Source organism: Streptomyces sp. NPDC037013 (assembly GCF_055607265.1).
Map to the genome: position 1 here is coordinate 730,701 of NZ_JBVJRV010000001.1, position 57,671 is coordinate 788,371.

At 71.9% G+C, this 57,671-nt stretch carries 48 protein-coding genes (1 of these 48 only partly in view); 33 read left to right on the forward strand and 15 right to left on the reverse strand.

The features are described from left to right. From ACZ7DY_RS03010 to ACZ7DY_RS03045, 8 genes are all read left to right on the forward strand, one after another. Positions 1 to 1,129, forward strand: the end of a protein-coding gene (locus tag ACZ7DY_RS03010) for a PA14 domain-containing protein (RefSeq protein ID WP_471129207.1). The gene continues 1,502 nt to the left of window position 1, outside the view; the window shows 1,129 of its 2,631 coding nt (coding positions 1,503-2,631); its start codon lies beyond the left edge, outside the window; its stop codon occupies positions 1,127 to 1,129. A 94-nt stretch (positions 1,130 to 1,223) separates the two neighbouring features. Continuing rightward, a complete protein-coding gene (locus ACZ7DY_RS03015) occupies positions 1,224 to 3,578 on the forward strand; it encodes a GH92 family glycosyl hydrolase (protein ID WP_471129210.1) in 2,355 nt (784 codons plus the stop codon). 84 nt (positions 3,579 to 3,662) lie between these two features. Beyond that, positions 3,663 to 4,157 carry a hypothetical protein gene (locus tag ACZ7DY_RS03020; protein ID WP_471129212.1) on the forward strand — a complete coding sequence of 165 codons (495 nt, stop codon included), beginning with the start codon at positions 3,663 to 3,665 and terminating at the stop codon, positions 4,155 to 4,157. Between the two features lie 104 nt (positions 4,158 to 4,261). Then, entirely contained in the window at positions 4,262 to 5,125 is an 864-nt protein-coding gene (locus ACZ7DY_RS03025; RefSeq protein WP_471129215.1) for a hypothetical protein, read from the forward strand. A 160-nt stretch (positions 5,126 to 5,285) separates the two neighbouring features. Continuing rightward, entirely contained in the window at positions 5,286 to 6,773 is a 1,488-nt protein-coding gene (locus tag ACZ7DY_RS03030; protein ID WP_471129216.1) for an SDR family NAD(P)-dependent oxidoreductase, read from the forward strand. Positions 6,774 to 7,175: 402 nt separating this feature from the next. Continuing rightward, positions 7,176 to 7,349, forward strand: a complete 174-nt coding sequence (locus ACZ7DY_RS03035; protein ID WP_167355632.1) for a hypothetical protein — start codon at positions 7,176 to 7,178, stop codon at positions 7,347 to 7,349. Positions 7,350 to 7,592: 243 nt separating this feature from the next. Further along, complete coding sequence (locus ACZ7DY_RS03040; protein ID WP_471129219.1) at positions 7,593 to 9,449, forward strand: family 20 glycosylhydrolase; 1,857 nt, start codon at positions 7,593 to 7,595, stop codon at positions 9,447 to 9,449. Positions 9,450 to 9,509: 60 nt separating this feature from the next. After that, positions 9,510 to 11,132 carry an alpha-L-fucosidase gene (locus ACZ7DY_RS03045; protein ID WP_471129220.1) on the forward strand — a complete coding sequence of 541 codons (1,623 nt, stop codon included), beginning with the start codon at positions 9,510 to 9,512 and terminating at the stop codon, positions 11,130 to 11,132. On the opposite strand, the gene ACZ7DY_RS03050 is transcribed toward ACZ7DY_RS03045, so the two are convergent. Next, on the reverse strand, positions 11,087 to 11,494 hold the full coding sequence (locus tag ACZ7DY_RS03050; RefSeq protein ID WP_471129223.1) for a MerR family transcriptional regulator: 408 nt from the start codon (positions 11,492 to 11,494) through the stop codon (positions 11,087 to 11,089). The genes ACZ7DY_RS03045 and ACZ7DY_RS03050 overlap by 46 nt on opposite strands. A 50-nt stretch (positions 11,495 to 11,544) precedes the next feature. Here ACZ7DY_RS03050 and ACZ7DY_RS03055 point away from each other — a divergent pair, with 50 nt between their 5' ends. Continuing rightward, positions 11,545 to 12,465 (forward strand): NAD(P)-dependent oxidoreductase, encoded by a 921-nt coding sequence (locus ACZ7DY_RS03055; protein ID WP_471129226.1) that lies wholly within the window; start codon positions 11,545 to 11,547, stop codon positions 12,463 to 12,465. Positions 12,466 to 12,539: 74 nt separating this feature from the next. Here the strand turns inward: ACZ7DY_RS03055 and ACZ7DY_RS03060 are convergent, their stop codons facing one another. Then, positions 12,540 to 13,577 (reverse strand): LacI family DNA-binding transcriptional regulator, encoded by a 1,038-nt coding sequence (locus ACZ7DY_RS03060; protein ID WP_471129228.1) that lies wholly within the window; start codon positions 13,575 to 13,577, stop codon positions 12,540 to 12,542. Positions 13,578 to 13,881: 304 nt separating this feature from the next. Between ACZ7DY_RS03060 and ACZ7DY_RS03065 the strand changes: the two genes are divergently transcribed. The 5 genes from ACZ7DY_RS03065 (at position 13,882) to ACZ7DY_RS03085 (ending at position 21,604) form a co-directional block, all read left to right on the forward strand. Further along, positions 13,882 to 15,180, forward strand: a complete 1,299-nt coding sequence (locus tag ACZ7DY_RS03065) for an extracellular solute-binding protein (protein ID WP_471129230.1) — start codon at positions 13,882 to 13,884, stop codon at positions 15,178 to 15,180. 41 nt (positions 15,181 to 15,221) lie between these two features. Further along, positions 15,222 to 16,181 (forward strand): carbohydrate ABC transporter permease, encoded by a 960-nt coding sequence (locus tag ACZ7DY_RS03070; protein WP_471129233.1) that lies wholly within the window; start codon positions 15,222 to 15,224, stop codon positions 16,179 to 16,181. Continuing rightward, positions 16,178 to 17,092: a carbohydrate ABC transporter permease gene (locus tag ACZ7DY_RS03075; protein ID WP_471129235.1), complete on the forward strand. Its 915-nt coding sequence runs from the start codon at positions 16,178 to 16,180 to the stop codon at positions 17,090 to 17,092. Before ACZ7DY_RS03070 ends, ACZ7DY_RS03075 begins: the two co-directional genes overlap by 4 nt. 99 nt (positions 17,093 to 17,191) lie before the next feature. After that, positions 17,192 to 18,427 carry a glycoside hydrolase 5 family protein gene (locus ACZ7DY_RS03080; RefSeq protein WP_471129238.1) on the forward strand — a complete coding sequence of 412 codons (1,236 nt, stop codon included), beginning with the start codon at positions 17,192 to 17,194 and terminating at the stop codon, positions 18,425 to 18,427. Between the two features lie 159 nt (positions 18,428 to 18,586). After that, complete coding sequence (locus ACZ7DY_RS03085; protein WP_471129241.1) at positions 18,587 to 21,604, forward strand: alpha-mannosidase; 3,018 nt, start codon at positions 18,587 to 18,589, stop codon at positions 21,602 to 21,604. A gap of 12 nt (positions 21,605 to 21,616) precedes the next feature. Here ACZ7DY_RS03085 and ACZ7DY_RS03090 read toward each other — a convergent pair whose 3' ends face one another. Continuing rightward, positions 21,617 to 22,339 (reverse strand): hypothetical protein, encoded by a 723-nt coding sequence (locus tag ACZ7DY_RS03090; protein WP_471129242.1) that lies wholly within the window; start codon positions 22,337 to 22,339, stop codon positions 21,617 to 21,619. A 126-nt stretch (positions 22,340 to 22,465) separates the two neighbouring features. Between ACZ7DY_RS03090 and ACZ7DY_RS03095 the strand changes: the two genes are divergently transcribed. After that, positions 22,466 to 23,356 (forward strand): hypothetical protein, encoded by an 891-nt coding sequence (locus tag ACZ7DY_RS03095; protein WP_471129244.1) that lies wholly within the window; start codon positions 22,466 to 22,468, stop codon positions 23,354 to 23,356. A 122-nt stretch (positions 23,357 to 23,478) separates the two neighbouring features. On the opposite strand, the gene ACZ7DY_RS03100 is transcribed toward ACZ7DY_RS03095, so the two are convergent. After that, on the reverse strand, positions 23,479 to 24,189 hold the full coding sequence (locus ACZ7DY_RS03100; RefSeq protein WP_471129246.1) for a FadR/GntR family transcriptional regulator: 711 nt from the start codon (positions 24,187 to 24,189) through the stop codon (positions 23,479 to 23,481). Between the two features lie 186 nt (positions 24,190 to 24,375). Between ACZ7DY_RS03100 and ACZ7DY_RS03105 the strand changes: the two genes are divergently transcribed. Genes ACZ7DY_RS03105 through ACZ7DY_RS03140 form a run of 8 tightly spaced genes read left to right on the forward strand, consistent with a single transcriptional unit; the run spans position 24,376 to position 32,434 of the window. Continuing rightward, positions 24,376 to 25,470 (forward strand): sugar ABC transporter substrate-binding protein, encoded by a 1,095-nt coding sequence (locus ACZ7DY_RS03105; RefSeq protein WP_471129249.1) that lies wholly within the window; start codon positions 24,376 to 24,378, stop codon positions 25,468 to 25,470. After that, positions 25,467 to 27,044 carry a sugar ABC transporter ATP-binding protein gene (locus ACZ7DY_RS03110; protein WP_471129250.1) on the forward strand — a complete coding sequence of 526 codons (1,578 nt, stop codon included), beginning with the start codon at positions 25,467 to 25,469 and terminating at the stop codon, positions 27,042 to 27,044. The genes ACZ7DY_RS03105 and ACZ7DY_RS03110 overlap by 4 nt, the downstream gene beginning before the upstream one ends. Continuing rightward, positions 27,037 to 28,086 (forward strand): ABC transporter permease, encoded by a 1,050-nt coding sequence (locus tag ACZ7DY_RS03115; protein WP_471129252.1) that lies wholly within the window; start codon positions 27,037 to 27,039, stop codon positions 28,084 to 28,086. The genes ACZ7DY_RS03110 and ACZ7DY_RS03115 overlap by 8 nt, the downstream gene beginning before the upstream one ends. Positions 28,087 to 28,133: 47 nt before the next feature. Continuing rightward, positions 28,134 to 29,483, forward strand: a complete 1,350-nt coding sequence (locus ACZ7DY_RS03120; RefSeq protein WP_471129253.1) for an enolase C-terminal domain-like protein — start codon at positions 28,134 to 28,136, stop codon at positions 29,481 to 29,483. A 5-nt stretch (positions 29,484 to 29,488) separates the two neighbouring features. Then, positions 29,489 to 30,244 (forward strand): SDR family NAD(P)-dependent oxidoreductase, encoded by a 756-nt coding sequence (locus tag ACZ7DY_RS03125; RefSeq protein WP_471130205.1) that lies wholly within the window; start codon positions 29,489 to 29,491, stop codon positions 30,242 to 30,244. Next, positions 30,241 to 31,260, forward strand: coding sequence for an aldo/keto reductase (locus ACZ7DY_RS03130; protein ID WP_471129255.1), 1,020 nt, complete (start codon positions 30,241 to 30,243; stop codon positions 31,258 to 31,260). Before ACZ7DY_RS03125 ends, ACZ7DY_RS03130 begins: the two co-directional genes overlap by 4 nt. Further along, positions 31,257 to 31,571 carry an L-rhamnose mutarotase gene (locus ACZ7DY_RS03135; RefSeq protein WP_471129256.1) on the forward strand — a complete coding sequence of 105 codons (315 nt, stop codon included), beginning with the start codon at positions 31,257 to 31,259 and terminating at the stop codon, positions 31,569 to 31,571. Before ACZ7DY_RS03130 ends, ACZ7DY_RS03135 begins: the two co-directional genes overlap by 4 nt. Then, entirely contained in the window at positions 31,568 to 32,434 is an 867-nt protein-coding gene (locus tag ACZ7DY_RS03140) for an amidohydrolase family protein (RefSeq protein WP_471129259.1), read from the forward strand. Before ACZ7DY_RS03135 ends, ACZ7DY_RS03140 begins: the two co-directional genes overlap by 4 nt. Here ACZ7DY_RS03140 and ACZ7DY_RS03145 read toward each other — a convergent pair. Further along, positions 32,422 to 33,849, reverse strand: a complete 1,428-nt coding sequence (locus ACZ7DY_RS03145) for a lipase maturation factor family protein (RefSeq protein WP_471129261.1) — start codon at positions 33,847 to 33,849, stop codon at positions 32,422 to 32,424. The genes ACZ7DY_RS03140 and ACZ7DY_RS03145 overlap by 13 nt on opposite strands. A gap of 155 nt (positions 33,850 to 34,004) precedes the next feature. On the opposite strand from ACZ7DY_RS03145, the gene ACZ7DY_RS03150 reads away from it, so the two are divergent. Genes ACZ7DY_RS03150 through ACZ7DY_RS03160 form a run of 3 tightly spaced genes read left to right on the forward strand, consistent with a single transcriptional unit; the run spans position 34,005 to position 38,188 of the window. Further along, positions 34,005 to 35,153, forward strand: a complete 1,149-nt coding sequence (locus tag ACZ7DY_RS03150) for a DUF6777 domain-containing protein (RefSeq protein ID WP_471129264.1) — start codon at positions 34,005 to 34,007, stop codon at positions 35,151 to 35,153. Positions 35,154 to 35,200: 47 nt separating this feature from the next. Then, the gene (locus ACZ7DY_RS03155; protein WP_471129266.1) at positions 35,201 to 37,318 is read left to right on the forward strand and encodes a SpoIIE family protein phosphatase; all 2,118 of its coding nucleotides are present in this window, start codon (positions 35,201 to 35,203) and stop codon (positions 37,316 to 37,318) included. A gap of 9 nt (positions 37,319 to 37,327) precedes the next feature. After that, positions 37,328 to 38,188 carry an Fpg/Nei family DNA glycosylase gene (locus ACZ7DY_RS03160; protein WP_471129268.1) on the forward strand — a complete coding sequence of 287 codons (861 nt, stop codon included), beginning with the start codon at positions 37,328 to 37,330 and terminating at the stop codon, positions 38,186 to 38,188. A gap of 21 nt (positions 38,189 to 38,209) precedes the next feature. Here the strand turns inward: ACZ7DY_RS03160 and ACZ7DY_RS03165 are convergent, their stop codons facing one another. Together ACZ7DY_RS03165 and ACZ7DY_RS03170 are read right to left on the reverse strand one after the other, a co-directional pair. Beyond that, positions 38,210 to 38,854: a zf-HC2 domain-containing protein gene (locus ACZ7DY_RS03165; RefSeq protein ID WP_471129270.1), complete on the reverse strand. Its 645-nt coding sequence runs from the start codon at positions 38,852 to 38,854 to the stop codon at positions 38,210 to 38,212. Positions 38,855 to 38,942: 88 nt separating this feature from the next. Next, entirely contained in the window at positions 38,943 to 39,455 is a 513-nt protein-coding gene (locus ACZ7DY_RS03170; protein WP_471129272.1) for a hypothetical protein, read from the reverse strand. Between the two features lie 289 nt (positions 39,456 to 39,744). Here ACZ7DY_RS03170 and ACZ7DY_RS03175 point away from each other — a divergent pair, with 289 nt between their 5' ends. Further along, positions 39,745 to 41,025 (forward strand): CapA family protein, encoded by a 1,281-nt coding sequence (locus tag ACZ7DY_RS03175; RefSeq protein WP_471129275.1) that lies wholly within the window; start codon positions 39,745 to 39,747, stop codon positions 41,023 to 41,025. Between the two features lie 30 nt (positions 41,026 to 41,055). Here the strand turns inward: ACZ7DY_RS03175 and ACZ7DY_RS03180 are convergent, their stop codons facing one another. Continuing rightward, positions 41,056 to 42,480, reverse strand: coding sequence for an amino acid permease (locus ACZ7DY_RS03180; protein WP_471129278.1), 1,425 nt, complete (start codon positions 42,478 to 42,480; stop codon positions 41,056 to 41,058). Positions 42,481 to 42,615: 135 nt separating this feature from the next. Continuing rightward, positions 42,616 to 43,077: a universal stress protein gene (locus ACZ7DY_RS03185; protein ID WP_471129280.1), complete on the reverse strand. Its 462-nt coding sequence runs from the start codon at positions 43,075 to 43,077 to the stop codon at positions 42,616 to 42,618. A 112-nt stretch (positions 43,078 to 43,189) separates the two neighbouring features. Between ACZ7DY_RS03185 and lysX the strand changes: the two genes are divergently transcribed. Further along, positions 43,190 to 46,489 carry a bifunctional lysylphosphatidylglycerol synthetase/lysine--tRNA ligase LysX gene (gene lysX / locus ACZ7DY_RS03190; RefSeq protein WP_471129283.1) on the forward strand — a complete coding sequence of 1,100 codons (3,300 nt, stop codon included), beginning with the start codon at positions 43,190 to 43,192 and terminating at the stop codon, positions 46,487 to 46,489. Positions 46,490 to 46,559: 70 nt separating this feature from the next. After that, a complete protein-coding gene (locus ACZ7DY_RS03195) occupies positions 46,560 to 47,405 on the forward strand; it encodes a polysaccharide deacetylase family protein (protein WP_471129286.1) in 846 nt (281 codons plus the stop codon). Positions 47,406 to 47,453: 48 nt separating this feature from the next. Here the strand turns inward: ACZ7DY_RS03195 and ACZ7DY_RS03200 are convergent, their stop codons facing one another. Then, the gene (locus tag ACZ7DY_RS03200; RefSeq protein ID WP_471129288.1) at positions 47,454 to 48,134 is read right to left on the reverse strand and encodes a class F sortase; all 681 of its coding nucleotides are present in this window, start codon (positions 48,132 to 48,134) and stop codon (positions 47,454 to 47,456) included. 348 nt (positions 48,135 to 48,482) lie between these two features. Here ACZ7DY_RS03200 and ACZ7DY_RS03205 point away from each other — a divergent pair, with 348 nt between their 5' ends. Next, positions 48,483 to 48,977, forward strand: coding sequence for a hypothetical protein (locus ACZ7DY_RS03205; protein WP_471130207.1), 495 nt, complete (start codon positions 48,483 to 48,485; stop codon positions 48,975 to 48,977). A gap of 129 nt (positions 48,978 to 49,106) precedes the next feature. Here the strand turns inward: ACZ7DY_RS03205 and ACZ7DY_RS03210 are convergent, their stop codons facing one another. The 5 genes from ACZ7DY_RS03210 to ACZ7DY_RS03230 all read right to left on the reverse strand — a co-directional run bounded on the left by ACZ7DY_RS03210 (position 49,107) and on the right by ACZ7DY_RS03230 (position 53,229). Continuing rightward, on the reverse strand, positions 49,107 to 49,670 hold the full coding sequence (locus ACZ7DY_RS03210) for a hypothetical protein (protein WP_471129290.1): 564 nt from the start codon (positions 49,668 to 49,670) through the stop codon (positions 49,107 to 49,109). A 384-nt stretch (positions 49,671 to 50,054) separates the two neighbouring features. Continuing rightward, positions 50,055 to 51,359, reverse strand: coding sequence for an alpha/beta hydrolase (locus ACZ7DY_RS03215; RefSeq protein WP_471129292.1), 1,305 nt, complete (start codon positions 51,357 to 51,359; stop codon positions 50,055 to 50,057). 242 nt (positions 51,360 to 51,601) lie between these two features. After that, on the reverse strand, positions 51,602 to 51,814 hold the full coding sequence (locus ACZ7DY_RS03220) for a hypothetical protein (protein WP_471129295.1): 213 nt from the start codon (positions 51,812 to 51,814) through the stop codon (positions 51,602 to 51,604). A gap of 83 nt (positions 51,815 to 51,897) precedes the next feature. Further along, positions 51,898 to 52,662 (reverse strand): bestrophin-like domain, encoded by a 765-nt coding sequence (locus tag ACZ7DY_RS03225; RefSeq protein WP_471129296.1) that lies wholly within the window; start codon positions 52,660 to 52,662, stop codon positions 51,898 to 51,900. A 15-nt stretch (positions 52,663 to 52,677) separates the two neighbouring features. After that, positions 52,678 to 53,229: a hypothetical protein gene (locus tag ACZ7DY_RS03230; protein ID WP_471129297.1), complete on the reverse strand. Its 552-nt coding sequence runs from the start codon at positions 53,227 to 53,229 to the stop codon at positions 52,678 to 52,680. Positions 53,230 to 53,507: 278 nt separating this feature from the next. On the opposite strand from ACZ7DY_RS03230, the gene ACZ7DY_RS03235 reads away from it, so the two are divergent. From ACZ7DY_RS03235 to ACZ7DY_RS03245, 3 genes are all read left to right on the forward strand, one after another. Further along, entirely contained in the window at positions 53,508 to 54,506 is a 999-nt protein-coding gene (locus ACZ7DY_RS03235; protein WP_471129299.1) for an SCO0930 family lipoprotein, read from the forward strand. A gap of 213 nt (positions 54,507 to 54,719) precedes the next feature. Next, entirely contained in the window at positions 54,720 to 55,532 is an 813-nt protein-coding gene (locus ACZ7DY_RS03240) for an SAM-dependent methyltransferase (RefSeq protein WP_471129303.1), read from the forward strand. Further along, positions 55,529 to 57,664, forward strand: coding sequence for a putative bifunctional diguanylate cyclase/phosphodiesterase (locus tag ACZ7DY_RS03245; protein ID WP_471129305.1), 2,136 nt, complete (start codon positions 55,529 to 55,531; stop codon positions 57,662 to 57,664). Before ACZ7DY_RS03240 ends, ACZ7DY_RS03245 begins: the two co-directional genes overlap by 4 nt. The last annotated feature ends 7 nt before the right edge of the window (positions 57,665 to 57,671 follow it).

Sequence of the window (57,671 nt, forward strand, 5' to 3'; positions counted from 1 at the left end):
GAAGATCACCCCGGACGTCGCGGGGGAGCGGGTCACCGTCGAGCCCAAGGGCGTCCGCGACGGAGTGCGGGTCACCGCCGCCGCGTACGAGGGCCACAAGAAGGTCGCCGAGGTCAGCGGACGCACCGGGGAGCCGCTCACCCTCAGGATCACCGACCCGCGGCTCTGGTCACCGGATGACCCCTTCCTCTACGACCTCAGGGTCCGGGTCGGCGACGACCGTGTCACCGGCTACTTCGGCATGCGCTCCATCGCCGTCGAGAAGGTGAACGGCACCCCGCGCACCGTCCTCAACGGCAAGCCCGTCTTCCTTATGGCCACCCTCGACCAGGGCTTCTGGCCCGATGGGCTGCACACGGCGCCGAGCGACGAGGCACTCGCGTACGACCTGGAGATGCACAAGGCGATGGGCTTCAACTCCGTGCGCAAGCACATCAAGGTCGAGCCCGACCGGTGGTTCTACTGGGCCGACAGGTTCGGGCTGCTCGTCTGGCAGGACATGCCGGCGATGGAGGCCGGCCGCACCCCGGACGCGGCCGCCCGCGCCCAGTACGAACGCGAGATGAAGCAGATGATCGACGAACACGCCGGCAGCCCGTCGGTCGTCATGTGGGTCACGTTCAACGAGGGATGGGGCCAGTACGACGTGGGCCGCGTCGCCGACCAGGCGAAGGCCTGGGACCCCACGCGGCTGGTCAACAACATGTCGGGGCTGAACCTCGGGGCCGACGGGAACGCCGGGGACATCATGGACGAGCACGGCTACCCCAGCCCCGCCCTCCCGCCGCACCCCGATGGGAAACGGGCCCTGGTCAGCGGTGAGTACGGCGGCCTCGGGCTCGCGGTGCCCGGGCACGCCTGGGCCGTGCAGCAGAGTTACGTCGACGTCGACCCGGCGACGTACACGGACGACTACCTCGCCAAGCTCGCCGAGGTGCGCGCGCTCGCCTGCAAGGGGAACAACGGCGCCGTGTACACCCAGATCACCGATGTGGAGGGCGAGTTGAACGGCCTGCTCACCTACGATCGCAAGGTGGTCAAGCCCGACGTGCGGCGGTTGAAGGCGGCTCACGAAGCGCTGATCCGTGACGCGTCGAAGGCCACGGTGCCGGGCTGTACGGGCTCCTGAACCCACGGTCTCCGGTCCGCCGTCCGGGCGGGCCGGGGACCGGTCACGTCGTCCGAAACTCTCCCGGAAGGCTTACGAGGAGGCGTTTCCACCCATGAGATGGACCCAACGGCTGCGTGGCGCGGGGACGGTGGCGGCGGCGGCCGCGCTGCTCGGCGGCGCCCCGGCGATCCCGTCGGCGGGGGCGGACGCGCCCCGCGGGAACGGCCGCCTCACCGATCTGGTCAACCCGTTCATCGGAACCGAGAACGAGGGCAACACCTACCCGGGCGCCGCCGTCCCCTTCGGCATGGTGCAGTTCTCGCCCGACACCGGGCACAACACCGGCTACGACCACTCCGACACCCACATCCGCGGCTTCTCCGCCGTCCACCTCTCGGGCGTCGGCTGCGGACTCGGCGGCGACCTGCCGGTGCTGCCCACCACCGGGGACGTCACGGAGACCGACTACGCCAAGTACGCCGCCGAGTTCAGCCACGACGACGAGAGCGCCGCTCCCGGCCGCTACCGGGTGAAGCTCGCCGGCGGCATCGGAGCCGAGCTGACGGCGACGCGACGCACCGCGGTGCAGCGCTACACCTTCCCCGCCACGGGCAAGGCCAACGTCCTGCTCAACGCGGGCCAGTCGCTGCACCGAACAGTCCGGACGAAGATCGAGATCCTGGACAGCCGCACCGTGCGCACCTCGATCACCGGCAGGGGCTTCTGCCAGGACACCCGGCCGTACACGCTCCACACTGTCACCCGCTTCGACCGGCCCTTCACGACCTCCGGCACCTGGAAGGGCGGCACGGTCACCGAGGGCTCGAAGGAGGTCGCGGCGGGGGAGGAGCGCACGGGCGCGTTCGTCCGCTTCGACACCACCGGGGACCGCACCGTCGAGGCGACCACGGCCCTGTCGTACGTCGATGCCCGCGGCGCGGCCCGCAACCTCCGCGCGGAGGGCGGCCGTTCGTACGACCGGGTGGCGAAGGCGGCGCGCGACGCGTGGGAGGGCCGGCTCGACGACGTGCGGGTGCGGGGCGGCAGCGAGACGGTGCGCCGCACCTTCTACTCGTCCCTGTACCGCTCGTTCCTCGCCCCGAACATCGGCAGCGACGTCGACGGCCGCTACACCGGCTGGGACCAGAAGGTCCACCGGGCGCTCGACGACGGCGGCTTCACGTACTACCAGAACTGGTCGCTGTGGGACACCTACCGCACCCAGGCGCAACTCCTCGCGCTCCTCGCCCCGCACGAGTCCCGTGACATGGCGCTCTCCGTCCTGAAGATCGACGAGGAGAGCGGCTGGCTCCCCAAGTGGGGCCACGGCACGGTCGAGACGAACATCATGACCGGCGACCCGGTCACCCCGTTCCTCACCAACGCCTACCAGCAGGGCCTGTTGAAGGGGTACGAGGAGAAGGCGTACCGCGCGCTGAAGAAGAACGCCGACGGCGTACCGCCCGCCGACTCCGCGGCCGTGGGCCGCGAGGCCAACAAGGAGTACCAGGCCGACGGCTTCGCCCCGTACATCGCGGGCCGACCGCACGCCAAGCCCGGCGACTCCGACTACGACCACGGCGCCTCCGCCACCCTGGAGTACGCCCTCTCCGACGCGATGCTCGGATCGATGGCGCGCGAACTCGGCCACCGGACGGACGCGGAGCGCTATGCCGCCCGCGCCCGGAACTACCGGAAGATCTTCGACGCCTCCACCGGGTTCTTCCGCGCCCGGGACGCCTCGGGAGCCTTCACCGGCCCCGCCGACCCGGCCAGGAGCGAGGGCTTCCACGAGGGCACGAGCTGGCAGTACCAGTGGCTCGTCCCGCAGGACATCCCCGGCATGGTCGACCTGATCGGCGGCGAGCGGGCCGCGACCGGTCGGCTCGACTCCTTCTTCGCCTACGACCAGCTCCTGAAGGATCCGGCCGGGACCGCGCGGAAGGTGTGGGTGAACGGGCCCTACGACTACTACAACGCCGACAAGTACAACCCGCAGAACGAACCCGACCTCATCGCGCCCTACACCTACCTCTCGACCGGCCAGCCGTGGAAGACCACCGACGTGGTGCACGCCGCGCTGACGCTCTTCACCGACACCCCCACCGGCATGACCGGCAACGACGACCTCGGCACCATGTCCGCCTGGAACGTGCTCTCCTCGATCGGCCTCTTCCCGGTCCAGCCCGGCACGGACACCTGGGGCCTGTCGACCCCCGTCTTCGACCGCGTCGACCTGCGCCTGGATCGCCGCCACTACCCGCACGGCCGCCTGACGGTGACGGCTCCGGGCACCTCGGACAGCAGGCGCTACATTCAGTCGGCGCGGCTGGACGGGGTCGCCCACGACGCGACCTACCTGACGACGGACGACATCCGCCGCAGCCGCGAACTGGCCTTCACGGTGGGCCGGAAGCCCCCGGCGTGGGGGACGGCGGAAGGAGCCGCTCCACCGGTCGTCAGGTGACCGACCAGGTGTTTTAGACTGCGGATCAGACCAACGTCGCGTCGAACGTGCCGCGACCGAACGATCCTTTGGGGGGAACTCCACGTGCGTATCCGTACGGGGGCGGCTTCGGCTGCCCTGGCCACTGTGCTGACCGCCGCCGCCGTCGTGCCGGCCCACGCCGCCGCCTCCGAGGCGCCGCAGTACCGCAGCGTCGCCACGGCCAAGTCCGGTGCCGCTTCCGGGGTGGGGGCGTTCCAGACCATGGGCGACAACGTCCACTTCTCGCACACGGTGAAGGGGCACATCAACGCCCACGGCTGGTGGAAGAACCTGCGCGGCCCGGCCCGCGGGGTCAAGGCCAAGGTCACCGTGTGGCTCCAGGTCAAGCGCGGCGGCGAGTGGAAGACCCTCACCAAGTCGGCGAAGAACGTCTACTCGGGCGGCGGCAGCGGCAAGCGCACGGCGGCGGCGTACAAGTGCACGTACAACGTGGGCGTGCACGAGTTCCGCAGCGTCATCGACGTCGACCTGATCGGCTACGCCGACGACAGCTCGAAGAAGATCACCGCGACGCAGAAGCTGGGCTGCGGGCTCTGATCGACGGCTGAGGCGGTCCGACGGCCGAGGCTTTCGACGACCGAGGCGGTGCCCGGAGTAATCTTCCGGCACCGCCTCACGTCTCTTCCCGGGAGTGCCCGACTGTGTTTCCCCCTTCTGTCGTCGTCGGCCTGCACGGGACCCTTCGACGCCACCCGTGGTTCGACCGGGTGGTGACGCGGGACGCCGACGACGAGGGCGGGGGCACCGCGGAGGAGGAGATCCTCTTTCTCGCCGTGGACCGGGCCGGATCGTACGGGTGGCGGACCGTGGGCGGCCTGCTGCACGAGGACGGCGAGGTCACGGCCGAGCACGAGCCGACGGCCTGGGCGCACGAAGACGTCGGCGGGGATTGGACGCAGGACGGGAAAGTACGTCAACTGGCGTGGCTGGGCGCCGGGGTGTGCACAGACCCGCCGCGCCCCGGACTGCCCGTCCGGCCGATCGCCCTGGTGCTGTCGGACACGCTGGCCCGCGTCGGCGAGGTGTCGTTCACGGGCCTGCACGCCCTGCTCCCGCTGGAGGCGACCGAGCGGGACACGGCCTTCCACCAGATCGAACTGGCACCGTGGTTCGAGCTGGCCGACCCCGACGCCCGGCACGAGGTGGTGGTGACCGTCTCCTGCCGTCCCGGCGAGGGCGGCCCGACCGGAGACGACGCGCCCGCCCTGCGCGACGCGGTGCGGGAGCGGGCACAGGATGCGGTGGGCATCACCGCGACCGGGGCCGCGACCGCTGCCGGGGGCGACCTTCCGGGACTGGCACTCGACCTCGGGCGCACGGTGCGCACCGAGGGCATGTCCGAGGTGATCCGGTTCGGCTGCGGTACGCGGGAGTGGTCGCCGGACGTCGCGGTGTGGCTGGTCGAGATGACCGCGGAGGCCCTGCGCGAGGCGGGCCGGGCGGCCCCGGTGGTCGTGACGGCCTCACTGGCGACGCCGCCCGTGTGGTCCGCGTCACGGGGCTGACGGCTGCGCGGCGCTGCGGTACGTGCTCGGTGGTCTCGTGGCGGTGTGCGAGAGGGCGCGGGTTTGGTGACCGGGGCCGCCGCTACGTAAACTCCCCCTTTTGGAGCTTCCGCGGACGACCAGATGCGCCGTGGCACGGAATGACACGAGGACAGCGGCGATGACGGTGACAGACGAAAGCCAGGAGGGGACCGTCCAGTACGGCCCCGGCATCGACCCGGACCGTCTCGCCGTCTGCCTCAGCGTCCTCGACGAGCTGGACAAGCTGGACGTCGACCACCCCGACGCGATCGCCGTGCGCCGGGCCACCGCCGGGATCTACCGCACGGTGAAGCAGCGCCGCCGCCAGGAGCGGCGCGCCGCCAAGACCGCGCACGACAAGGCCGTCACCGAGGCCACCGCCACCGGCTCCGCCCAGCGCATCGACGACGAGACCGAGGGGCTGCTGCCCTCCTCGCAGACGGACGAGGGCCGGATCGCGGGGATACTCCAGCGCCCGCGCTCCTGCTACACCTGCAAGACGCGGTACGTGGAAGTCGACTACTTCTACCACCAGCTCTGTCCGGACTGCGCCCGTCTGAACCGCAGCAGGCGCGACGCCCGCGCCGACCTCAGCGGCAAGCGCGCCCTGCTGACCGGCGGCCGCGCCAAGATCGGCATGTACATCGCGCTGCGCCTCCTCCGTGACGGCGCCCACACGACGATCACCACGCGGTTCCCCAAGGACGCCATCCGCCGCTTCAAGGCGATGGACGACTCGGAGCAGTGGCTGCACCGGCTGGAGATCGTCGGCATCGACCTGCGCGACCCGGCGCAGTCCGTCGCCCTCGCCGAGCGGGTCGCCGCGGCGGGACCGCTCGACATCCTGATCAACAACGCGACGCAGACCGTGCGCCGCCTGCCGTCCGCCTACGCCGCGCTGGTCGACGGCGAGAGCGCGCCGCTGCCCGCCGGCGAACTGCCCGCCCACTCCGTCATCGGCGCCTTCAACTCCGGTGCGGTCGACGGCCTGGCCGCGCTGCCCGTCGGCACCAGCACCCTGGACGCGCAGAAGGTCGCCGACCTCGCCCTCGTCGCGGGGAACGCGAGTGTCGCCCGGCACCTCGACGGCACCGCCATCGACGCCGGCGGCCTGGTCCCGGACGTCGTCGACAGCAACACCTGGGTGCAGACCATCGAGCAGATCTCCCCCGTGGAGCTCCTCGAAACCCAACTCTGCAACTACACCTCGCCGTTCATCCTGATCAGCGCGTTGCGCGGGGCCATGGCCGACGCCGCGAAGAAGGCGGCGAGCGGCCGCGCCTACATCGTCAACGTCTCCGCGATGGAGGGCGTGTTCGGCCGCGGCTACAAGGGCGCGGGCCACCCCAACACCAATGCCGCGAAGGCCGCGATGAACATGGTGACGCGGACCAGCGCCCAGGAGATGTTCCAGACCGACGGCATCCTCATGACGTCGGTCGACACCGGCTGGATCACCGACGAGCGCCCGCACTACGACAAGCTGCGCCTGGCCGAGGAGGGCTTCCACGCCCCGCTCGACCTGATCGACGGTGCCGCCCGCGTCTACGACCCGGTCGTGCGCGGCGAGGCCGGCGAGGACCTGTACGGCGTCTTCCTGAAGGACTACGCGCCCGGAAAGTGGTAGCCCGCGCGGTTCTCCGCGTGTGAATCGGGTCACATCGCCCCGCCCCGTCCGCCGGTACGGGCCGGGGCGCGGGCCGGCGGTGTGGCCCCTGTGGGATGCCTCGCGAGGGTGAAGGCGCCCCTCCGGATGCCGACGGTCACGGACGTCACGCCTGGCCTGCCCGTTCCGTACGCCGTCTGGTCCGTCATCGTGCGGAATTCACCCCCCCTCTGCGGGGCCCCATCGAGCGCGGCTTCGCTCATTTGGTTAACCTGGGGCGAACGGGCAGCCACTAGGGAGCCACAAGCCTCCCTCGGCCGCCCCGGGACAGGCTGGTACCACGGCCGCGGTCCCGCCAGAAACCGGCGCCACCGCGACCGAACACGCTCTGTCCTTCCGTTACGCGACACAAAGGAGTGCGCGGTGACACCCGATCTGACGAAGCACGAAAAGCGACCGGCGGAACGCGGCGGCGAACGGGCCGGACGGCCCCAGAAGCTCCGCAACCTGGAGGCGTGGGCCAAGGCGGCCCCGATCCGTCTGGCCGGCTACGAGGACGACCTCGCCGAGCCGCACATCCTCCCCGGTATCGACTGATCCGGTACCCGATCCCGCACTCCGGTATCGGCCCGCTCCGCTTCGCCGTGTGCCCCCGCCCCCGAAGGGCCGGGGGCACCGGTGTGTCCGGGCCCGCGAAGACCGGTATTCATCCGATGGATCGGTACGTGCCGGTGTGTAGGGCGGCGACCCGGAGGCCGTGAGAGGGCTGCGCAAATGTCCAACTCCCCGTGGTGCGCGGTGCATTGACACCCCTGTGGGGCGCTTGAATCATCGGACCTCATGACCGCACTGCGCACGCTCTTTGCTGCCGCTCTGCTCCTCATCGCGGCCCCCGCCCCGGCGGTCGGCGCCGACAGGCCCGCCGCCCCCGACGTGCCGCGCACCGTCCCCGCCCTCACCGACTGGACGCCCACCGGGGAGAGTTACCGGTTCGGCCCCGGCACCCGTCTCATCGCCCGCGACCCCGCGGCACGCCGTGTCGCCGACACCCTCGCCGACGACCTGCGAGCCGCGGGACAGCGCCGGCCGCCGGTCCTGTCCCGCGCCGCCGCACGCCCCGGCGACATCGTCATCGACGTCGACCCGGCGCGGAAACCGCTCGGCGCCGAAGGGTACGAGCTCCGGTCCGGCGGCCGCCTGGAGATCACCGGCGCGGCCGAGGCCGGCGCCTTCTACGGCACCCGGACCCTCCTCCAGCTCCTGTCCGACGACGACCGTGTGCCCGGCGGACGCACCGTCGACGTGCCGCGCTACCGGGAGCGCGGGGTCGGCGTCTGTGCCTGCTACGTCCACGTCTCCACGCCCTGGCTGGAGAACCTCGTGCGCGACATGGCGTACCACAAGCAGAACCAGCTGCTCCTGGAGCTCAAGGTCAAGAGCGACCGGCACCCCGAGGCCAACTCCTGGGGCTACTACACCAAGAGCGAAGTGCGCCGCCTGGTCGCGCTCGGCGAGAAGTACCACGTCACGATCGTCCCGGAGATCAACTCCCCGGGCCACATGGACCCCTGGCTGGAGAAACGCCCCGACCTGCAACTCACCGACTCCGACGGCACACCGCAGCCCTCGCGCCTCGACATCACCGAGGACGCCGCTCTCGACTACTACAAGAGCCTGATCGACGAGTACGCCGACGTCTTCCCCGCCACGTCCTGGCACATGGGAGCCGACGAGTACATGCTCGGCTCCGACTTCGCCAAGTACCCCCACATCCTGGAGTACGCGAAGAAGAGGTACGGCGAGCACGCCACTCCGCAGGACGCCTTCGTCGACTTCGTGAACCGGGTGCACGCCTACGCGGCGGGCAAGGGCAAGGACCTGCGCATCTGGAACGACGGCCTCACCGGCGCGAACACCGTCCCCGTGGCATCCGGCACGACCGTCGAGCACTGGCTCGACGTGCAGGTGAAGCCCAGCCGGCTCATCGCGCAGGGCCACCCGTTGATGAACGCCGCCTACTCCCTCTACCTCGTGCGCGGCGGCTTCCACACCGACACCGGGAAGCTGTACGACCAGCGGTGGGACCCGCGCAGTTTCGAGGGCGAGCGGCTCGCCACGAGCGACGGCATCACCGGCGCGAAGGTCAGCCTGTGGCCCGACAACGGCCGCGGCGAGACCGAGAACGAGGTGGCCGCCGCCGCGGCGCTGCCGCTCGCACACATCGCGCAGGTCACCTGGGGCTCCGCCCATCCCGACCCGACGTACGCGGAGTTCGCCGCCCGCGCCGGATCGGTCGGACAGGCGCCCGGCCGGCGGGACCTGACGAAGGTCCCCGTCGCCGACGGGACGTACACGCTGCGCGACACGCGGGGACGCGCCGGGGCCCGCGAGGTCGAGGTCGAGCGCACCGCCGACGGCTACGTGACCGTGAGGTCCACGGCGAGCGGCAGGTGTCTGGAGACCCGCAGCGGCAAGCTGACGCTCAACGTGCCGCTCCAGCCCGGCACGGCCGTCACCGAGGAGACGTGCGACGCGAAGAACACCCTCCAGCGGTGGGAGCTCACCGGGACCCCGGGCGGCCACCGCCTCACCAACGCCATCACGCGCATGGCCGCGCACGTCACGCGGGACGGCCGGATCCTCCAGTTCCCGCCCGACCAACGGGCCTCGGCGGTCTGGACGTTGACGAAGTCCTGACCTGTCTCCACCCCTTCGGCCTCTGCCCCCTTCCGTCCCTTCGAGGAGATCGGCACTCCCATGACCGTCAGCAGACGTCTCTTCATGGCCGCCGCCGTCACCACGGTCGCCGCCGCGTCCGCCACCCCGCCCGCTGCCTCCGCCCCCGGCAGGGCCGGCGGCGCCGAACCGCCCCACCGCATCCGCATCGGCCCCGGCGACTCGGCCGCCACGCTCGTCGCCAAGGCTTCCAGAGTCCGCCCCACCGCACGCCAGATCGCCTGGCAGAAGCTGGAACAGACCGCCTTCCTGCACTTCGGCGTCAACACGTTCACCGGCCTCGAATGGGGCACGGGCGACGAGGACCCGGACGTCTTCCAACCGTCCGGACTCGACACCGACCAGTGGGCGAGGGCCCTGCGCGACGGCGGCTTCAACCTCGCCATCCTCACCGTCAAGCACCACGACGGCTTCGTGCTCTACCCCTCGCGCTACACCGGGCACACCGTGGCGAGCAGCAGCTGGCGCGGCGGCAAGGGCGATGTGCTGCGCTCGTTCACCGATTCCCTGCGGCGGTACGGCATCAAGGTGGGCGTGTACATCTCGCCCGCCGACGAGAACCAGTACCTGCACGGCGTCTACGCCAACGGCAGCAAGCGCTCCGCACGGACCATCCCCACCCTCGTGCCCGGTGACGACCGGACCGGCACCGACCCGCGCAGCTTCACGCTCGACGCCACCGACTACGGCGCCCACATGCTCAACCAGCTCTACGAAGTGCTCACCCAGTACGGGCCGGTCGACGAGGTCTGGTTCGACGGGGCGCAGGGCCGCATTCCGCCGGACAAGGTCGAGACGTACGACTGGGACAGCTGGTACGCGCTGATCCGCGCCCTCGCCCCGGACGCCACGATGGCCGTCCGCGGGCCCGACGTCCGATGGGTCGGCAACGAAGGCGGCCTGGCGCGCGAGAACGAGTGGAGCGTCATCCCCGTCAAGGAATCCGGGAACGGCAGCGTCGACTACGCCCTGAAGTACGACGCGCCCGACCAGGGCAGCCGCGACGCGCTCGTGGAGGCGCGCTCCGTCGCCCAGTACCTGCAGTGGTGGCCCGCCGAGTGCGACGTGTCGATCCGGCCGGGCTGGTTCTACCACGAGGACCAACAGCCCAAGTCCGTCGATGAGTTGACCGACATCTGGTTCCGCTCGGTCGGGCGCAACTCCGTACTCCTGCTGAACGTTCCGCCGGACCGGCGCGGTCTGCTGCCGGACGCGGACGTGGCGCGGATGCGCGAGTTCCGCGCGCGCATCCGCCGCGAACTGCCCGGGGACCTGGCCCGCGGCGCCCCACTCCGGCACGACCGGGCCAAGGGCACGGTGACCGTCGTACTCGACCGTGCCCGCGAGGTCGACCGGATCCGCCTCGCGGAGGACATCCGGCACGGGCAGCAGGTGGAGCACGTGGTCGTCGAGGCGCACGACGGCAAGGGGTGGCGGACCGTGACCGAGGCCGACACGGTGGGCGCGAGCCGAGTGCTGCGGCTCGCCGCGCCGATGACGGCACGGCGATGGCGGCTGCGGGTGACGCGGGCGCGGGGCCCGGTGCGGATCGCCGGGTTCGAGCTCCACCGGTCGGAGGTCCGGGAGAACGCGAAGGATCAGGCGGTGGCCCGCTCCAGTTCCGGGACCTCCAGCGGTGGGTAGCTGTCCCCGCCCATGCGTTCGGCCGCGGCGATGTAGTGCGTCAGAGCGTCGCGGGAGCGGCCGAGCGTGTCCATCTGATGCTCCAGACGCCGCAGTCGGGCGCGCATCGCGGCGAGCAGCTCGGGGCAGGCGGGCAGGGCCGGGGCCTCCCCGTCCGCGCAGGGCAGCACGTACGCGATGTCCTCGGAGGACAGTCCGGCACCGAGCAGGTGCCGGATCTGCGTCACCCGAAGTACCGCCGTCTCGTCGAACTCGCGGTAGCCGTTCGCGCGGCGCTCCGCCTCCAGGAGCCCCTGGGCCTCGTAGTAGCGCAACTGGTGGGCGTTGACGCCCGTCCGTCGACTCAGTTCCCCGATACGCACCGAAAACCTCACTTGACCTTCACACCGGTATGAACGTTGACGATGGTGCCATGAACCGAACGACGAGCGACACGACAGACAGCGACACCCACGGCACGGCCCCCTCGGCGGTGACCGTGATGGGCCTCGGACTCATGGGCAGCGCCCTCGCCGGGGCGTTCCTCAAGGCCGGGCACCCCACCACCGTGTGGAACCGCACGGCCGCCAAGGCCGACCAACTCGTCGCCGACGGCGCCCGGGTGGCGCCGACGGTGGACGACGCCCTCAAGGCGAGCCCCCTCACCATCGTCTGCCTCACCGACTACGCGGCCGTACGCGAACTGCTCGACGCGGACGGCGTCGAGCCGGCCGGCACGACCCTGGTCAATCTGACCTCCGGCGACTCCGCCCAGGCCCGCGAGACCGCCCGCTGGGCCGAACAGCGCGGCGCCCGCTACCTGGACGGCGCCATCATGGCGATCCCCTCCGGGATCGGCACGGCCGACGCCGTACTGCTGTACAGCGGCCCGCAGGAGGACTTCGCGGCGCACGAGCCGACCCTCGCGGCGCTCGGTACCGTCGCCCACCTCGGCGCCGACCACGGTCTGGCGTCCCTGTACGACGTGGCGGGGCTGGCCATGATGTGGAGCGTCCTGAACGCCTGGCTCCAGGGCACGGCCCTGCTCAGGACGGCCGGGGTCGACGCCGCGACGTACGCGCCGTTCGCCCGGCAGATCGCCGTCGGAGTGGCGGAGTGGCTGCCCGGATACGCCGAGCAGATCGACGCCGGCTCCTTCCCCGCCGAGGTGTCGGCCCTGGAGACCGACGCGCGGGCGATGGCGCACCTGATCGAGGAGAGCGAGGCGGTGGGGGTCAACTCCGAACTGCCCAGGCTGATCAAGGCGATGGCCGACCGCGCCATCGCTGCCGGTCACGGCGGGGAGCAGTACCCCGTCCTCATCGAGGAGTTCGGTAAGCCCGGGGGCGCCTGACCGGCACCGGCGGCGGACCCGGGCCGGCCGGGGGAGGACGGTCACCCCGGGCCACGCCGTCGTGCGGGAGCGGTCTATCCGCGCGCCCGCACGGCCCGTTCCCCGCGCGAAGGCCCCGTGCTCTCCCGCTCGATCAGCCGGGGCAGCGGCACCTGCACGGTGGCCGCCGGGCCGTCGTCCAGCAGGGCGAGGAGCTCACGGGCCGCCGTGCGGCCGAACGACACCGTGTCCCGGGAGAGCGCCGTCAGCCACGGATGCACCATGCGGCAGAGCGCCGAGTCCTCCCACGCGACCACCGAGACGTCGTCAGGGACCGCGAAGCCGAGGGAGGTCGCCGCGGCGACACCGGCCACGGCCATCACGTCGTTGTCGTACACCAGGGCCGTCGGCGGCTCGGCGGATTCCAGGATCCGCCGGGTCGCGGCGGCCCCCTCCGCGTCCGAATAGTCCGTCGTCACCGAACGCACCCCCGACATGCCGCGTCCCGCCGCCTCGACGCGCAGCGTGCGGATGCGGCGCTCGGTGTGCGCGAGCCCTTCGAGCCCCGCGATGTGCACGATCCTGCGGTGCCCCAGCGCGTGCAGATGGCCGACGACCGACGCCATGGCGCCCGCGTCGTCCGCCCACACCGTGGAGAGCCCCGGGTGTCCCGCCTCCGGGTCGGGCACCCCGCCGGTCACCACGGCGGGCAGACCCAGCTCGTCCAGGAGCGCAGGCCGCGGGTCGTCCGTGCGCGGGTCCACCACCAGGACGCCGTCCACCCGGTGCTCGGCCCACCAGCGCCGGTAGACCGCGCACTCGGCGGCCACGTCCTCCACCACCTGGAAGAGCAGCCCCAAGTGCCGCTCGGCGAGGACCTCCTGGATGCCCGAGATCAGCTGCAGGAAGAACGAGTCGACGCCCAGGGTCGCCGCGGGCCGCGCCACCACAAGGCCCACCGTCGCCGAGCCCTCGCCGGACAGGGCGCGCGCCGCCGTGCTCGGCCGCCAGCCCAGCTGCTCCGCGACCCTGCGGACCCGGTCGCGGGTGATGTCGGAGACGCCGGGCCGGTCGTTGAGCGCGAAGGAGACGGCGCTCTCGGAGACCCCGGCGCGGCGCGCGATGTCCTTCATGGTCGGCCGGCGTGCCGGTGACCGCTTGCCTTGCACCCGTTGCCCCTTTCCTGGCTCCCGGATACTAATGCGCTTGAGCGGACCGACCCTAAAGCGCATTAGTCATCGACCGCAAGACCCGTAACACGCCCTCCTGACCAGGGCAGTTGTTGGGACGATCGACCGATCTTCGCATTCTTTTCCACGAATCCATTGACTTCGCGCCGCAACTGGATGCAGGGTCTGCCTCGGCGTGGATTGCCCGGCTTGGACAGGTGCAGTCACCGCCGTCTCACGCTGGGCCGAGCAAAGGAGCCGTTTCACCGTGCGTATCTCCCGTATCCCCCGCAGAGCGGTCGCCGCAGGCGCCGTCCTCGCCGTCCTGCTGCCGCTGAGCGCCTGTGGCGACGGTGGTGACGGCGGCGGTTCCCAGGACGCGTCCGGGAAGATCGAAGGCAAGATCACCTTCCAGACCTGGAACCTGAAGGCCAACTTCAAGCCCTACTTCGAGGGCCTGGTCGCCGAGTTCGAGAAGAAGTACCCCGGCACCGACGTGAAGTGGGTCGACCAACCCGGCGAGGGGTACGCCGACAAGATCAGTGCCGACGCCGGCGCGGGCACCCTCCCGGACGTCGTCAACGTCTCGCCCGACCTGGTGGCGCCGCTCGCCAAGGCGGGCATCGCGCTCGACCTCGACAAGGCCGCGGGCAAGTACGAGAAGGAGTACCTCCCCGGCGCCTGGAAGAGCCACCAGATACCGGGCATGGACGGCACCTACGCCTTCCCCTGGTACCTGAACACCGGGCCGCTCTTCTACAACAAGCGCCTCTTCAAGGAGGCCGGTCTCGACGAGAACAAGCCCCCGAAGACCTACGACCAGCTCTTCGACCAGGCCCTGCAGCTCGCCGACAAGAGCGACGGAAAGGTCGCCACCCTCGCCAACGTCCCCACCATCGAGGACTTCGGGCGCTACGGCGTCCCCCTGATGAACAAGGAAGGCACCGGCTTCACCTTCAACGGCGCCAAGGGCGTCGAGCTCCTCACCAAGTACAAGAAGCTGTACGACGCCAAGGCCCTCGACGGCCAGGCGCTGACCGCGACGCCGGAGTCCACGGGCAAGAAGTTCCTCACCGAGGCCGTCGCCATGAACCCCGGCAGCGCCCTCGACCTGGAGAAGTTCAAGAAGGACGCCCCGAAGCTCTACAAGAACATCGGCATCACCCCGCAGATCAGCAACACCGGCAAGGACAACATGTACGTGATGGGCGTGATGGTGAACGCCCGCACGAAGCAGACACCGGCCGCCGTCGCCTTCGCCCACTTCGTCACCGACGCCCGGCACCAGATGGAGTTCGCCAAGAAGGTCGCGATCTTCCCCAGCACCGCGGGCACCCTCGACGACCCCTACTTCACCGAGCAGGACGGCAAGGAGGAGACGCGGGTCCGCGTCGCCGCCGCGAAGTCCATCAAGACCGCGGTCAACTACACGCCCGTGCTCTTCAGTGAGCAGATGAAGGTCGAGCTGCGCAACTCCGTCGCCAAGGCGCTGCAGGGCAAGGAGAGCCCCAAGGAAGCGCTTGACAACGCTGTCAAGAACTGTGACCGGCTGCTGCAGCAGAGCTGAGCGCCGACGCCGTGTCGAGCCATGACCAGGGAACGTCAGCCATGAAGACCCGTACCACCACCAGGCCCCCGGACGCCAGCCGTGCCCCCGCGGCCGGCGGCGTCCGGCCCACCGGCCGGGGCCCCGCCAAGATCAGGCGTCAACTGCCCACCAGCCCCTGGCTGTTCGCCGCTCCCGGGCTCGCGATCGTCACGGTGTTCATCCTCTATCCGTTCATCAGCACGCTCAACAACTCCCTCACGGACAAACGGACGTTGCTGCCCGGCGAGTACGTCGGGTTCGCCAACTTCTCCGAGCTGCTGCACGACGACATGTTCTGGATCGGCCTGCGCAACAGCACGATCTATGTCCTCGTGGTCGTCCCCGCGCTCGTCCTGCTGCCGCTGCTGCTCGCGATGCTGGTCCAGAAGCACATCCCCGGCATCACCTTCTTCCGCTCCGCCTTCTACACCCCGGTGGTCGCCTCGATCGTCGTCGTGGGGCTCATCTGGGTGTGGATGCTCGACGAACGCGGACTTGTCAACGCCGTGCTCGAAGCGGTGGGCGTCGGCAAGGTCGGCTTCCTCAGCGACCAGTGGATGCTCCTCTTCAGCGCCATGGCCGTCACGGTCTGGAAAGGCCTCGGCTACTACATGATCATCTACCTCGCGGCGCTCGCCAACGTGCCGCGCGAACTGCACGAGGCGGCCGCGGTCGACGGCGCGGGGGCCATCCGCCGCTTCCTCACCGTCACCGTGCCCGCGGTGCGCTCCACCATGGTCCTGGTCGGCGCGCTCTCCTCGGTCGCCGCCTTCAAGGTCTTCTCCGAGGTCTACCTCATGGCGGGGCCCACCGGCGGCCCGGCCGGCGAGGACACCACGCTCGTGATGCTGGTGCAGCGCGTCGGCACCGGCCTCACCGGCCGGGTCGGCTACGCGTCGGCGATCTCCGTCGTCGTCTTCGTCGTCACCGTCGCGCTGATGCTGCTCGTGCTGCGGGCCGACCGGAAGGAGGACGCGTGACCACCACCGAGAAGACGCCCCCGGCGGCCGCGGAGCGCGCGGCGCGCCGGGCACCCCGGCGGCGCATCACCGACGAGAACGGCCGCCGGATGCCGGTGTGGGAGATCGTCCTGCGCTACGGACTCCTCCTCGCCGTGCTGGCACTGATGATCGGGCCGTTCCTCTGGCAGCTGTCCACGTCCCTGAAGGGGCCGCACGAGGACATCTTCAGCTCGCCGCCCAAGTTCCTGCCCTCCGACCCGACCTTCCACAACTACGAGCGGGTCGCCGACACCATCCCCGTCTGGGACTACGCGCTCAACTCCCTGAAGGTGGCCGCCGCCAACGTCGTCACCAACTGCGTGGGCGCCACCCTCGCCGGATACGCCCTGGCCCGCCTGCGCTACCGCGGCCGCAAGGCCCTCACGGTCGTCTTCATCCTGGCCATGCTGGTGCCCGTCGAGGGCATCATCATCGCTCAGTTCACGACCATGCGGGAGCTCGGACTGAACAACACCCTCATCGGTGTGCTGCTGCCCGGCTGCGTCTCCGCGCTCAACGTCCTGCTGATGCGCAACGCCTTCCTCAACGTGCCCTACGAGATCGAGGAAGCCGCCTTCGTCGACGGCGCCAACGTCTGGCAGCGGTTCCTGCGCATCGCGCTGCCCGCCGTCAAGGGAACCCTCGCGGTCGTCGCCATCTTCGCCTTCATGGGCGCCTGGGACGACTTCCTGTGGCCGCTGATCGTGCTGAGCGACCCCAACCGGTTCACGCTCACCATCGGCCTCAACTACCTGCACGGCACCTTCGCCAACGACGAGCGCCTCGTCGCCGCGGGCACCGTCATCGCCGTGCTCCCGCTGATCGTCCTCTTCGCCTGTCTGCAGCGGTACTTCTTCCGCGGTGTGGGCGAGGGCGCGGTCAAGGGCTGAGCGGCAACGGCACGCCCCCGTACCCCACCAGAACCAGGATCCGCATTGCCTTCCCGATCACCTCTTGCCACGCCCCCCGCGGCGTCCTCCGCGACGCCGGTGCGCACGCCCCGCTTCGGCGCCAACTACACGCCCGCGCAAGGGTGGTTCCACCACTGGCTCGACTTCGACCTCGACGCCGTACGCGCCGACCTCGACGCGATCGCCTCGCTGGGCCTGGACCACATACGGGTCTTCCCGATCTGGCCGTACTTCCAGCCCAACCGCACGCTGATCCGCCCGCGCGCCGTCGACCAGCTGGTCCAGCTCGCCGACGCCGCCGCCGAACGCGGCCTCGACGTCAACGTCGACGGCCTCCAGGGACACCTGTCCAGCTTCGACTTCCTGCCCGCGTGGACCCAGACCTGGCACCGGCGGAACATCTTCACCGACCCCGACGTCGTCTCCGGTCAGGCCGCCTACCTGCGCACGCTCGCCGGCGCGCTGGCGGACAGGCCGAACTTCATCGGCATGACCATCGGCAACGAGATCAACCAGTTCTCCGCGGGTCCGCACCCCGACCCGGACCGCGTCACCGAGGAGGAGGCCGAGAGCTGGCTGCGCACCGTCCTCGCCGCCTGCGAGGAGGGCGCCCCCGGCAGACTGCACCTGCACGCCGAGTACGACGCCGCCTGGTACCAGGACGACCAGCCCTTCACCCCCGCGCAGGCCGCCCGGCTCGGCGCGGTGACCGCCGTGCACTCCTGGGTCTTCAACGGCACCGCCCAGCGGCATGGCCGCACCGGCACGGCGACACGGCACCACGCGGCGTACATGATCGAGCTGTCCAAGGCCTGGGCGCACGACCCGCGCCGTCCCGTCTGGCTCCAGGAGGTGGGCGCGCCCGCGCCGCTGATACCCGCCCAGCACGCCGCGTCCTTCACCGAGCACACCGTCGAGGCGGCGCTTGACTGCCGGGACGTGTGGGGCGTGACCTGGTGGTGCTCGCACGACGTCTCGCGCGACCTCGCGGACTTCCCGGAACTGGAGTACAGCCTGGGCCTCCTGACCAACGAGGGCAAGGTGAAGCCGGCGGGTGCGGCGATCGCCCGCGTCGCCGAGGAGTGGCGGGGCAGGACGTACGACCCGGCACCGCGGACCACCGCGGTCGTGGTGGACGACGATGTGGCGCGGCGCTCCGAGTGCGGCCCCGGCGGGGCGGTCTTCGAGGCGTTCGCCCGGCTGGTGGCGGACGGCGTGCGGCCGACGGTGGTCCTCGCGAGCGGGGCCGCCGACGCGGCGCATCTCGCCGCGCGGGGCATCACGGAGGCCGTGTCGCCGGAGGAGGTCCGCTAGCCGGCCAGAACCGGGGGACCCGCACAGCACCGGGGACCCGCTCAGCACCGGACCCGTCCCGCACAGCACCGGGGACCCGCCCCGCACCCGCTCCTGAATCGCCCGAGGGGCTGGACCCCAGCCCGACCCTCACCCAAGCACACCCCAGGGAGACCCCTCATGCATGACGACCGCACCCTGGTCGAAGCCCGCCTCAAGCGCGTTCTGGACGAGCGCATCAGGCCTGCCGTCTATCCCGCCTCCGTACCGCTCGACGTGGCGGTGTGGAACGCGCCGGGCGAGCCCGTCCCGGTCGCCGAGGGGCTCGCCGCCGAGCCTTCGCCGACCGCCGTCGGCGAGCGCTGGGGCGCGCCGTGGGGGACCAGCTGGTTCCGGGTGACCGGCACCGTCCCGCGGGAGTGGGCGGGCCGGACCGTCGAGGCCATCCTCGACCTCGGCTTCGACGAGAACATGCCGGGCTTCCAGTGCGAGGGCCTCGTCTACCGCCCCGACGGCACCCCCGTGAAGGGCCTCAACCCGCGCAACCAGTGGGTGCGGATCGCCGCCCCGGCAAAGGGCGGCGAAGAGGTGCGGCTGCACATCGAGGCCGCCTCCAACCCCGTCATCCTCGACTACCACCCCTTCCTGCCCACGCGGCTCGGCGACAAAGAGACGGCGGGCAGCGAACCCCAGTACAGGCTGGAGCGCATGGACCTCGCCGTCTTCGACGAGACGGTGTGGCAGCTCGTGATCGACCTCGAAGTCCTCGGCGAGCTCATGCAGGAGCTGCCCGCCGACTCCGGACGGCGCTACGACCTCGTGCGCGCGGTCGGCCGGGCGCTGGACGCCGTCGACCTCCAGGACGTCAACGGCTCGGCGGCCGCGGCCCGCGCGGAGCTGGCGGGCGTGCTCGCCACCCCCGCCGAGCCCTCCGCCCACCGCATCAGCGCCGTCGGCCACGCCCACATCGACTCCGCGTGGCTGTGGCCGCTGCGGGAGACGGTGCGCAAGGTCGCCCGTACGACGTCCAACATGACCGCGCTCCTCGAGGACGAGCCGGACTTCGTCTTCGCCATGTCGCAGGCCCAGCAGTGGGCGTGGATCAAGGAACACCGGCCCGTGGTGTGGGCGAAGGTCAAGAAGGCGGTGGCCGACGGGCGGTTCGTGCCCGCGGGCGGCATGTGGGTCGAGTCGGACACCAACATGCCGGGATCGGAGGCGATGGCCCGTCAGTTCGTGCACGGCAAGCGGTTCTTCCTCGATGAGTTCGGCATCGAGAACGACGAGGCGTGGCTGCCCGACACCTTCGGCTTCGCCGCCGGTCTCCCGCAGATCATCAAGGCCGCGGGCTCCAAGTGGCTGCTCACCCAGAAGATCTCCTGGTCGCAGACGAACCGCTTCCCGCACCACACCTTCAACTGGGAGGGCATCGACGGCACCCGCATCTTCACGCACTTCCCGCCCGTCGACACCTACAACTGCTCGATGAAGGGCAGCGAGATCGCCCACGCGGCGAAGAACTTCAAGGACAAGGGCGTGGCCCGGCACTCCCTCGCACCCACAGGATGGGGCGACGGCGGCGGCGGCACCACCCGCGAGATGATCGCCAAGGCGGGACGGCTGCGCGACCTGGAGGGCTCGGCGACCGTCGAGTGGGAGACCCCGGCCGCCTTCTTCGAGAAGGCCGAGGCCGAGTACCCGAACGCCCCCGTCTGGGTCGGCGAGCTCTACCTCGAACTCCACCGCGCCACCCTCACCAGCCAGGCCGGCACCAAACAGGGCAACCGACGCAGCGAACACCTGCTGCGCGAGGCGGAGCTGTGGGCCGCCACGGCCGCAGTCCGCACGGCCGAATTCGCCTACCCCTACGAGCAGTTGGACCGCATCTGGAAGACGGTGCTGCTCCACCAGTTCCACGACATCCTGCCCGGCTCGTCCATCGCCTGGGTGCACCGCGAGGCCCGCGCGACCTACGCGGCGCTCGCCCAGGAGCTCAACGGCATCATCGACAAGGCCCAGCGCGCCCTCGCCGGTGAGGGCGGCGACGCCCTGGTCTTCAACTCCACGCCGCACACCCGGGACGGCGTCCCCGCGGGCGGCGCCCGGCCCGCGGCGGTCGAGGGAAGCTCGACGGTCGCCCCGCGCGAGGGCGGCGGCTTCGTCCTCGACAACGGCCTGCTCCGGGTGGAGATCGACGGACGCGGCCTGGTCGTCTCCGCATACGACGTCGTGGCCGACCGCGAGACCGTCGCACCGGGCCGGGCGGCCAACCTGCCGCAGCTGCACGCCGACTTCCCCAACATGTGGGACGCGTGGGACGTCGACGAGTTCTACCGCAACACCGTGACCGACCTCGTGGCGGCGGACGAGGTGACAGCCGGCGAAGGCGCGTCGGTCCGGGTCGTGCGCACCTTCGGCGACTCACGCCTCACGCAGGTGCTCACGCTCGCACCCGGTGACCGGCGCCTCGACATCGACACCGAGGTCGACTGGCACGAGACGGAGAAGTTCCTCAAGCTCGCCTTCCCGCTCGACATCCACGCCGAACGGTACGCGTCGGAGACTCAGTTCGGGCACTTCTACCGCGCCACGCACACCAACACGAGCTGGGAGGCCGCCAAGTTCGAGGCGTGCAACCACCGCTTCGTGCACATCGAGGAGCCCGGCTGGGGCGTCGCGCTGGTCAACGACTCGACGTACGGGCACGACGTGACCCGCACGGTGCGCGCGGAGGACTCCGGCACGACCACGACGGTCCGCGTCTCACTGCTGCGCGCCCCGCGCTTCCCCGACCCCGAGACGGACCAGGGCCTCCACCGCTTCCGGCACGCCCTGGTGCCGGGCGCGGCGATCGGCGACGCGGTGCGCGAGGGCTACCGTGTCAACCTGCCCGAGCGCACGGTCACCGGGGGCGCCGAGGTGGCGCCCCTGGTGACGGTCGACAACGACGCGGTGGTCGTGACGGCGGTCAAGCTCGCCGACGACGGCAGCGGCGACGTGGTCGTCCGATTCCACGAGGCCCACGGCGGGCGGGCGAAGGCCACGCTCACCGCCGGGTTCGCGGCGGGTTCGGTCGCCGTGACCGACCTGCTCGAGCGGCTGCTCGACGGGGTGGCGGCGCCCGAGCTGGCGGGTGACGCGGTGTCGGTGACGCTGCGGCCGTTCGAGCTGGTGACGCTGAGGTTCACGCGGGGCTGAGCCCCGGGGCACTCAACCGTCGGTCCGTAGCCAGACGCGCAGCGGGCCGACGGGCTCGAACCCCTGACGGACGGCGGCCGCCAGGTCGTCACCGCTCTCGTACCCGACGGCCGGCACACCCGGCCACAGCCGGTCCGTGGCCGCCAGGCAGGAGCGCCACGCGGTGTCCAGATCGTCGTCGGCGGCGAAGAGGTTGGAGACGCCGATCACCGAGGCCGCGGGGTAGGCGATGGCACCGGCGGTGATCCCGCCGGCCCCGTCCGCGCCCCGCGCGAGGAACACCGCGCCGTCGTCGAGCAGCGACGGCCGGAACAGTCCCTCGCTCTCCCCGTCACCGCTCCACGCGGCCTCCCAGGCGAGCAGGCGTTCGGCACTTCCGACCGGCTCCCAGTCACCGGCACCCGGCATAGCGGGTGCCGTCGCCGCGCGGTGGATCCACTGCGCCTCGAACAGCACGGAGAAGCCGGCCGCGGAGAGGTCCAGCGTGCCGAAGCTGTCCTTGACGGAGGCGCCGGGTGAGGAGAGGTCGATGCGGGGGAGTACGTCGTCGGGCGTCGCCGTCGGCGAGAGTGTCACGGCGTCGGGATACAGCGGGGGAGTGCGCAGGGCGCTCGCCCACACGCCCCTTTCGATGGTGCCGGCCACTCCGTGGGAGCCGCAGACGGCGTCGCACCAGGCGGCGTTGTTGGTGACGGCCGCGGTGAGGGGCGTGGTTGCGCGCGAGTCGGTGATCACGCCGGAATGCTGTCAGAACCGCCCGTGCGCGTCGCCTGCTTTTCGTTCGGGCGCCCTGTGGGGAGAGGGGTGCCATCGGTGGTCCCATGCAACATGATGAGCTCCTGAGGCTGTCGCGCGACGGGGGTGTGGGCGAGGGCGCGGGAGCCGCCGTCACCGAGCTGGTCCGGTCGCGGCTGGCCCGCACGGAGCGGGGGCGCGCGGCGCTGGAGGGGATCGAAGGGGATCGAAGGGGATGGTCAGGCCCAGGCGCGGGCCGTCCTGCGGGAGGAGATCGAGGCGGACCCCGAGCTGCGGCGGCAGCTGGCGTTCCACCTCGACGCCCCCACGACGTACAGCCGCGACGCGGTGGTCATCGACCGCAGCACGATCTCGCGCAGCCACATCTCACTCGGGCCGATCACGGTCAACAAGTCCCCGGCCGCGCTCACTGTCCTGGCACCGTCCGGCGTACTGCTGCTGGCCCTGGTGGCGCTCGGCGTGTACGGAGGGACGCGGCTCCTCACCGACGACGGCCCTCGGGGCGGCGACGGTCGGGGGAGCGCCGCGAGCGGCGGCAAGGCCGCGCCGGACGAGGAGGAGACCGCCGACTCCGGCGGCGACGCGGCCGACCGCACGCGTGCACTCACCGTGGCACAGACGCGCGACGCCCTGCCCACGCGGGAGGACATGCCGCCCGGCTGGTCCCAGGAGGGCCCGGCCGGTGCCACCGAAGCGGAACGAGCGGGCGGCTGCCACGAGGGAGGCACGCGGTATGCGCTGACCTCATCGGGGTCGGGGTCCGTCAGGGCCGAGTTCCGGATCTTCGGGTGCACGTCGCTCGCCCAGGCGGAGCGGGCGCGCGGGGAACTCGTCCGGCAGCAGTCCGGCTACGACAGGACCACACCGCTCTCCCTGGCGCCCCTCGGCGACAAGAGCTCCACCTTCACGTACTACAAGGAGCCCGAGGACAGCACGAACGCGATGGCGGTCGTCCGGGTGGGCAGCACGTGGCCTGGCTGCGCTTCGGCGAGGTGAACGATCTGCCGGGGTACGAGGCGCAGCTCGACGAGCCGGCCCGCGCCTTCGTCGACCGGATCGATCGGACCCTGGCTGACGGCTGACGGCCGGTGGCTAACGCTCGACCCGTGGAGCGGGCTTCATCCCTCCACCTGCGCCCGCAGCCACTCCTCCACCTCACCCACGTGTGCCGCCGCCGCGGCGCGGGCCGCCTCCGGGTCCCGTGCGACGAGCGCGCGGTGGATGCGGGCGTGCTCGCGACGGGTGCGTTCGAAGGCGCCCTCCTCCTGGTAGCCGCGCCAGACCCGGGCACGGAACGTCCTCGAGGACAGGCCCTCCAGGATCGCGGCCATCGTGTCGTTGCCGGCGGCGAGGGCGATCGTGCGGTGGAACGCCAGATCGTGGGAGAGGATCTCCTCCGGGTCGTCCGTGGCGTTCATGGCCTCCAAGTGTTTCTCCACGTCCGCCAGCTGGCCGGGAGAGATGCGGGCCGCCGCCAGGGCGGTGGCGGTGGACTCCAGCACCCGGCGGACTTCCAGGAGCTCGACGAGGCGTGCTCCCCTGGACAGGTCCGCGACCACCCCGAAGGTCTCCAGGAGGTCGCCGGCCTCCAACTGCGTGACGTAGATGCCGGAGCCGTGCCGCGCTTCGAGCACCCCGAGCACCGTCAGCGCCCGGATGGCCTCGCGCATCGAACTGCGCGAGATGCCCAGCCGAGCGGCCAAGTCCCGTTCGGTGGGCAGACGTTGGCCCGGTTCGAGCCTGCCCTCGCCGATCATCGCCTTGATCTGCTCGATGGCCCGCTGCGTCACGGTGCCCTTCTGCGGGGCGGACTGGTCTGGCTGGTCCACGTAACGCTCCTCAACTGGCCGGGATCGCCGCAGTCTAGCCAGCGATGTGGTCCGACCACTACGGCCGGAAACCGGGGAAAGTCGGCGACGGGGGGTGTTGTGAGCGGCAAGTGGTCTGATAAATATTCGCGTCATCAAGTCCCCCTCCGCTCCCTCTTCCGTCCCCCCTCGATGAGGAGTCCGCAGATGGCCGGCCGGAAAGTACGCAGCAAACCGAGCAACGGGCTGAGCGGAACGGGGGTTTCGCGGGCGGTGCGCGCCGCGGCCGCCATCTCCTGCGCCGCCCTCGCACTCGCCGCCTGCGGCAGTACGAAGGACGCCGCGTCGCCCGGCGCCGGTGGTGGCGGCGAGGGCAAGGTCGGGGTGATCCTGCCCCTGCTCACCTCGCCCTTCTGGCAGTCGTACAACGACTACGTGCCCAAGATGGCGAAGTCCGAGGACGTCGACGCGATGAAGACCGTCAACTCCAACAGCGACCCCTCGCAGCAGATCACCGACATCAACAACCAGCTGACCCAGGGCGTCAAGGGCCTCGTCGTCGCGCCGCTCGACAGCGCCGCCGTCTCCGCCGGCCTCGACCAGGCCGAACGCAAGGGCGTCCCCGTGGTCGCCGTCGACGTCGCCCCCGAGAAGGGCAAGGTCGCGATGGTGGTGCGGGCCGACAACGTCGCGTACGGCGAGAAGGCCTGCGACTACCTCGGCAAGCAGGTGCGGACCGGCAAGGTCATGCAGGTCATGGGCGACCTGGCGTCCGTCAACGGCCGCGAGCGCTCCCAGGCCTTCCGCGACTGCGCGAAGAAGAAGTATCCGAAGCTGAAGGTCCTGGAGATCCCCGCCAAGTGGGAGTCCGACACGGCCGCCGCCAAGCTCGACACCCTGCTCAACTCCCACCCCGACATCAAGGGGATCTACCTGCAGGCCGGCGGCGTCTACCTCGCGCCCACCCTGCAGACCCTCAAGTCCAAGGGGATGCTGGAGAAGGCCGGCCGCAAGGGGCACATCAGCGTCATCTCCAACGACGGCATCCCGCAGGAGTTCGAGGCGATCCGCAAGGGACAGATCGACGCGACCGTCTCCCAACCCGCCGACGCCTACGCCAAGTACGGCATGTACTACATCAAGGCCGCGATGAACGGGAAGAAGTTCACGCCCGGCCCGACCGACCACGGATCGACGATCGTCAGGCTGCCCGGCGGCATCCTGGAGGACCAGCTGCCCGCCCCGCTGGTCACGAAGGAGAACGTCGACGACTCCGAGCTGTGGGGCAACACGGTCGAATGAACGCGCCGACGACCACACACCCCCCGGGCCGGACCGAGGCGACCCCGCTCGTCGAGGCCTCCGGCATCGTCAAACGGTACGGGCCCACCGTCGCACTGCGGGACGGCCGCCTGACCGTCCTGCCCGGCGAGTCCCACGCCCTCGTCGGCCGCAACGGTGCGGGCAAATCCACCCTCGTCACCGTCCTCACCGGCCTCCAGGCGCCCGACGCGGGCACCGTCCGCTTCGACGGCGAGGCCGCGCCGCCGCTCGCCGACCGCGACGCCTGGCGCCGCAAGGTGGCCTGCGTCTACCAGAAACCCACCGTCGTCCCCGAACTGTCGGTCGCCGAGAACCTCTTCATCAACCGGCAGCCCGCCGGCCGCAGCGGCCTCATCAGCTGGCGCCGGCTGTGGGCCGAGGCCACCGCCGTCCTCGACACCTGGGACGTACGCGTCGACCCCGCGGCCCGCACCGCCGACCTCTCGGTCGAGGACCGCCAAATGGTCGAGATCGCGCGGGCGTTGAGTTTCGGCGCCCGCTTCATCGTGCTCGACGAGCCGACCGCGCAGCTCGACAACCGCGAGATCGAGCGCCTCTTCACCCGCATGCGCGCCCTCCAGGGCTCCGGCGTCACCTTCCTGTTCATCTCGCACCACCTCCAGGAGGTGTACGAGGTGTGCCAGACCGTCACCGTGCTGCGCGACGCCCGCTGGATCACCAGCGCCCCCGTCGCCGAACTGCCCCGCGCCGCACTGGTGGAGGCCATGGCGGGCGAGGTCGTCGCCGAACAGGCCGAGGCCGAGCAGGCCGTGGCCCGCACCGGGGCCCCCGCCGACGCCCCCGTACGGCTAGACGTGACGGGCCTGACCGGCGCCACCTACGCCGACATCACCTTCACCGTCCGCGAGGGCGAGGTCGTCGGCCTCGCCGGATCCAGCGGCAGCGGCAAGACCAACCTCGCGGAGAGCTTCGCGGGCCTGCACACGCCGACCGCCGGAACCGCCCGGCTCGACGGGCGCGCCCTGCCCTTCGGCGACGTGCGGGCCGCCCTGCGCGCCGGGGTGGGCTGCGTCCCCCGCGACCGCCACGGACAGGGCCTCGTCTTCGGCATGACGATCGGCGACAACGCCACCCTGAGCGTCCTTGACCGGCTCGGCCGCCACGGCTTCGTCGCCACCGACGCGCGACGCCGCTTCGCCCGCGACCTCATCGACCGCCTCGACATCCACGCCGAGGGCCCCGACCAACCCGTGTCCGACCTCTCCGGCGGCAACGCCCAGAAGGTCGTCATGGCCCGCGCACTCGCCTCCGACCCCCGCCTCCTCGTCCTCATCAACCCGACCGCGGGCGTCGACGTGAAGTCCAAGGAGTCCCTGCTCGCCCGCGTGGACCACGCCCGCGACGACGGCACCGCCGTACTCGTCGTCTCCGACGAGCTCGACGACCTGCGCCGCTGCGACCGCGTCCTGGTCCTCTTCCACGGCCGGATCGTCGCCGAGCACCCGGCGGGCTTCGCCGACCACGAGCTGATCGCCTCCATCGAAGGGGTCACCGAACCGGAACCAGAGGGAGCTGACCACGACCGTGGCTGACATCAAGGCCCCGTCGGCCTCACCGACCACCGCCAGGACCACCGCGGCGAAGACCGGCGACACCCGCGCCGGGGCGCGCACCGTCCTGCTCCGCCGCGCCCGCGAACTCGCCCTTCTACCGGCGCTGTTGCTGCTCATGCTCTTCGGCGCCCTGGTCAACGACTCGTTCCTCACCGAACGGAACCTCATCTCCGTCCTCGGCGCGTCCGCCGCGCTCGCGATGGTCGTCCTCGCCGAATCACTGGTCCTCATCACCGGCAAGTTCGACCTCTCCCTGGAGTCGGTCGTCGGCATCGCCCCCGCCGTCGGCGCGCTCCTCGTCCTGCCCGCCGCCCAGGCAGGGTTCGGCACGGACCTGCCCGCCGCCGTCGGCATCCTCGCCATCCTGCTCGTCGGCGCGGCCATCGGCGCCTTCAACGGCATCCTCGTCGTCAAGCTCAAGCTCAACGCCTTCATCGTCACGCTCGCCATGCTGATCGTGCTGCGCGGCCTGCTCGTCGGCGCCACCGAGGGCAAGACCCTCTTCGGCATGTCCGACGCCTTCTACACCCTCGCCACCACCACCTTCCTGCACATCCCCATGTCGGTGTGGCTCGCCGCGGCCGCCTTCGGCCTCGCCGGCTTCGTCCTCAAGTACCACCGAGTGGGGCGCGCCCTGTACGCGATCGGCGGCAACCCCGAGGCGGCACGCGCCGCCGGCATCCGCGTCGAACGCGTCATGCTCGGCGTCTTCGTCGTCGCCGGGGCCCTCGCCTCGGTCGGCGGCCTCATGCAGACCGGCTACGTCGGCGCCATCAACGCCAACCAGGGCCAGAACATGATCTTCACGGTCTTCGCCGCCGCCGTCATCGGAGGCATCAGCCTCGACGGCGGCAGGGGCACCATGTCCGGCGCGCTCACCGGCGTCCTGCTGCTCGGCGTCGTACAGAACCTGCTCACCCTCGCCCAGGTGCCGTCCTTCTGGATCCAGGCCATCTACGGCGGAATCATCCTGGTCGCCCTGATGATCGCCCGCGTCACCACGGGCCGCGCACAGGACTGACCTCCCCGGTTCCGCAGCGCCCCCGCCCCTTTCCGGAAAGGCCTCCTGTGTCCCCGACCCCCGCCCGCATCACCGCGGTCGACACCTACGACATACGGTTCCCGACCTCACGCGAGCTCGACGGGTCCGACGCGATGAACCCGGACCCCGACTACTCCGCCGCCTACCTCGTACTGCGCACCGACGCCGACGACGGCTTGGAGGGGCACGGCTTCACCTTCACCATCGGCCGCGGCAACGACGTCCAGGTCGCCGCGATCCGCTCCCTGCGCCACCACGTGATCGGCCGCCCGGTCGAAGAGGTCTGCGCCGACCCCGGCACCGTCAGCCGCGCCCTGACCGGCGACAGCCAGCTGCGCTGGCTCGGCCCCGAGAAGGGCGTGATGCACATGGCCGTCGGCGCCGTCGTCAACGCCGCCTGGGACCTCGCCGCCAAACGGGCCGGCAAACCCCTGTGGCAGCTGCTCGCCGACGCCACCCCCGAATGGCTCGTCTCCCAGGTCGACTTCCGCTACATCGCCGACGCCCTCACCCCCGCGGAGGCCCTCGCCCTGCTGCGGGCGGGCCGGGCGGGCGCCGCGGGCCGCACGGCCGCCCTCAAGGAGCGGGGCTTCCCCGGCTACACCACCTCGCCCGGCTGGCTCGGCTACAGCGACGAGAAACTCACCCGCCTCGCCCGGCAGGCCGTCGCCGACGGCTTCACCCAGATCAAGCTCAAGGTCGGCGCGGACCTCGCCGACGACATCCGCCGCTGCCGCGCCGCCCGCCGCGCGATCGGCCCCGGCATCCGCATGGCCGTCGACGCCAACCAGCGCTGGAACGTCGACGAGGCGGTCCGCTGGACGCGCGCCCTCGCCGAATTCGACCCCTACTGGGTCGAGGAGCCCACCAGCCCCGACGACGTCCTCGGCCACGCCAGGATCCGCACCGCCGTCACCCCCGTCAAGGTCGCCACGGGCGAACACGTGCAGAACCGCATCGTCTTCAAACAGCTCCTCCAGGCCGGCGCCATCGACATCCTCCAGATCGACGCGGCACGCGTCGGGGGCGTCAACGAGAACCTCGCGATCCTGCTGCTCGCCGCGAAGTTCGGCGTCCCCGTCTGCCCGCACGCGGGCGGCGTCGGCTTGTGCGAACTCGTCCAGCACCTGTCGATGTTCGACTACGTGGCCCTCGCCGGCACCACCGAGAACCGCGTCATCGAGTACGTCGACCACCTCCACGAGCACTTCACCGACCCCGTCGTGGTGCGCGCCGGCCACTACACCGCCCCGACCGCGCCCGGCTTCTCGGCCACCATGCGGGCCGACTCCGTCGCCGAATTCACCTACCCCGACGGCACGTTCTGGACCGCCGACCTCGCTCACCGCACCCAGGAGAAGGGAGCCGCGGCATGACGGCCGTGCAGGACTTCGATGGGCTCACCGCCCTGGTCACCGGCGGCGCCTCCGGCATCGGCCGGGCCACCGCCGAACTCCTCGCCGAACGCGGCGCCCGGGTCGCCGTGCTCGACCTGGACCCGAGCGGCGTGCCCGAACCCCTCCACGCCTACACCGCCGACGTCGGAGACGACGCCTCGGTGCGGGCGGCCGTCGCCTCGGCCGCCGCCGACCTCGGCGCGCTCGACGTACTGGTCAACAACGCGGGCATCGGCGCCCAGGGCACCGTCGAGGACAACGACGACGCGCAGTGGCACACCGTCCTGGACGTCAACGTCCTCGGCGTCGTCCGGACGACCCGCGCCGCCCTGCCCCACCTCCGCCGCTCCGCCCACGCGGCGATCGTCAACACCTGCTCCATCGCCGCCACCGCGGGCCTCCCGCAACGCGCCCTGTACGCGGCGTCGAAGGGGGCGGTCCTCTCCCTCACCCTCGCCATGGCCGCCGACCACGTCCGCGAAGGGGTGCGCGTCAACTGCGTCAACCCCGGCACCGTCGACACCCCCTGGGTCGGCCGGCTCCTGGACGCGGCCCCCGACCCGGCCGCCGAGCGGGCCGCACTGGAGTCGCGCCAGCCCACCGGACGACTGGTCACCGCGGCCGAAGTCGCGGGCGCCATCGCCTACTTGGCGAGCCCCCTGTCGGGCGCCACCACCGGCACTGCACTCGCCGTCGACGGCGGCATGCAGGGCCTGCGGCTCCGCCCGGTGACCCGATGAGCGCCCTGGCACGGCGCCCCCTGCGGCCCGGCGGCGTCGAGGTGACCGAACTGTCCTTCGGCGGCGCCGGCATCGGCAACCTCTACGCGCCGGTCACCGACGACCAGGCCGCCGCCGCCCTCGACCGTGCCTGGGACGCCGGCATCTGCTACTTCGACACCGCGCCGCACTACGGACTCGGCCTCTCCGAACGCCGCCTCGGCGCGGCACTGCGCGGCCGGGACCGCTCCTCGTACGTCATCTCGACGAAGGTCGGCAGGCTGCTGGAACCCGCCGACGAGGTGACGGGCGACGACCTCGCCGACGGCGGGTTCGCGGTGCCCCGGACCCATCGCAGGGTCTGGGACTTCAGCGCGGACGGCGTGCGCCGCTCCCTGGAGTCAAGCCTCACCCGCCTCGGCGTCGACCACGTCGACGTCGTCTTCCTGCACGACCCCGACCACCACGCCGAACAGGCCTTCCACGAGGGCTACCCGGCCCTGGAGAAGCTGCGCTCCGAAGGCGTCGTCGGCGCGATAGGCGCCGGCATGAACCAGGCCGCGATGCTGACCCGCTTCGTCCACGACACGGACATCGACGCCGTCCTCTGCGCGGGCCGCTACACCCTCGTCGACCACACCGCCCTCACCGACCTGCTGCCCGCCGCCGACGAGCGGGGCGTGTCGGTCGTCATCGGTGGCGTCTTCAACTCCGGACTGCTCGCCGACCCCGGACCGGGTGCACGGTTCGACTACACCGAGGCCCCGCCCGCACTCCTCGCGCGCGCCCGCGCGCTGCGCGCGGTCGCCGAACGGCACGGCACCACGCTGCGGGCCGCCGCCCTGGCCTTCCCGTTCGGCCACCCGGCCGTCGCCAGTGTGCTGGTCGGCGTCCACACGCCGGAGCAGGCCGCCGACGCCGCCGCGCAGTTCGCCGCCGACGTGCCCGCCGCGTTCTGGCGCGAGGCACGCGCGGAAGGCCTGCTCCCGGCCGGCGTACCCGTCCCCGCAGCCGTCCCCGGAGAGGAGCGTCGGTGAGGATCGCCCTGCACACCAAGGTCCGCGCGGACCGGGTCGCCGAGTACGACGCCGCGCACCGCGAGGTCCCCGCCGAACTCACCGCCGCCATCCGCGCAGCGGGCGTCTCCTCCTGGACCATCTGGCGCAGCGGGACCGAGCTGTTCCACCTCCTGGAGTGCGAGGACTATGCCCGGTTCCTCGCCGAGCTCGCGGAACTGCCCGTCAACATCGCCTGGCAGGCGCGGATGGCGGAGCTGCTCGACACCGTCCACGACTACTCCGCCGAAGGCGCGGGGGCCGGGCTGCCCACCGTGTGGGAACTGCCATGACCGGGCCCGCCGGGACCGTGCCGGCCCTCGTCGACGCCCACCACCACGTGTGGGACCTGGCCGTGCGCGACCAGGAGTGGATCACCGGCGACGCCCTCGCGCCGATCCGCAGGAACTTCACCGAGGCCGATCTCGCGCCCGAGGCCCGCGCGGCGGGTGTCACCGCCACCGTGGTGGTGCAGACGGTCACCGTCCCTGAGGAGACCCCGGAGCTCCTTGCCCTCGCCGCCGACAGCGAGCTGGTCGCGGGCGTCGTCGGCTGGACGGACCTCACCCGCCCGGACGTCGCCGACACGCTGGCCGCGCTCCGCGAACTCCCGGGCGGGCGGCACCTGGTGGGCATCCGCCACCAGGTGCAGGCCGAGCCGGACCCGGGCTGGCTGCTGCGCGCCGACGTCCGCAGGGGACTGGCCGCAGTCGCCGCCGCGGGTCTCGCCTATGACCTCGTCGTCCTGCCCAACCATCTGCCTGCCTGCGCCGAGGCGGCGGCAGCCCACCCCGAACTGACCTTTGTCCTCGACCACTTGGGCAAGCCGCCCATCGCCTCCGGCGCCCTGGAGCCCTGGGCCTCGGCGATCCGCGCCCTCGCCGCCCGCCCCAACACCGTGTGCAAACTCTCCGGCATGGTCACCGAGGCCGACCACAGGACGTGGACCGTGGACGACCTGCGCCCCTACGCCGACACCGTCCTCGCCGCGTTCGGGCCCGGCAGGCTGATGTACGGCTCCGACTGGCCGGTCAGCACGCTGGCGGCGGCGTACGGCGAAGTCCTCGACGCCGCACGCCTGTTGACGGCGGAACTCGACCCGGCGGAGAGGCGCGAGGTGTTCGGCGGCACGGCGCGCCGCGTCTACGGCCTCTGAGCCGGCGGGGCGAGCCGCGTCGGCGGCAGGAATTCCCGGACGTACGTGCGCTGCCAGCAGGCCCCCGTCTCCCGCAGCTCCCGCCAGGACGTGTACCGGTAGCGGTAGAGCCGGGCGCGGATGTGCACGGGCGGCGCGTCGGGCGGGAACGGCGAGCGGCGCAGCAGCCGCAGCGTGTCCCGGTCGCCGTCCAGCAGACGCTCCACCAGCGGGCCGAACCACGACCTGGCGTACGCGGGGGAGAGGCCGGCGAACCACATCATCCAGTCGAGCCGCAGGTGGTACGGGGCGAACTGGCGCGGCCACCGCCGTACGTCCCCCGGCTTCCCCCGGAACTCGTACGCCCGCCAGTCGGAGTCCTCGCGCGGCACCTCGTCCGCCGTGCCCTCGATCACGATCTCCTGGCGCACCCGGTTGACGGACCCGAACGCGCCGTACGTGTTGACGAGGTGCAGCGGGTCGAAGGAGGAGTTCATCACCTGCCGCCGGGACAGCAGGTTGCGGGCCGGCCGGTGACTCAGGGCGAGGAGCCCGACGGTGACTGCGATGACCACCACCTCGTACCAGAGCGGCGGGCCCGCGACGCGGGGCGGCGTGTACCAGGCGGAGAGGTCGAGGGCGGACGCGGCGAGCACGATGGTGAGCCAGTTCAGCCAGGCGAAGTTGCCCGAGAGGACCAGCCACAGCTGGGTCACGATCATCAGGGCGGCCGCAGCCGTCGCCACCGGGTGGGGTGTGAACAGCAGGAAGGGCACCGCGAGTTGGGTGACGTGGTTGGCCGCCACCTCCACCCGGTGCACGGGCCGCGGCAGATGGTGGAAGAACCAGCTCAGCGGGCCGGGCATCGGCTGTGTCTCGTGGTGGAAGTCCAGACAGGTGAGCTTGCGCCAGCAGGCGTCCCCGCGCATCTTGATCAGCCCCGCGCCGAACTCCACCCGGAACAGCACCCACCGCAGGAGGAACAGCACGAGAACGGGCGGTGCCACCCGGTCGTTGCCGAGGAAGACCGCGAGGAAGCCCACCTCAAGGAGCAGCGACTCCCAGCCGAAGCCGTACCACGTCTGCCCCACGTTCACGATGGAGAGGTACAGCGCCCACGGCACCAGCCACAGCGCCATCGCGCCCCACAGCGGCAGCCCGCCGTCGAGACCGGCGAGCAGCGCCACCGCGACCGCACACCCCGACCAGGCGCAGAGCGCGAAGAACCGGTCGGAGTAGTGCAGCTGGAACAGGCTCGGCGCGCGCCGGAACGGCACCCGGGCGACATGGCGCGGCACCGGAAGCATCCCGCGCTCCCCGATGAGCGCCCGGAACTGCAGGGCCGCCCCGAGGAACGCCACGAGATAGATCGCGGCCAGGCCCCGCTGGAAGATCAGCCGGCCCAGCCAGTACGCGTCGGCCGTGAACCACTCCACCCGCCCATTGTGCCGCTGATCAGGGCCTTCGGCAGGGGTGGCGGGCGCACGCGGAGCGGCCGGGTCCGGCTTGCGGGGGTGCCGGAACCCCGGCAGACAATGACGGGACGCCCCGGCACGCGGGGGAACACGGCACGGCAACGGCGGGAGAAGCGGTGCGCGCACCCACCAGGACCCACGCGGTCGTCCTCGCGATATCGGCGGCCCTCGCGGTCGCGGGCTGTTCCGGCGGCGGCGACACGAAGAGCGCCGGGGGCGGCGGCGAGCTGTTCCTGCAGCCGGTGGCCGCCCAGGGCCCCGACCCGTTCACCGACTCCACCGCGCGGAGCGCCGGATCCCCGCCACCCGTCACCCGTTCGCCGCAGCCCCCGCCGACCGGATCCGCGACACCGCAGGGCACCCGTTCGGTCTCCGGCGAGACGCCGGGCCTCTACGGCGGCACGCACTCCGTCGGCAGCTGCGACGTCGACCGGCAGGTGCGCTTCCTCGGCGCCGACCCGGCCAGGACCCGCGCCTTCGCACAGGCCTCCGGCATCGACCCGGCCGCCGTGCCCGGCTTCCTGCGGGACCTGACCCCCGTCGTGCTGCGGGCCGACACCCGCGTCACCAACCACGGCTTCCGCGACGGCTCCGCGACGAGCTTCCAGTCCGTCCTGCAGTCCGGCACCGCCGTCCTCGTCGACGACCGCGGAGTGCCACGGGTCCGGTGCGCCTGCGGCAACCCGCTGAAAGCCCCGGCCGCCCTCGGCTCCACCCCTCGCCACCACGGCCGCCCGTGGAGCGGCTACCAACCGACGCGGGTCGTCGTGGTGACCCCCGCGCCGCGCCCGATCACCGTCATCACCCTCGTGAACATCACCGACAACACGTGGATCGAACGGAAGACCGGCGACGAGCACGCGGGCCACGACCGCGTCACCCGGCCTCCGGCGACGCCCCCACCCCCGCCCACGACGCCGACCCCGCCCACGCCGCCCTCCACACCGACGGACCCGGACGAGACCGACCCCGGCGAACGGGACCACGACCGCAGCGGCACCCCCGACGAGTCCACCGGACCGGACCAGAGCCCCGACCCCGGCGACTCCACGACCGACTGCCCCACGACGACCGGCACACCCACCGACCCGGCCTCACCGCCGCCGCCCGGCTGCACCACACCGCCGTGGTCGGACACGCCGCCGGCCCCGGAAGACCTCACCGAAGCGCCGTCCGAGGAGGAGCCGGACGGCCTCGTGCCCGACGACCCGTACCTGTCGGAGAACCCCTTCTTCGACACCGAGCCGGACACCTACGACAGCTGACGGTCTCCCCGCGTGCGCCCGCGGGACCCTCCGCCTAGCGTGGGCCCATGGAGCACGACCCGGCGGGGCACTGCCCCTGCGGACAGCCGGCCGGGGAGCCGGACGGCTGCTTCCTCGCGCTGTACGGCAGGGCGCTGCGCATGGGCCGCTTCGACTGGGACCTGGACACCGGCCTGATGACGATGGACGACACCGCCCACGAGGTCTTCGACGTACGCCCCGACGAGTACGACAACCGGCCCGAGACCCTCTCCGTCCGGGTACCGACCGTCGAGGCCCACCGCCTCGACCAGACCGTGTCGCACGCCCTGAAGGACGGCAGCGACACGTACGGCGCGTACTTCCGCATCCGCTGCCGCACCGGCACCCTGCGCTGGACCCACACGCAGGGGTGCATCCAGCGGGACGCCACGGGCCGGCCGCGCCGCATCGTCGGCATCGTCAGGGACGCCACCCGCGAACTCGGCGAGAGCCCGGCCGCGCTGCGCGAGCGGGCCGACGAAGAGGCCGAGCGGCGCCGCACGACCAGCATCGTCCAGGGCACCACGGCGGCGCTCGCGCACGCCCGGACCGTGCGCGACGTGATCGACGTGCTCCGGGACGCCCACGGCCTCGCCCACCTCGGCGCGTCCAACCTCGTCATGGGACTCGTCGAGGCCGGGCGCATCCGGCTCGTCGCCGAAGGGCCCGCGGGCAGCTTCGTCCCCGGCACCCGCCTGACGGGCGTCGAGGAGGAGTACCCCATGAGCGAGGTCGTCCGCACCCTCGCCCCGCGCTACATCGACACCGCCGACGACTTCGCGGAGTCCTACCCGCTGCTCTGGCCGCACATCGACGAACTGGGCATCACCGCGGCCGCGTACCTGCCGCTCATCGCACAGGGGCGCGCCGTCGGCGTCCTCGGCCTGCTCTACCAGGACAAGACCGGTTTCACGACCGAAGAGCGCAACGTCCTCGTGGCGCTGAGCAGCAGCATCGCGCAGAGCCTGCAGCGCGCCATGTTCTACGAGCAGGAGAAGGACCTCGCCCAGGGCCTCCAGCAGGCCATGCTCCCCCGCAGCATCCCCGGCGTGCCCGGCGCCGAGATCGCCGTCCGCTACCGGTCGGCGGCGCTCGGCCGCGACATCGGCGGCGACTGGTACGACGTCATCCCGCTGCCCGGGGGCGCCCTCTCCGGCGGAGGCCGCGTCGGCGCCGTCATCGGCGACGTCCAGGGCCACGACACGCACGCGGCCGCCGTCATGGGCCAGCTCCGCATCGTGCTGCGCGCCTACGCCACCGAAGGGCACACCCCTGCCACCGTCATGGCCCGCGCCTCCAACTTCCTGCACGAACTGGACACCGACCGCTTCGCGACCTGCCTGTACGCGGAGGCGGACCTGTCGACCGGCGTGGTGCAGTTCGTCCGGGCCGGCCACCTCGACCCGATCCTCCAGCTCACCGACGGCTCCTGCCGCCGGGTGCCGGTCGACGGCGGCCTGCCCCTCGGCCTCTCCGCCGAGTTCGGGCAGCTCGACTACCCCGTCACCACCCTCGATCTCGACCCCGGCCAGACCCTGCTGCTCTGCACCGACGGCCTCGTGGAGGTGCCCGGCGCCGACCTGGACGAGGGCACCCGCGCCCTCGCGGAGCTCGCCGCCGACGGCCCCCAGGACCTGCGGCGCCTCGCCGACCGGCTCTGCGGCATGGTCGACGGACGCGGCGGGGACGACGACGCGGCGCTGCTCCTGCTGCGCCGCCGGATGGTCGACGCGCCCCGCGCCGGCGGCCGCCTCCAGCAGCACGTCGCGCCGAGCGACCCGGAGGCACTCGCCGACGCGCGGCACATGATCAGGGCCGCGGTGCGGGCCTGGGGCGCGGGCGAACGGGCCGACGAGATCGAGCTGGTCGCCGACGAGGTGATCACCAACGCCCTGATGCACACCGACGGCTCCGCGGTCGTGACCCTGCGCGTCCTCACCGGCGCCGACCGGCGGCTGCGCGTCGACGTGGAGGACGCGTCGAGCGCCCTGCCGCGCCGCCGTGACGCGGGCGACTCCGGGGTGTCGGGCCGCGGCCTCCTGCTGGTGGACCGGCTCGCGGACGTGTGGGGCGTGGAGGCGCGCGGCAGCGGCAAGTGCGTCTGGTGCGAATTCATCGTGTCCGACGCCACGACGGGGGAGTGAGGGAGAGCCATGCCGGAACTGCCCGAAGTCGAGGCGCTGAAGGACTTCCTGACGGACCATCTGGTCGGCCGGCAGATCGTGCGCGTCCTGCCGGCCGCGATCAGCGTCCTCAAGACGTACGACCCGCCGCTCACCGCCCTCGAGGGCCGCACCGTCACCGCGGTGCGCCGGTACGGCAAGTTCCTCGACATCGACGCCGGCGGACCGCACCTGGTCACCCATCTCGCCCGCGCGGGCTGGCTGCGGTGGCACGACCGGCTCCCCGACGGCGTGCCGCGCCCCGGCAAGGGCCCGCTGGCGCTGCGCGTCGCGCTGGAGACCGGGGAGGGCTTCGACCTCACGGAGGCGGGCACACAGAAGCGCCTCGCGGTGTACGTCACCGAGGCGCCGGAGGAGATCGAGGGGATCGCCCGCCTCGGCCCCGACCCGCTGGCCGCCGACTTCGACGAGGAGAGGTTCGCGGGTCTGCTGGCGGGCGAACGGCGGCAGATCAAGGGGGCGTTGCGCGATCAGAGCCTGATCGCGGGCATCGGGAACGCGTACAGCGACGAGATCCTGCACGCGGCCCGCATGTCGCCGTTCCGGCTCACCTCGAGCCTCACGGAGGAGGAAGTCCATGGGCTGCATGTGGCATTGCTGGATACGCTGAACGAGGCGGTCGAGCGCTCGCGCGGTGTCGCGGCGGGCCGTCTCAAGGCGGAGAAGAAGAGCGGCCTGCGCGTCCACGGCCGCGCCGGCGAACCGTGTCCGGTCTGCGGCGACACGATCCGGGAGGTGTCCTTCGCCGACTCCTCGTTGCAGTACTGCCCGACCTGCCAGACCGGCGGCAAACTGCTCGCGGACCGGAGGCTGTCGCGCCTGCTGAAGTGAGGCGCGGGCGGACCGGGCGGTTCACCGGCGGCGCAGCGTCACCAGGGACTCGCCGTCGGCCGTGCGCACCTCGTACCGCACCGTCTGCGCGGTGCGCAGCGCCGTGGCGCCCCGGGTCCGCACCGTGCGTGCCGGGACGCGCCACGTCGTGACGGTCTGCTCGGAGCCGTCGGCGGCGACGGCCACCAGGGCGCAGACCCGGCCCGCGTCCGCCGTATCCCGCACCGTGAGCCCGATCTCCGCGCCCCATGCGCGATCCCGTGCGGTGAGCGCGGCGCGGACGCCGCTCCGCGCGTCCTGGGCCGCCAGCCGCACCGGCTCGGGCCCGCCCGCCGTGACGAGGGCCGTGGCGGGCGCGGTGACGGCCAGGGCGGCGGCGACGGTGACGGCGGCGAGGCGGCGTCCGAGCCACAGGCCGTGCAGTCGCCCGGTCGCCCGCAGGAGCCGGTCCAGGAGGTCGGGGGCGGGCGCGGTGAAGAGCTCCACGGAGGCGGGCGTCACCTGTCCGTAGAGCTTCAACCGGCTGGTGGCCGGGTCGAGTTCGTGCAGTGTGAGGAGGCAGGCGGGGCAGCCCGCGAGGTGGTCCTCGAAGCGGAAGGAATCTGCTTCGTCGAGGACGCCGAGCGCGTAGGCGCCGGCGTCGCGATGCCGCTCCAGGGCCCTCATGGTGTTCCTCGCCGTTCCGTGTCGGTAGGGGTGCAGCTCGCCCTCCGGTACGCACGGGACCGCGGAATCACTCACGGCGGGGCGGGGTTCAGAACAGGTGGATCGCCAGGTGCCCCAGCGGCAGTCCGAGCCGCCACGCCGGGGTCCACACCTTCGGCCCGTCCTCCTCGCCCTGGCCCGCGCGGCCGGGCACCGCGTCCAGGTCCGGGGCGAGCAGTTCGGTCTCCTGGAGCCAGCGCCACGCGCGGTCGGCGAGCTCCAGGTCGGGGCGGGGGCCACCGGCGGCGACGGCGTCCCGGGTGAGCCGCGTCAGCCGCTCCCTGACCCAGTCCTGCCACGGCTGGCCCTCCGCGGTGAGCGAGAGCCAGGTCTCCAGCTGCGACACCACGCGGATGCCGGACAGTTCGCCCTTGCTGTCCGACAGGAAGATCGTCAGCGCCAGGGCGTCGCGTCCCGCCCGGTACTCGAAGGAGGTGGGCGGCATCAGATCGCCGGTGCGCAGCAATTCGTCCGCGATGTACTCGGCGTACAACCACGCCATGGGGACGGCGAGTTCGCCGCCCTGGGGGCCGTCCGTGTTGCCTCTGCTCTCGTGCCGCATTCCGTTCCGCCTTCCTCCGGTCCGTGCGCGTCACCGGCCTCTGGCCCCCCAATCCGGCACACGGTGAGGACAGCCGATTACCAGTGGGGGGTGCCGAGCAAGGCGCTTTACGGAGCCTTGACCCGGCCTCCGGTTTCATCGCAGGTGAGCTGCCCTGTGTTGTTCGCGTCACAGTGGACGTCATTTGACTCCGTTTCAGGGACTGTGTCGGCATTGCTCCTTGATTTGCCGTTACGTTCATATGTGGATTCGTTTGGCCGATTATCGTCCCAGCCACGGAGCCCGCCCCATGACGCAGCGCGCACGGACCTCACGGCACACAAGAACCTCTCTGACCTCGGCAACCACCCCCCGGACCGGGCGCCCGCGCCCCGCCACCGCCGCCGCGGCGGCCCTGCTCCTCGCGGGAGTCGCGGGCACCTCGGCCTGCACCGTCACCGGAGGGGCGAACGGATTCGAGCCCGGGGGGCACCGCGCGGCGGGCCACGGCGACGTGGCGGAGCCGGCGCACTCACCGGCCGGTGGTTCCGCCGCCGGGCGGCGTCCTTTCACGCTCGTCGCCTCCGGTGACGTGCTGCCGCACGACTCGATCATCCGCCAGGCCAGGGCGGACGCGGGCGGCGACGGCTACGACTTCGCGCCGATGCTCGCGGGCGCCAAACCGGTCGTCTCCAAGGCCGACCTGGCGATCTGCCACATGGAGACGGTCTACGGCGCCGACGGCGACTACAGCGGCTACCCCGCCTTCAAGTCCCCGCCCCAGGTGGCCCGCGCCCTCAAGGCCACCGGGTACGACTCGTGCTCCACCGCCTCCAACCACACGCTGGACGACGGGGCCGAGGGAGTGCGGCGCACCCTCGACGCGCTGGACAAGGCGGGCGTGCGGCACGCCGGTTCGGCCCGCTCGGCGGCCGAGGACAAGAGCCCCGCCTGGCTGCGGGCGGGCGGCGCGAAGGTCGCGCAGCTCGCGTACACCTACGGCACCAACGGCTATCCGCTGCCGAAGGGCAAGCCCTGGTCGGTCGACCTGATCGACCGGGACAAGATCGTCGCCGACGCTCGGGCCGCCCGCAAGGCAGGCGCCGACGTCGTGGTGGTCAGCCTGCACTGGGGCTCGGAGTGGCAGGACGAGCCCGACCGGCAGCAGCTGCGGCTCGGCAAGCAGCTCACCTCCTCGCGCACGGGCGGGCGCCCGGACATCGACCTCCTGCTCGGCACGCACGCGCACGTCCCCCAGGCCTACGAGAAGGTGAACGGCACCTGGGTGATCTACGGCATGGGCGACCAGATCGCCGGTGCCATGATCAACCACGAGGGCGCCGACGACCCGCGCGGCAACCAGGGCACGATCGGCCGCTTCACCTTCGAGCCACCGGCAGGCCCGGACGCCCGCTGGCAGGTGAAGAAGGCCGAGTTCCTGCCGATGGTGTTCGACACGGACGCGGGCCGCGTCGTCAACCTCAACAGGGCGCTGGACCGCGGTGCCGAGGTCACCGACGTGCGGGACCGGATCCGCCGGGTCGTGCTCAGCCGCGGGGCCGGCAAGCAGGGGCTGGTCATGGGGAAGTAGCCCCCTGGACGGACGACCTCGTCACGGATCTCACGCCTGCGGCGAGCGCTCCGCCTTCGCCAGCTCCGACCTGCGGTACGAGTACCCGAAGTACACGACGAGACCGAGGACGAACCAGACGGCGAACCGCACCCAGGTCTGCCACTGCAGGAACGTGATCAGCCAGATGGAGAAGATCACCCCGAGCGCCGGCACCACCGGCATCCCGGGGCAGCGGAAGGTGCGCGGCAGCTCCGGCCGCTTGTAGCGCAGCACGATCACCGCGACGCAGACCACGACGAACGCAAGGAGGATGCCGATGTTCGTCAGCTCGGCCGCCTCGCCGATCGGCAGGAACCCGGCGATGGCGGCCGACGCGACCCCGACGATCCACGTCACGCGCGTCGGCACGTGCCGGGTCGGGTGCGTCTTGGCGAACCACTTGGGAAGCAGGCCGTCCCGGCTCATCGAGAACCACACGCGCGTGCAGCCGAGCATGAACGTGAACATCACGGTGAGGATGCCGATGATCGCGCCCACCGCGATGACATCCGCCAGGCCGCCGAGCCCCACCGACTTGAAGGCCGTGGAGAAGCCGCTCTCCGGGTCGACGTCCTTGTAACTCTGCATGCCCGTCAGGACCAGGCAGGCGAGCACGTACAGCACCATCGAGATGGCGAGGGAGTAGAGGATCGCCTTCGGCATGTGCCGCTGTGCGTCCTTGGACTCCTCCGCGGCCGTGCTCATCGCGTCGTACCCGAAGACGGCGAAGAAGACAGTGGCGGCGCCCGTGAACGCGCCGCTGACCCCGTAGGGGAAGAACGGGTCGTAATTGCCGGTCTCGATGTGGAAGAAGCCGACCGCGATCACGACGATCACCACGATCACCTTCAGCACGACCACGATCATCTCGAAGCGCGCGGCGTTCTTGATGCCGAGGGTGAGCAGGTACGCGATGAAGAGGCAGAGCACCGCGGCGAAGAGGTCGACCTTGTGGCCGTCGCCGGTGCCCGGCGCGCCCATCATCCAGTTCGGCAGCTCGGCCCCGAGCTCCTCGACCAGGAAGCCGAAGTAGCCGGAGATGCCGATCGCGACGACGGCGACGATCGCGGTGTACTCGAGGAGCAGATCCCAGCCGATGAACCAGCCGGTCAGCTCGCCGAGCACCACATAGCCGTAGGTGTACGCAGAGCCCGCCTTCGGGATCATGCCCGCGAACTCGGCGTACGAGAAGGCGGCGGCCGCGCTCGCGACGCCCGCGATCAGGAACGAGATCAGCACCGCGGGGCCCGCCGTGCCGTTGGCCACGGCGCCGGCGAGGCTGAAGATGCCGGCGCCGATGATGCCGCCGACCCCGATCGCCGTGAGCTGCCAGAGCCCGAGCGACCGGGAAAGACCGCCGCCCGCCTCTGTCTCCTCGATGTGCTCGATGGGCTTGCGGCGCAGTACGCCCTGTCCCATCCGGAGTCCCGGCATGAGCTCCACCTCTTCGCGGACGGCAGTCGGCTGATGGCGGATCATGATGGCGCAGCGCGCGGCTCGACGGAAGACGCCACACCCCTCGCGTCCCGAGGGCGCGCGCGGTGGGGCCATTCGGGGCAGTGCGGACGGCTACGGCACCACGGTGACCGGCCAGCGGCCGGCCTTCACCAGGCGCACGGCGACCGAACCGACGATGCGGTGGCCCGCCTGCTCGGAGGCGCCGACGACGACGGCGTCGGCCTTCAGGTCGTCGGCGGCGGTGACCAGACCGGTGTACGGGTCGCCGCGGAGGGTGTGGAACTCCCACCGGACGTCGAATATGCCCTTCACCCGCTCGGTGGCGGCCCGGATCTCCGTGATCAGCCCCTCGGCGATCTCGTCGGTCGTCTCGGCGACCGGGGCGCCGAACGCGGCCCCCGCCGCGAGGACGGGCTGGACGTACACCACGGCGAGCAGCGCCCGCTGCCGCCGGGCGAGGCCCCCGGCGTAGGCCGCCGCCCGCAGGGACGTATCGGAGCCGTCGACTCCGACGACGATCACCTTGGGCCCGTCGGTGCCGCGTTCGAACTGCTGCGACTGGTCATCACTCACGCCGAGAGGTTAGCGGAGGCAGTCATACCGCCTGCGCTCCGGGCCGCCGCCCCCGTACGGGGCCGCCCTTCTCGACGCGCGCGGCGGCTCACCTCTTCCTAGAGTCGTGCCCATGACTGTCAGTACGGAGGAACCGGAGGCCAGGGGGCGGATACGGGGCCGGCACGGCTTCCTCGGCCGCGTACCGGAGGGCTTCGCCGCCTTCTTCGGGACCCTCGGCGTCTTCTGCACGGTCCTCGCGGTGATCGCGCCGCTGCGGCGGCTCCTGCTGCCCGTCATCCGGGTGCTCGAACTCCTCACGGTCCCGGTCAGCACCAACCTCGCGTACGCCGTCTTCCTCTTCCTCCTGGCCGCCGCCACCGCCGCCCGCAAGAAGGTCGCCTGGTGGCTCGTCGTCAGCTACCTGGGCCTGCTCCTCGCCTTCGACGTGCTCGGCGCGGCCCTCGGCTACTGGGCCGAGTCCCTGCCGTCCTTCGTCGTGTGCGGCCTCGCCTTCATCCTGCTGATCCTGGCCCGCAAGGAGTTCTCCGCGGACTCCCGGCGCGGCGCCGTCCGGCGTGCCCTCGCGGTCCTCGTGGCCGGGCTTGCCCTCGCCACCCTCCTCGGCTGGGGGCTCGTCGAACTGTTCCCCGGCACGCTGGTGCACGGCGAACGCCTGCTCTGGGCGGCGAACCGCGTCTGCGGCGGACTGCTCCACGGCCGCGACTACTTCGACGGCTCCCCACCGCGCGGCCTCTACTTCTGGCCCGGCCTGTTCGGCGCCCTCGCCCTGCTCAACGCCGCGGCCACCCTCTTCCGCTCCCAGCGCATGGAAGCGGCCCTGCACGGCGACGAGGAGCCCCGCATCCGCGCGCTCCTCGGGGCGTACGGGGCGCAGGACTCGCTGGGCTACTTCGCCACCCGGCGCGACAAGGCCGTCGTCTTCTCGCCCAGCGGCAAGGCGGCCGTCACCTACCGGGTCGAGGCGGGCGTCTGCCTGGCCAGCGGCGACCCGGTGGGCGACCGCGAGGCCTGGCCGCACGCGATCGGCGCCTGGCTTGACGTCGCCCGGCGGTACGCCTGGCAGCCCGCCGTCATGGGCGCGTCCGAGGACGGCGCCACCGCGTACGCCCGCGCCGGCCTCGGCGCCCTGCAACTCGGCGACGAGGCGATCCTGCACGTCGCCGACTTCGACCTGGACGGCCGCGACATGCGCGTCACCCGGCAGGCCGTGAACCGGGTCCGCCGCGCCGGCGCCACCGCCCGGGTCCGCCGGCACTCCACCCTCACCGACGAGGAGATGGAGGAGATCATCGACCGGGCCGACGCCTGGCGGGACACCGAGACCGAGCGCGGCTTCTCCATGGCCCTCGACCGCCTCGGCGACCCCGAGGACGGCGGCTGCCTCCTCGTCGAGGCCCTCGGCGGCGACGGCAAGCTCCTCGCGCTGCTCTCCCTCGTCCCCTGGGGCAAGGACGGCGTCTCCCTCGACCTGATGCGCCGCGACCGCACCGCGCCGAACGGCGTCATGGAGTTCATGGTCGCCGAACTCTGCGCCGCCGCGCCCAAGTTCGGCGTGCGGCGCATCTCGCTGAACTTCGCGGTGTTCCGCTCGGTCTTCGAGGAGGGCGGCCGCATCGGCGCGGGACCGGTGCTGCGGCTGTGGCGCAAGCTGCTCCTGTTCTTCTCCAAATGGTGGCAGCTGGAGGCGCTCTACCGCTCGAACGCCAAGTACCACCCCGAGTGGTACCCGCGGTTCATCTGTTACGGCGACAGCGGCGCCCTCGCCCGCATCAGCCTCGCCTCGGGCATCGCCGAGGGCTTCGTCTCGGTGCCGTCGCTGCGCAAGCTCTGGGGCAAGGGCCACCGGCCGCGGGGCGTCGACCGGCCCACGACCACCGAGGGCCTGCCGTCCATCGCCGCCCTCGGCCTCGCAGGACAGGACGACACCGCCGACGCCGACCCCGCCTCGAAGCTCCCGGAACAGATCCGCATCCGGCACCGCAAACTCGACCGTCTGCGCGCCGACGGAGTCGACCCCTACCCGGTGGGCGTCCCCCCGCGCACCCATCAAATCGCCCACATCACCCGGGACATGACGGGGCAACAGGTCACGGTCGCGGGCCGTGTCATGCTCGTACGCGACTTCGGCGGCATCGTCTTCGCCGTACTGCGCGACTGGTCGGGCGACCTGCAGCTCGCCCTCACCCGCGACACATCGGGCCCCGGCGTCCTCGACCGGTTCACCACCGGCACCGACATCGGCGACCACATCAACGCCACCGGCACGGTCGGCACCAGCGACCGGGGCGAGCTCACCGTCTTCGTCACCGACTGGCGGCTCACCGGCAAGTGCCTGCGCCCACTGCCCGACAAACGGCGCGGCCTCACCGACCCCGAGGCCAAGGTCCGCCGCCGCTATCTCGACCTCGTCGCGAGCCCCGGCGCCCGCGACGTGGTGCGGGCCCGCTCCACCGCCGTACAGGCGCTGCGCCAGGGGCTCCTCGACCGCGGCTACCTGGAGGTCGAGACGCCGATGCTCCAGCAGATCCACGGCGGCGCCAACGCCCGGCCCTTCACCACCCACATCAACGCCTACGACCTCGACCTGTATCTGCGGATCGCGCCCGAGCTCTACCTGAAGCGCCTCTGCGTCGGCGGCATGGAAAAGGTCTTCGAGATGGGCCGCACCTTCCGCAACGAGGGCGTCTCCTACAAGCACAACCCCGAGTTCACGATGTTGGAGGCCTACCAGGCCTTCGCGGACTACGACGTGATGCTCGACCTCACGCGCGAACTCATCCAGGGCGCCGCGACCGCTGCCTTCGGCTCACCCGTCGCCCGCAAGGCCGACGTCGACGGCAAGCTCGTCGAGCACGACATCTCCGGGCCCTGGCCGGTCAGGACCGTGTACGGCGCGATCTCCGAGGCGCTCGGCGAGGAGGTCGACGCGGACACCCCGCTGACCGCACTGCACCGGCACTGCGACCGGGCCGCCGTCCCGTACACCACCGACGACGGCCGCGGCGACGTCGTCCTGGAAATGTACGAGCGGCTGGTCGAGGAGAGGACGACGCTGCCCACCTTCTACAAGGACTTCCCGACCGACGTCTCCCCGCTCACCCGCCGGCACCGCACCGAACCACGCCTCGCCGAGCGCTGGGACCTCGTCGCCTTCGGCACCGAACTGGGCACCGCGTACTCGGAGTTGACCGACCCCGTCGAACAGCGCCGCCGCCTGACCGAACAGTCGCTGCGCGCCGCCGGGGGAGACCCGGAGGCCATGGAGCTCGACGAGGACTTCCTCGACGCCCTGGAGTACGCGATGCCGCCCACCGGGGGCCTCGGCATCGGCGTCGACCGGCTCGTCATGTTCCTCAGCGGTTTGACCATCCGCGAGACCCTGCCCTTCCCCCTGGTCCGCCGCGTCTGATCGGGTGCTTTCGGGAGCCGCCCCGGTGTTGGTGTGCCGCCCGAGCCTTCGGCCATGCGACGGATTGGTCATGAAAGATGATCAGCTGACGTCAGGGCGCAGGGTCCTGCTCCGTGCTGCCGCGGTCCTCGGTCTCGGCGCGGCCGCGGGATGCGGGAGCACGGACCGCCCGACCGCGCACCGGCCCACCGCCACCGCGGGCGCGCCCGCCAAGGGCCCGCAGGCCGCACGGGCCCAGAAGCCCTCCGCGTACCGGCTGCGGCCCATCGCGGGATACGGCCCGCAGCGCTCCACCAGAGCCCTGCCCCGGGTGCGCAAGGCGCCCATCCTGCGCCTGGCCGGGCACGGCCGCTCGATGGTGCTGACCTTCGACGACGGACCCGACCCCCGGTACACCCCCGGCATCCTGCGGACGCTGCGCAAGCACGGCGTGCGCGCGATGTTCTTCGTCTGCGGCGAGATGGCCGTCGACAACAAGGACTTGCTGCGCGAGATGGCCGACGACGGGCACGTGATCGGCAACCACACCTGGAGCCACCCCCTGCTGCCCCGGCTGGGCAGGGCCGCGATGCGCGAGCAGATCGAGCGCACCAGCGAGGTCGTCGAGAACACCATCGGCGAGGCGCCGGCCTGGTTCAGGGCCCCGTACGGCGCGTGGAACCGCAACGCCTTCCAGCTGGGCGCCGAACTCGGCATGGAGCCGCTGGCCTGGACCGTGGACACCCTCGACTGGACCGAACCCGGCGCGCGGACCATCGTGCGCCGCGTCCGCGCGGGGGCCGGGCCGGGCGTCGTGGTGCTCTCGCACGACGCGGGCGGGGACCGCTCCGGCAGCGTCCGGGCGCTGCGCACCTACCTCCCGGAGCTGCTCGACTCCGGCTACCACATCACGGTGCCGAGCCGGTACGAGACCTGACCGCCGCGGGCCTCTCGCCCCTGGCGCGCTCGCCCGCCTGGTCCCGTGTCAGCGAACGGCGACCAGCCGGGCGAACACCACGACGTTCCCGTCGTACCCGGCCTTCTTCGAGAAGCCGCCGCCACAGGTGATGACCCGCAGCTCCGGCGTCCCGCTGTTTCCGTAGACCCGCTCGCCGGGGAACTTGGCCTTGTCGAAGACCTCGATGCCGTAGATCTTGAAAATGGCCGTCTTCTTGTCGGCGCGCCGCACCTCGACGTGGTTGCCCTTCTTGAGCGAACCGAGGCCGTAGAAGACGGCGGGCCCCTGCTGGTTGTCGACGTGCCCGACGATGACGGCGGTGCCCTTCTCACCCGGTGAGACGGCGCCGGTGAACCAGCCGGCGAGGTTCGGGTCGTCGGGCGGCGGCGCGTCCACCCAGCCCTCCGCGTCCAGGCCGACCTGCATGACGGGTGCGTCCACCTGGATGCCCTTGATGCGCACGCGCTCGGCCGGCGAGAAGGTGAGGGGCGCCGGGGCGCCGGCCCCCGCCTCGGGCGTGTGGTCCGCCGCCGCGGCGGACGCGGGCTGCGGCGGGCCCACGTCGAATTCCCCCGAACCGTTGCGGATCAGCGCGAGGCCGGTGAGCAGGACGAGCGCCATCGCACCCCACGGGGCGCGCTTCTTGGGCTTCGCGTCCTCCTGGAGATTCTGGAACTCGAACTCGTCGGCCGGATGGGACGAAGGCATTCTCTATCCCCTCTCAACGCGGCATGAGTGCCGCGTCCGTTGCGCGTACCAGCACGCTAAGCGCGGGGCGCGCGGCGTGCGAAAGGGCGGGAGCGAACGGGTGGCGCCGGGGGCCGGGTGCGCCATCCGAGTCGCCCTCGACAGGAAATTTCTGACGGTCCGTGACCTGCGGCGATGTCGGGTTGCGGGGACGTGCCCCGGCGTGTCGTCTCACCAGGACGGCCGATCGCCGAAATGCGGCCCCGCGCACCGCATCTGAGGGTCAGTCTGGGAGGCGCTCTCGCCGATCGACCGGGGACGGTATCCCCGGGGCGTCTTCCGCGGAGGATTGCCATGCGTACATCTCGTATGCGGACCACACGTGCCCTCGCGGTCGCCGCCGCGGCCGTCGGGGCCGTCGGGCTCGCCGCCCCGGCCGCGTCCGCCTGGGCCGACCCGACCAACATCGTGGCGATGCCCAGCGTGATCCCGAGAGGGGGTCATCTGACGGTCACCGTCGACGGGTCGTCCTGCCAGGCACACGGCAGCAAGGTCACCTCACCCGCCTTCCCGGACACGCACCTGCAGGGCATCCCGGGCGGCACCTCGTCGAGCGCGACCGCGACCGTCCACTCGCACGCCCGCCCCGGCGCCTACGACATCACGGCGCACTGCGGCGGCAAGACCCTCGTCCGCCCGGCCGCGTTCACCGTCATCCACGGCGGTGTGCGCGGTGGCATCGGCGGCACCACGCACTCCGGCGCGACCGGCACGGACATGGCCATCGGCGGTGCGCTGGTCACCGCCGCGCTGGTCGGCGGCGGGGTCTTCTGGATGCGCCGGCGGTCGGAGAACAAGCTCTGAGCTCCGGGCCGGGCCGGCGCGACCCCCTTCCGCTCCGTGCCCGGCGTGCCCCGCCCGCACCGCGGGTGACAGCGCCGCGCCCCCGGGATCCGGAGACATCCCGGGGGCGCGGTGCCGCCCGGGCGACGGTCAGGAGTGGTCGCCGTCGGCGCGGCGGCGCGTCTTGTAGTACGCGGTGCCGATGGTGCCCACGATCAGGGCGCCGCCGAGGGCGATCTCGTGCAGGTCGAAGCCGCCGAGACTGCCGCCGGTGCCGGCCTTGACGCCCTTGTGGGCGTGGTGGCTGGGGTGGTGGGTGTTGTGGTCGGGGTGGTGGGTGTTGTCGTCCGGGCGACCACCGGCGATGGTGAGGTCGGTCTTGTCGCTGCCGGGGTTGCTGCCGTTGCAGGTGAACGTCACCTCGTACATCGCGCCGGGCTTGGCGTCCCAGAACACCTTGGCGGTGGCGGAGCGCTGTCCCTTGGGGATGGTGGTGTCGTCGAAGACGCCGGAGGTGACCTTGGTCTCGCCGTCGCATCCGTCGACGTTGAGGGTGACCTGGCCGCCCGCGGCGATGGTCGTGGGGGAGATGCTGAAGCCGAACGCCGTCACGGTGTCCTCGTCGCCGGCGACGGCGGCGGACGCGGCCGGGGCCGTGACGGCGAGGGCGGACGCGGTGAGCAGTGCGGCCGAAGCGACGCGTATCGCGCGCATGGTGGATCCTCCGGGTCCCCGAGGAGCAGCTGCGGACCTTCTTCCGCCGATGTCTTGAATGCACCTCGATGCCCGAAACGCTAGGTAGGGGTGGGCGGTGCCGCGATCCGGGTCGCGCGAACGGGGTAATCGGACGGGCCGGGCGGGTGAACGGAGCGGCGCGGCGCCCCCGTCGGCAGCGGGTGGCGTGACAGGGGCGGGGTGGGGCCTAGGGGCGTCCGGTTGTCGGAGGTCCGGTTGTCAGGGTGTCGGGTTGTCGGAGGTCTGGATGTCAGACGTCCGGTCGTCAGGGTGTCCGGTTGTCGGAGGTCTGGTTGTCAGACGTCTGGATGTCAAAGGACCGGATGTCAGAGGACCGGGCGTCAGAGGTCCGGGCCTCAGGCGTCAAGGCGTCAGCCCCAGGTGCGAGGCCAGCCACGGGAGCTGTTTCTCCAGGCCGGGCCGCCACACCTGCCAGCTGTGCCCGCCCGGCAGTTCGACGAGTTCGACCCGCATGCCGGCCTTCTTCGCCGCGGCGTACACCTTCAGCGCCTGCGGGTGGTACGTGGAGTCGCCGGTCCCCGTGACGAACGCCCCGGCGGTGTCGGGGAACCGCTTCCGCGCCATCACGTCCATCGGATTGACCTTCTCGAACGCCGCCTCGTCCCCGCCGAACGCCGCGTCCACCGTCTTCTGGCGGCTCCCCAGCGTCGGCTCGTCCTGCCCGGAGATGTCGAGGAACGTTCCGTAGACCCGCGGCGCGTTGACCGCCATCTGCAGGGCGCAGGTGCCGCCGTTGGAGAGGCCGGAGACCGCCCAGTGGTCCCGGCCCGTGGCCGTCTGGAGATGACCGGCCGCCCAGGCGGGGACGTCCTCGGCCAGATACGTCCGCACCTTCCCCAGCCTGGAGTCCATGCACAGCGGATTGTCGAAGGAGGAGCCCAGCGGGTCGACCACCAGGACGACCGGCGCCAGACCGCCGTGCCGGCCCGCGAAGTCGTCCATCATGTCCGGCAGCTGGCCGGAGGTGATCCAGTCCTGCGGGGCGCCCGGCTGGCCCGCCATCAGGACGAGTACGGGCAGCAGCGGCCGGGGCGAGGCACGGTAGGCCGGCGGGAGATAGACGTACGCGTCCCGGGCCTTGAACCCCGACCTGGTGCCCGGGATCGAGGCGGTCGACACGGTGCCCTTGGCGGGCAGGCCGGCCAGCGGCCGCCACACCTCGGAGAGCGCCTTGCCCTTCGGCACGTCCAGCGTCGGCTCCTTCTTGCCGGTGGCGTCCTTGAGGCTGACGGTGTCCTGGGGGCCGAGCATGGTCCGCGGCGTCGGGTAGTTGTCGTAGTGGATGTTGATCTCGGAGAGGCCGAGCACGACGACGAGCGCGCCCGCGAGCAGCGCGCCCGCCCGGCCGCGCGGGCGCAGTGTCGGCATCCGCGAGAGGGCCAGGCAGACGCCGAGGATCGCGACGCCGATCCACACCACGACGTCCTTGGGGAGCTTGTCGGGGAAGGGCTGCCACCAGTCGTCGACGGTGACCTGGACCAGATAGGTCAGGAGCGCGGCGACGACCACGGCGAATGGGAGCAGCCGGGTCCACCAGCGGCGGTCGCGGGAGAAGAGGAGGGCGGCGAGCGCCAGCCAGCCGAGGATCCGCACGACGAGCGGGACCGCCCCGTCGACCAGTGACCAGTCCAGCGGCCCGGCGGCCATCGGCACCCGCTCCACGCGCGTCCCCCGTTCCGTTCCGTTCGGTTCCGTGTGACACAGACCCGGGGGCCGGCCAGCAGGCCGGCCCCCGGGGGAGGTGTGTGAGGCGAGCGGGCCGCTCTGCCTTGAGCTACAGCCCCGCGCAGTGGAGCTGGGTGGACTTGAACACACCATCTGCCCGCTCACCGAAAACGATAACAATCGGAAGGAATCTGGCAAATCGGTTCAGCGTCAGGCGAACGCCCTCAGGCCGGTGGCCAGGCGTGCGGGCCGCCGCGCCACTCGACGAGATGCGGGTCGTCGAGCGCCATGTCGGCCTCGCCGAGCCCCGCCCTTCGCAGGAGCTCCACCAGCTCCCGGTCGCTGCGGGCGGCGCCGACCTCCTGTCCGCGCACGGTGACCCGCCGCGCTCCGTCGGCGGCGGGCGGATGGACGATGATCGGTGACTGCCAGGGCATGGCACCAGAGTGCGCCGTGCCCGGCCCCGGCGCAGTGCGGTTCACGGCCAACGCGTGGAGTGCTCGCCGGGGGCGGGGCGGGATCAGCCGCCCAGGCCGGGGAAGAGGGCGTGGAAGGGTTCCGCGGTCGCCGCGATGCCGCGGCTGTAGGGCGCGTCGAAGTCCCAGATGAGGAAGAGCAGGAAGGCGAAGAGGGCGGAGAAGAGGCCCGCGAGGACGAGTTCGCGCAGGGTGCGGCGGATCTGCAGGGCGAAGATCATGCCGATGGTGACGAGCCCTCCGATGATCAGGCCGAACCAGACCACGCCGGGCATGGTCGCCCCTGTACTGTCCGCGCGGGCGCTGCGCGCGTCGTCCGCGGCCGCCACCGCGTCGACCAGCGGCTGGTACGCCTGCGCCTCGAAGTCCGACTTCGGCTGGTAGTCGGTCACGTCGTGGCGCACACGGGCCAGCAACCGGGCGCCCTCCTTGGTCAGTTCGCCCTTGTTCCGCATGGCGTCCCACTCCGTGGTGACGACATGGCTGACATAGGTGTGGACGTCCGACCGGATCCGGTCCCGGACGTCATCCGGGTAGATGCGGGCACGTTCGGAGACCTCGTGCAACGCCTGGGCCTCCTGGCGCACGTGTTCCTGTGCGGCGCCGCGCGCCTCCCAGACACCCGCGATGGCCAGGCCAAGGACGATGGCGTACACGACACCGATCATCATCGTCATGTACTCGATGACGTCCGGGGTCTCCGACGCGTCGTAGTCCGCGCCGGTCCTGCGGTGCCGCAGCAGGGTCACGACGAGCACCACGGCACAGGCGGCCGCCATCGCGAGGGTGAGAACAAGCCATTCCGACATGGGGACCTCCGACGGTCAGCGCGGGCGGAGCGCGGCGACGGCGAGCACCGCGGGCGCCGTGATGAGCAGGGTGAGGGATACGAGGGACGGACCGTGGTGGGGCTGCTGCCGGTGCGTCCGGGGGTGGTACGCCGGATAGGACACGGAGGGCGAGGGCTTCGGCCGGGGCGTGGCGGAGGGTTTGGGCTTCGGGGTCGGCTTCGGCTTCGGCCTGCTGACGGGTTTCGCCGGCGGCGGAGGCGGCGGGGGCGGCGTCGGCCGGACCGACGGCTCCGGTGGCGCGGGGGCCGGTGGCGGAGGCGGCTCGGGAGCGGGCGGCTTCGGCTTCGGCGGAGGAGGTGGCGGCGGGGGCGGTGGCGGCGGGGGTTGCGGTGGCTTCGGCGGAGGTTTGGGGTGGTGCGTGGGTCCGGCGTGGCAGTCGGCACCGTCCCCCGCGACGGCCACCACGTCTTCGCCCGTCGAACCGCCGCTCTGATCGATCGACGCGTACGCGCAGGCGTCGGCGGACGCCGAACCGATGGCCGAGGACGCGCCGAGCAGCAGGGCCAGGGCGAGGAGCGCCAGCACGCGTGTGACTAGGGGTGAGAGGGCCCGCGAAGTTCCGTGCACGACGGGGAGCATGGGCCGCGCACACCGTCGCCACGCCGCGAAAGCCCCTGATTGACCCGAAGGAAGGATCTGTCCGCGCCCGGGGTTTGACGGCCTGGACCCCGTCCCCGCCGGGCCCCGTCCGGGCAAAGAATCTTGCGGCGCCGTTGAACGCGGCGGCCGCCCCCGACCGTACCTAGGGCCATGTGTGACGCAATCGGGCGCCACAACACCTCTGTGGACAGTGGGAGTCAAGCATGCTGCATCCAAGCGGGGTTTCCCCCAGGGCCAGGCGGAGCGCCTCGCTCGTAGCGACGGCCGCGGCCCTGCTGGCGCTGACGGCGGCGTGCGGCCAGGAGAAGGGCGAGCAGTCCCCGAACGGGCAGAACGTGGGCAACCAGGCGCCCGCCAAGGACGGCGCCTACGGGTCGGACGACGGGTACGGCAGCGACGACGGCTACGGAACGGACTCCGGCGCGGCGGACAAGGCGGCGGGCGCCAAGGCGAAGCCCGCCGGTCAACTCGCCGTGTGGGACAGCAAGAAGCTCGGCAAAGTGGTCACCGACAGCGCCGGCTTCACCCTCTACCGCTTCGACAAGGACACCGCCCAGCCGCCCAAGTCCACCTGTGACGCCGCCTGCCTGAAGACCTGGCCCGCCGTCGCGGCCAAGGGCGCCAAGGCCGCGCCGGGGGTCGACGCGTCCCTGCTCGGCGAGGTCACCGCAGCCGACGGCACCAAGCAGCTGACCATCGACGGCTGGCCCATGTACCGGTACGCGCAGGACGCCTCGCCCGGCGACGCCAAGGGGCAGGGGGTGGGCGGCACTTGGCACGCCGCCGCCCCCGACGGCAAGAAGGCCGCGCCCGCGGCGGCCGGCGCTGCCCCGGTCGACCGGGCGGGCCTGTCCACCCGCAAGGACCCGGAACTGGGCGAGATCGTCGTCGACAAGAACGGAATGACGGTCTACCGCTTCACCAAGGATTCCGCCTGGCCGATGAAGTCCGCGTGTACCGGCGCCTGCCTCGACAAGTGGCCCGTCGTGGCTCCCGTGGCCAAGAACGACACTCGAGGAATCCTCGAGAAAGGCTTTATCGTCTTCCACCGGCCCGACGGCAAGAAGCAGCAGACGATCGACTGCTGGCCGCTGTACACCTTCTCGGGCGACAAGAAGCCCGGCGACACCAACGGACAAGGGGTGGGCGGGACTTGGTACGCGGCGAGCCCGCAGGGGAAGCCGGTGGGCGCCGCCAAGTAATCCCCCGGGCGTACGGACAGACCGGCCCGTCTCCTCCCATACCGCAGGGAGGCGACGGGCCGCTCCGCGGTGTGGTGAAACGGCACTTGCCAAAGGCAGTGACCGAGAACGGACGGCCAATTTCCGTTTTGACTCGCTCCCTTGGCGGACGATCAGTAGCCTCACCCTCGAACACCGGATCGCCTGCGCCATTCCCTACGCCTTGGAGTCTTGATGGAGCGTCCCGCCTGGGCACCGCTCGGCATCGACATCTCGATGCCCAGTGTGGCCCGCATCTACGACTACTACCTGGGCGGCTCGCACAACTTCGAGGTGGACCGGGAGGCGGCCCGCAAGGCGATGGAGTTCATGCCGGGGCTCCCGAAGGTCATGCAGGCGAACCGGGCCTTCATGCGCCGCGCCGTGCGTCACGCCGTCGCACAGGGCGTCACCCAGTTCCTCGACATCGGCTCGGGCATCCCGACCTTCGGCAACGTCCACGAGGTCGCGCAGGAGGCCAGCCCCGACGCCCGCGTGGTGTACGTGGACCACGACCCGGTGGCCGTCGCCCACAGCCAGGCCGTCCTCGACGGCACCGAGCGCACCGCCGCGGTCGCCGGGGACCTGCGCAAACCCCACGAGATCCTGGACAGTCCCGAGGTCGCCGCCGTCCTCGACCTGGACCGCCCGGTGGCCCTTCTCCTCGTCGCCGTCCTGCACTTCGTCGAGGACGCGTACGATCCTTTCGCGGCGGTCGCCGAACTGCGGGACGCGACCGCGCCCGGCAGCCTCGTCGTCCTCAGCCACGCCTCGTACGAAGGGATCCCCGTTCCCCCCGAGCAGGCCGGCCGGACGGTCGGTGTATACAAGGACATCCGCAATCCACTGATCATGCGCTCGCGCGACGAGATCGCGCGGTTCTTCGAGGGATACGACATGGTGGAACCCGGCCTGGTGCCGATGCCGCACTGGCGGCCCGACACTGCCCCCGAGGAGGAGGATCCCTACTCCTTCTCGGGCTTCGCGGGCGTGGGACGAAAGCGTTGAACGGCGAGCAGGACGGACCCGAGGGAAGACTCCGCAGGTTCGCCACCATCTGGAGCCGTGCGATCTTCCCCGTCACGGCCACCTCGCTCACCCGCCCGGAGTTCGAGCAGCAACTGGTGCCGCTCGCCCGCCGGTTGCGCGACGCGCTCCAGGAACGCGTCTTCGACGCGGCGGAGAGCCAGGCCGTCGGCGCCGCCCTCATCGGCACGCACTGCACGGACCCCGAGGCGCTCAGCCGCACGCTCGACTGCGTCGACGCCTATCTGGTCCTGTACTGCGGCGGTGACGGCCCCCGTGAGGAGCTGCGCGCCCGCTCCGCGCGGATCCAGCACGCGATGGCCGCCGGGTTCGCCCGGGCGCTGCGCGAGCGCACCCTCGCCGAGCAGGAGGCGATCTCCCGCGCCGCGCTGAGCGCGCGCAGCGCCGTCGCCGAGGCCCTGCACGCCAGCGAGGCCCGGTTCCGCGCGGTCTTCCACGGCGCCGCGATCGGGATCGGCATCGCCGACCTCGACGGCACGGTCCTGGAGGTCAATGACGCGCTGGTCCGCATGTTCGGCGGCCTCGAACACCAGCTGCGCGGGCGCAACGTGGGGGAGTGGACGCACCCCGACGACTCCCCGCACGTCTGGAAGCTGTACGAGGAGCTGGTCCGCGGAGAGCGCGAGCACTACCGCGTCGAGAAGGCCTTCTACCGCCCCGACGGCACCGTCCTGTGGACCAACCTCACCGTCTCCCTGCTGCGCGACGCCGACGGCGCTCCGCAGTACCAGCTCGCGCTGATGGAGGACACCACCGAGCGCCGGCTCCTCAACCTCCGCCTGCGGTACGAGGCCACGCACGACGCGCTCACCGGACTGCCCAACCGCACCCTGTTCTTCGAGCGTCTGGAGAAGGCGCTCTCGGCGGGCGGCAGCGGCCGGTTCGGGCTCTGCTACCTCGACCTCGACGGGTTCAAGACCGTCAACGACAGCCTCGGCCACGCGGCCGGCGACCGGCTGCTCGTCGAGGTCGCCGACCGCCTCCAGTCCTGCGCGACCGCCCCCGGCGAGATGGTGGCGCGGCTCGGCGGCGACGAGTTCGTGGCGCTCACCACGGGCCCCGACACCGAGACCGAGGTCGACGAGCTCGCCGGCCGCATCATGAACGCGCTCGCCACCCCCATCCGGGTCGACGGCCGCGAACTCACCGTGCGCGGCAGCATCGGCATCGTCGAGGGACCGGCGGGCGAGCGCGGCGCCGCGGAGGTGCTGCGCAGCGCCGACATCACGATGTACCGCGCCAAGTCCGCGGGCGGCAACCGCTACGAGCTCGCCGACCCCGAGGCGGACGCCCGCGCCATCACCCGGCACGGGCTGACCACGGCGCTGCCCGCGGCCCTGGAGCGCGGCGAGTTCTTCATCGAGTACCAGCCGCTCGTGCACCTCGGCGACGGCAGCGTGCGCGGCGCCGAGGCGCTGGTGCGGTGGCTCCACCCGCAGCACGGCATCATCGGCCCGGACCGCTTCATCCCGCTCGCCGAGCACACCGGTCTGATCGTGCCCCTCGGCCGCTGGGTCCTGGAGGAGTCCGTGCGCCAGGCCCGCCGCTGGGAGGCGCGGCACAGCGACGCGGGCCCGCTGCGCGTCAACGTCAACCTCTCGCCCATGCAGCTCACCCACCCGGGGCTGGTCTCCGACACGGTCGACATCCTGGAGCGCGAGGGCCTCGAGCCGGGCGCGCTCTGCCTCGAGGTCACCGAGTCCGCCCTGATAGGAGCCGACGACGACCTGCTCAAGCCGTTGCGCAGGCTCGCCGAGATGGGCGTGGACATCGCGCTGGACGACTTCGGCACGGGCTACTCCAACCTCGCCAATCTGCGCCGCCTGCCGGTGAGCGTGCTCAAGCTCGACCGCTCGTTCACGCAGGGCATGCAGCACTTCCCCGCCGACCCCGTCGACCTGAAGATCGTCGAGGGGATCGTCGCGCTGGCCCACAGCCTCGACCTCGCTGTCACCGTCGAGGGCGTGGAGACCGGCGCGCAGGCGGACCAGCTGCGCGAACTCGGCTGCGACACGGCGCAGGGCTGGTACTACGCGCGTCCCGGCCCGCCGGACCAGCTGCACGAACTGGCCCTGGCGGACGCGATCAGCTGAGGGCCGC

Coding starts and splice junctions, on each gene's coding strand:
- ACZ7DY_RS03015 (WP_471129210.1), top strand. CDS start 1,224: ATGAGATGGACCCAACGGCTGCGTGGCGCGGGGACGGTGGCGGCGGCG.
- ACZ7DY_RS03030 (WP_471129216.1), top strand. CDS start 5,286: ATGACGGTGACAGACGAAAGCCAGGAGGGGACCGTCCAGTACGGCCCC.
- ACZ7DY_RS03040 (WP_471129219.1), top strand. CDS start 7,593: ATGACCGCACTGCGCACGCTCTTTGCTGCCGCTCTGCTCCTCATCGCG.
- ACZ7DY_RS03045 (WP_471129220.1), top strand. CDS start 9,510: ATGACCGTCAGCAGACGTCTCTTCATGGCCGCCGCCGTCACCACGGTC.
- ACZ7DY_RS03055 (WP_471129226.1), top strand. CDS start 11,545: ATGAACCGAACGACGAGCGACACGACAGACAGCGACACCCACGGCACG.
- ACZ7DY_RS03060 (WP_471129228.1), bottom strand. CDS start 13,577: ATGAAGGACATCGCGCGCCGCGCCGGGGTCTCCGAGAGCGCCGTCTCC.
- ACZ7DY_RS03070 (WP_471129233.1), top strand. CDS start 15,222: ATGAAGACCCGTACCACCACCAGGCCCCCGGACGCCAGCCGTGCCCCC.
- ACZ7DY_RS03085 (WP_471129241.1), top strand. CDS start 18,587: ATGCATGACGACCGCACCCTGGTCGAAGCCCGCCTCAAGCGCGTTCTG.
- ACZ7DY_RS03105 (WP_471129249.1), top strand. CDS start 24,376: ATGGCCGGCCGGAAAGTACGCAGCAAACCGAGCAACGGGCTGAGCGGA.
- ACZ7DY_RS03110 (WP_471129250.1), top strand. CDS start 25,467: ATGAACGCGCCGACGACCACACACCCCCCGGGCCGGACCGAGGCGACC.
- ACZ7DY_RS03130 (WP_471129255.1), top strand. CDS start 30,241: ATGAGCGCCCTGGCACGGCGCCCCCTGCGGCCCGGCGGCGTCGAGGTG.
- ACZ7DY_RS03140 (WP_471129259.1), top strand. CDS start 31,568: ATGACCGGGCCCGCCGGGACCGTGCCGGCCCTCGTCGACGCCCACCAC.
- ACZ7DY_RS03155 (WP_471129266.1), top strand. CDS start 35,201: ATGGAGCACGACCCGGCGGGGCACTGCCCCTGCGGACAGCCGGCCGGG.
- ACZ7DY_RS03160 (WP_471129268.1), top strand. CDS start 37,328: ATGCCGGAACTGCCCGAAGTCGAGGCGCTGAAGGACTTCCTGACGGAC.
- ACZ7DY_RS03165 (WP_471129270.1), bottom strand. CDS start 38,854: ATGAGGGCCCTGGAGCGGCATCGCGACGCCGGCGCCTACGCGCTCGGC.
- ACZ7DY_RS03170 (WP_471129272.1), bottom strand. CDS start 39,455: ATGCGGCACGAGAGCAGAGGCAACACGGACGGCCCCCAGGGCGGCGAA.
- ACZ7DY_RS03175 (WP_471129275.1), top strand. CDS start 39,745: ATGACGCAGCGCGCACGGACCTCACGGCACACAAGAACCTCTCTGACC.
- ACZ7DY_RS03180 (WP_471129278.1), bottom strand. CDS start 42,480: ATGCCGGGACTCCGGATGGGACAGGGCGTACTGCGCCGCAAGCCCATC.
- lysX (WP_471129283.1), top strand. CDS start 43,190: ATGACTGTCAGTACGGAGGAACCGGAGGCCAGGGGGCGGATACGGGGC.
- ACZ7DY_RS03195 (WP_471129286.1), top strand. CDS start 46,560: ATGAAAGATGATCAGCTGACGTCAGGGCGCAGGGTCCTGCTCCGTGCT.
- ACZ7DY_RS03200 (WP_471129288.1), bottom strand. CDS start 48,134: ATGCCTTCGTCCCATCCGGCCGACGAGTTCGAGTTCCAGAATCTCCAG.
- ACZ7DY_RS03205 (WP_471130207.1), top strand. CDS start 48,483: ATGCGGACCACACGTGCCCTCGCGGTCGCCGCCGCGGCCGTCGGGGCC.
- ACZ7DY_RS03210 (WP_471129290.1), bottom strand. CDS start 49,670: ATGCGCGCGATACGCGTCGCTTCGGCCGCACTGCTCACCGCGTCCGCC.
- ACZ7DY_RS03215 (WP_471129292.1), bottom strand. CDS start 51,359: ATGGCCGCCGGGCCGCTGGACTGGTCACTGGTCGACGGGGCGGTCCCG.
- ACZ7DY_RS03220 (WP_471129295.1), bottom strand. CDS start 51,814: ATGCCCTGGCAGTCACCGATCATCGTCCATCCGCCCGCCGCCGACGGA.
- ACZ7DY_RS03225 (WP_471129296.1), bottom strand. CDS start 52,662: ATGTCGGAATGGCTTGTTCTCACCCTCGCGATGGCGGCCGCCTGTGCC.
- ACZ7DY_RS03235 (WP_471129299.1), top strand. CDS start 53,508: ATGCTGCATCCAAGCGGGGTTTCCCCCAGGGCCAGGCGGAGCGCCTCG.
- ACZ7DY_RS03240 (WP_471129303.1), top strand. CDS start 54,720: ATGGAGCGTCCCGCCTGGGCACCGCTCGGCATCGACATCTCGATGCCC.